Below are 53,160 nucleotides of genomic sequence, written 5' to 3' on the forward strand. Positions count from 1 at the left end.
CACACGCATGGCGGAACAGCCCTGGCTCATCGTCGGCCTCGGCAACCCCGGCGCGCAGTACGAGCGCACCCGCCACAACATCGGACAGCTGGTGGTGGACGAGCTCGCACGCCGCGCATCCGCCGTGTTCAAATCGCACACGACCAACGCGTGGGTCGCCGTGGGACGTATCGTCCCCGGCGGCCCTCGCCTGGTCCTGGCCAAGCCCAACACGTACATGAACGTGTCGGGCGGGCCTGTCGCGCAGCTCATGCGGTTCTACTCCCTGCAGCCGGAGAGGCTGATCGTGGTGCACGACGAGCTGGACATCCCCTTCGACACGATCAAGCTGAAGTCCGGCGGCGGCCACGGCGGGCACAACGGGGTGCGCGACATCGCCAGTGCCCTGCGCAGCGCCGACTTCACTCGGGTGCGGGTCGGTGTCGGCCGGCCGCCCGGACGCACGGATGCCGCCGACCACGTGCTCAGTCCGTTCACGTCCGAGCAGCGACAGGTGCTGCCGAGCCTGATCTCGGACGCTGCAGATGCCGTCGAGCTGGTCACGACGGACGGCCTGCTCGTGGCGCAGCAGAGATTCCACTCGCCATCCTGAGGTACGCGTTCACGGCGACCTCCTAGCCCGCGCCAGGCTGCTCCGAGGCATCCGCACAACGCCGTGGCATAGCGTCTTGAGTCATGCAGCTCTTCACGCGCGAGTGGGGCACGGGGGACCGGGTCGCGGTTCTCGTGCACGGACTGTTCAGCAGCTCGCGCACCTGGCACCGGCTCGGGCCCGCTCTCGCCGACGAGGGGTATCGAGTGGTCGCCGTCGACCTGGCCGGTCACGGGCAGAGCCCGCGGCTGGAGAACTACTCCCTCGCCGGACTCGTGCGGAGCATCGCCGACAGCGTTCCGCTCAGACCCGAGCTCGCGATCGGGCACTCTCTCGGCGGCCTCACGCTGTCGCGCCTGATCCGGCGGCTGCAGCCCGGTCGCGCCGTCTACATCGACCCGGCATTCCTCGGCACTCGGCTGCCGTGGTGGCAACGGGCAGGCGCGCCGATGCTGTTCCACAGCCTGCTCAACCGGCCGGCGAGAGCCGTCGCACGCAGCAATCCGCGCTGGCACAAGGACGACGTCGAGATCGAGGTGTCGGACTACGCGGCCTTCGACCGGCGCTTCTTCCGACGCTTCGGCGATGGTCGGGCGATGCCCTTGAGCGCACCCGACCGCATGGTCGTGCCGTCGCTCATGATGCTCGCGGACAGGTCACGACTGGTGAGTGCGACCATGGCCGACCGGATGCGCGGACTCGGCTTCGAGGTGCGCGTCGTCGCCGGTGCAGGGCACACCGTGCACCGCGACGACTTCGACGGGTTCCGGCGAGCACTGCACGGCTGGGTGTGACGCCTTCCGCGGCGCCCGAAGCGAGCGGGCCTTAGGCTTCGCAGATGGTTGCGATAACGCCGGTGCGTCCTGAAGACCACGCCGTATGGCGGGAACTGTTCAACGGCTACCTCACCTTCTACGAGGAACAGCTGGACGAGGCGACAATCGACGCACTGTTCGCGCGGGTGCTCGCGTCAGACATCCACGGCGCGCTGGCGCGGGATGACCAGGGGCGGCCGATCGGTCTGGTCCACTGGCTGACCCACGCTTCCACCTGGTCGATCGCCGACTACTGCTACCTCGAGGATCTCTACGTCGACGCGACCGCTCGTCGCAGCGGAGCGGGCGCTGCGCTCGTCGAGCACGTTCGTGTCTGGGCCAAGGAGAACGGGGCGGCGAAGGTCTACTGGCTCACCGCCGAGTCGAACGCGACGGCGAGGTCGCTCTACGATCGCGTTGCGGAGCGGACCGGATTCATCCACTACGAGATCGCCCTCTGAATCCGCCCGATTCCACGAAACCTGCCCAGCGCCCGCCCAGGCGCGATCGGGTACCGTACCGGAGGAACGACGGCAGCACGTCGCTCCCCGGACGAGACGCGCCGTACCCGGATCCGACGACGACGCTCGGGAGAGCATCGTGGACATTCTCATCCAGGTCGTCGGCTCGCTACTCGTTCTCGCGGGGTTCGCGCTCGCGCAGTGGGGCGTGCTGAATCCGAAGTCGCCGACCTATCTCGTTCTGAACGCGGTAGGCTCCGGCATCCTCGCCGTCGATGCCGTGGTCGAAGCGCAGTGGGGATTCCTGCTGCTGGAAGGCGTGTGGGCGATCGTCTCGCTGGTGTCGCTCGTCGGCGTGCTGCGTGCTCGGCGCGTCGATGCCACTCGCTGACCGGGCTGCAGAATCACGCTGCCGCCGCCGGGAGTCGTCTCTCAGCGCCCGTGCGCGGCGAGGATCTGGTCGAGGTCGATGTGGCCGAGCAACTGGGTCCAGTCGAGCTCGCGGGCGACGTCCTCGACGTCCTCCTCGGCGTAGACCCTGCCGTTTCGGTGCACGACCACACCCTCGGGGATGATCGCATTCAGCTCGGCGAGCACGGCGTCGTTCACCGCCTCGGTGTCGAAGTCCGCGCCATAGCGCGCGTAGACATCGGCGGGAACGGTGTAGTCGATGGTCGTGATCTCGGTCGCCATGTGGCGAGCCTAATCACGCTGCCCCGCACCCACACCGGGCGGTGCGGGGTGCGGGGCAGCACACGGCGTCAGGCCTGCAGTGCGGCCTGAAGGTCGATCGTGATCGTCACGGTGTCGCCGAGGAGCATGCCGCCGGTCTCGAGCGCCGCGTTCCAGGTGAGGCCGAAGTCCTCACGGTTGACGACGGTCTTCGCGCTGGCGCCCGCCTTGTAGTTGCCGTAGGCATCCGCCCCGAAACCACCGAAGTCGAATTCGAAGGTGACGGGCTTGGTGATGCCCTTGATGGTCAGGTCGCCGTCGACGAAGAAGTCGCCGTTCTCGACGCGGGCGCCGGTGGAGACGAAGTCGATGGTCGGGTAGGTCTCGGCCTCGAAGAAGTCGCCGGTGCGCAGGTGGCCGTCGCGGTTCGGGTCACCGGTGGAGATGGATGCCACCTCGGCGCTGGCGGTCACGCTGGCCTCGAGCGGGTTGGCGGGCGTGACGAACGTCGCCTGGAACTTCTCGAACTTGCCCTTCACCTTGCTGATCATCAGGTGACGGATGCTGAATCCCACCTCGCTGTGCGCGGGGTCGATCACCCAGGTGCCCTCGCGGTAACCGGGAATCTCGAGCGTGGTCGTGGCGGTGTCGGTCATGGTTCTCCTCGTGAACGAATGAAGGAAGAAGGATGTGCGAGCCGGTGCCGCACACGTATGCAAACGCATCGGCTTCGGCTCTATTCCCGTTACCCCGAAAAAGTTCGTCGTGCCCTGTCTCTACACTGGACCGAGTGATCCTCGAGGGCTTGACCGGGGCGCTTTCGCGCGCCCAGACATTCGCTGACGCCCTCGCCTACGCGAATCGCGACGCGGACTTCTCGGTGACGAGCGGCCTCCGCGTTCCTCTCGCGGCGGCGCTGCTCGGCACCCGTCCCGCCGACAAGCAGGTGCTGCTCGTCGTCACCGCCACCGGGCGTGAATCGGAGGCGCTGCGCTCCGCGCTGGGGTCGGTCGCACCGCACGCCGAGGTGGTCGAGTTCCCGGCGTGGGAGACGCTGCCGCACGAACGGCTGAGCCCGAGCGCCGAGATCGTCGGCAAACGACTGGCTGCGCTGCGAAGGCTCTCGACCTGGACGCCGGATGCCGGGCATCCGCTCGTCGTCGTCGCCTCCGTGCGGGCAGCGCTGCAGCCGCTGGCGGCAGGGCTCGACCGACTCGAGCCGATCGTGCTGGCCGAGGGCAGCAGGGGCAACGACCTCACCGGCATCTCCTCGCGGCTCGTCGACCTGGCGTACGCCCGCGTCGACATGGTGACGCGGCGCGGCGAGTTCGCGGTGCGCGGCGGCATCCTCGACGTGTTCCCGCCGACCGCCGAGCACCCGGTGCGGGTGGATTTCTTCGGCGACGAGGTCGAGCAGATCCGCGCCTTCTCGGTGGCGGACCAGCGCTCGCTGCAGCACGACGTACCGGAGGTACAACTGGCTCCAGCGCGCGAGCTGCTGCTGACGGATGCCGTGCGGCAGCGCGCGGCGGAGATGGCGCACGAGTTCCCAGGCCTCGAGCAGCTGCTGACGAAGGTGGCGGAGGGCATCCCGGTCGAGGGAATGGAATCGCTGGCGCCCGCGCTGGTCGATCGTCTCGTGCCGCTCACGGAATACCTGCCGGACGGCGCTGCCGTCGCCGTGATGGGACCGGAACGCGTGGCCGCGCGCGCGGTGAGCCTCGCGGAGACGAACCGCGAGTTCCTCGAGGCGGCGTGGAGTGCCGCAACGGTGGGTGCCGCCGCGCCGATCGACCTGGCCTCAGGTGACTTCCTCTCGCTGCGGCAGCTGCGCGACGCCGCACAGCTCAGCCGGCCGGGGGAGCGGGCGCCCGATCACCCGTGGTGGACGTTCTCCAGCTTCGACACCGGGGGAGCGGAACCCGTGGCGCCGATCTCGGAGCAGTCGGTGGAAGACCTCGTCGAGTCGGCGGGCGACTACGTGCGCGTGGCCGCCGAGGCCGTCCCGAGCTTCGCCGGGAACGTGGACGGCGCGGTCGGCCACGTGGGTCAAAGGCTGTCGGAGGGCTGGCGGGTCGCCGTCGTCGCCGAGGGACATGGCCTCGTGGAGCGGGCGGTCGACGTGCTCTCCGAGCACGGCGTCGCGGCACGTCAGGTGGAGGACTACCCGGCGGATGCCGAGAGCGGCGTCGCCTACGTGCTTGCGGCATCCGTCGAGCAGGGCTTCGAGCTGCCGGAGGCGAAGCTCGCCCTGATCGGCGAGACCGAGTTCTACGGCCGGACGATCGGCTACGACTCCCGGCAGGTGAAGAAGCTCGGCGTCCGGCGCAAGAACGTGGTGGACCCGCTGCAGCTGAAAGCGGGCGACTTCGTCGTGCACGAGACGCACGGCATCGGCAAGTTCGTCGAACTCGTGCAGCGCGAAGTCTCCTCGGGCGGCCGCAATGCGGTGAAGTCGAAGCGCGAGTACCTGGTGCTGGAGTACGCGCCATCGAAGCGCGGATACCCCGGCGACAAGCTGTACGTTCCGACCGACCAGCTCGATCTGCTCAGCCGTTACGTCGGCGGCGAGGCGCCGCAGCTGTCGAAGATGGGCGGTAGCGACTGGTCGCAGGCGAAGGGGCGCGCCCGCAAGGCGGTTCGCGACATCGCCGTCGAGCTCGTCAAGCTGTACTCGGCGCGGATGGCCTCGAAGGGCCACGCGTTCGGGCCGGACACGCCCTGGCAGCGCGAGCTCGAGGAGGCGTTCCCGTTCGTGGAGACGCCCGATCAGTTGCAGACCATCGACGAGGTGAAGGCCGACATGGAGCGGCCGATCCCGATGGACCGCCTGATCTCCGGCGACGTCGGCTTCGGCAAGACGGAGATCGCCGTACGCGCCGCGTTCAAGGCCGTGCAGGACGGCAAGCAGGTGCTCGTGCTCGTTCCGACCACTCTGCTCGTGCGGCAGCACTTCGAGACGTTCCAGGAGCGCTTCGCCGGGTTCCCGGTGCATCTGCGCCAGCTCAGCCGCTTTCAGAGCGACCGCGAGGCGAAGGAGGTCATGGACGGCCTCGCCGATGGCACGGTCGACGTCGTGATCGGCACGCACCGGCTGCTGTCGAAGAACCTCGTCGTGAAAGACCTCGGGCTCGTGATCGTCGACGAGGAGCAGCGCTTCGGTGTCGAGCACAAGGATGCCCTCAAGAAGCTGAAGACGAACGTCGACGTCCTCGCGATGAGCGCGACGCCCATCCCGCGAACGCTGGAGATGGCGGTGACCGGCATCCGCGAGATGTCGACGCTGGCGACGCCGCCGGAGGACAGACATCCGATCCTCACGTTCGTCGGTCCGTACTCCGACAAGCAGGTGGCGGCCGCGGTCCGACGCGAGCTGCTGCGCGAGGGACAGGTGTTCTTCGTGCACAACCGGGTGTCGAGCATCCAGCGCATCGCCGCCCAGCTGGCGGAGCTCGTTCCCGAGGCGCGCATCGCTGTGGCGCATGGGCAGATGAACGAGCACGTGCTGGAGCAGATGGTCGTCGACTTCTGGGAGCGCAAGTTCGACGTGCTCGTCTCCACGACCATCATCGAGACCGGGCTCGACATCGCCAACGCGAACACGATCATCATCGACCGTGCCGACAAGTACGGTCTGTCGCAGTTGCACCAGCTGCGAGGCCGCGTGGGGCGCGGTCGCGAGCGCGCGTACGCGTACTTCCTGTGGGATGCCGACAAGCCGCTCTCCGAGACCGCCCACGATCGCCTCTCGACCATCGCGGCCAATAACGAGCTGGGCAGCGGCATGCAGGTGGCGCTGAAAGACCTGGAGATCCGGGGCGCAGGCAACCTGCTCGGTGGAGAGCAGTCGGGGCACATCGCCGGGGTGGGCTTCGATCTGTACCTGCGGATGATCGGTGAGGCCGTCGGCACGTTCCGCGGCGAGGTCGCCGAGGGGCAGACCGAGCTGCGGCTGGAGCTGCCGGTGGATGCGCACATCCCCGAGGAGTACGTCGACTCCGAGCGGCTGCGGCTCGAGGCCTACCAGAAGCTGTCGGCGGCATCCGGTCCGAATGCGAAGCCGGATGCCATCGACCTCGTACTCGAGGAGCTCACGGACCGCTACGGCGAACCGCCGGAGGCCGTCACGAACCTGATGTCGGTGTCCCGCCTGCGTCGCCGTGCGCAGCAGGCCGGGCTCTCGGACGTCGTCGCCATGGGTTCGAACCTGCGCATCGCGCCGGCCGAACTGCCAGACTCGCTGCAAGTGCGACTGCAGCGCATGTACCCGAAGTCGCGCATCGTGGCCGCACAGAAGGTGCTGCTGGTGCCCCTGCCGGTCACGGACGGGGAGCCGCTTCCGGATGCCGACCTGATCGCCTGGGTGCGCGGTCTGCTGGACGCGATCTTCCCGCAGCCGGAGGTGGCACAGACGGAGGACGCCGCCGCGAGCTAGGCGGCGCGACGAATCCTCCAGCGGATCCGCCTTCGTCCGCGAGACTGCATGCCCGCCCCGAGACAGTGGGTAATACCTGCAGTCTCGGGGCGGCTTTGCAGTCTCACGAAAGGCGATGGGTGCGCCATCGCTAGCGTGGAGTGCGTGACCTTCACCCCCGCACCCTCGTTCACGACGCGTCCGACGCTGCACGGCACGTTCGGCATGTCGGCCTCCACGCACTGGCTCGCCACGGCGGCCGCTCAGTCCGTGCTGGAGCGCGGCGGCAACGCGTTCGATGCGGCGGTGGCCGCCGGCTTCGTGCTGCACGTCGTCGAGCCGCACCTGAACGGGCCGGGCGGCGACCTCACGGGGCTGTTCCGTGTGTCGGGCGGCGAGGTCCGGGTGCTGATGGGACAGGGCCCGGCTCCGGCCGGTGCGACGCTCGAGCACTACCGCGACGTCGAAAGGCTCACGGAGGTTCCAGGCGCGGGCGCGCTCGCCGCAGCCGTTCCGGGATCCGTGGATGCCTGGCTCTGGCTGCTCGCGGAGCACGGCACCTGGGAACTGTGCGAGGTGCTCGGGTACGCGATCGACTATGCCGAGCACGGGCATCCGGTGCATCAGAACGTCGTGACCACTATCGAGCGCATCCGGGAGCACTTCGTCGGGCACTGGCCGACGTCTGCCGCACTCTGGCTGGATGCCGACGGCAACCCTCCCGTGCCGGGTGCGCTGATCGTGAATCCTGCATATGCTGCGGTGCTGCGGCGACTCGTCGAGGCATCCGAAGGGGCGGGGGAGCGCGGTGAAGCCCGCACCGATCGCATCGCCGCGGCGCGGCGGGAGTGGAAGTCGGGATTCGTCGCGCAGGCGGTCGAACGATTCGTGCGGCAAACCCACCGCCACAGCGACGGACGCGATCATGCGGGGGTGATGCGGGCATCCGATCTCGCCGCATTCAACGCGAGCGACGAGGATGCCGTGAGCTACGACTTCCGCGGATGGCGCGTGCACAAGACGGGCCCGTGGGGGCAGGGCCCTGTGCTGCTGCAGATGCTTGCGATCCTCGACGCGTACGGACGCCTGCACTCGCTCGACGACGAGCACCTCGATCCGTCGACCGCGTTCGGCATCCACGTGATCGCCGAGGCGGAGAAGCTCGCGCTCGCCGACCGCGACGCCTGGTACGCCGACCCGGCCTTCGTCGACGTTCCGTTGTCGACGTTGCTCTCCAGGGAGTACGCCGAGTCCCGTGCCGGCCTGATCGAGGAGACCGCGAGCGCCGAACTGCGACCGGGCGCACCGGAGGGGCGTCCGCCGCAGCTGCCGCCCCTAGCGACCGGAGCGGGCAAGGACGGACTCGAAGAATCCGATGCCGTGCCAGGAGACGACCGCGCCGCGGGTGTCGGCGAGCCGACCGTCGACCGGCACGGCCAGACCCGGGGAGACACCTGCCACCTCGACGTGGTGGACCGGTGGGGCAACGTCGTCACGGTGACGCCCTCTGGTGGATGGCTGCAGTCGTCCCCGACGATCCCCGAGCTCGGCTTCTGCCTCGGCACACGGCTGCAGATGGCCTGGCTCGACGAGAGCGTCCCCACCGTTCTGCGACCCGGTTCGCGCCCGCGCACGACCCTGTCGGCGACGCTGATCACGCCATCCGTGCCGGGGGAGGCCGAGCACGTGCTGACGCTCGGAACGCCCGGCGGCGACCAGCAGGACCAGTGGCAGCTGCCGGTGCTGCTTCGGATGCTCGTGGGCGGCTGGAGCGCGCAGGCCGCGATCGACGCCCCCACGTTCCACACCACCAGCCACATCTCCAGCTTCTGGCCGAGGGAGTGGGAGCCCGCGGGCCTCGTCGTGGAGGAGCGGATCGGCCCGGATGTGATCGAGGAGCTGCGGAGGCGCGGACACCGGGTCACGGTCTCCGGCCCCTGGACACTCGGCCGACTCAGCGCCGTCGGGATGGAGCCGTCGGGGGCCGGAACGGAGTCGCCGCGGGTCTTCTGGGCGGCCGCCAACCCGCGCGGGGCGCAGGGTTACGCCGCCGGTCGCTGATGCGTCAGCGGCGATAACGTCGACACCATGCCAGACATCGAATACCGCACCCTCGGACCCTCCGGCCTCGTCGTCTCCACCGTCGGCCTCGGCTGCAACAACTTCGGCCGCGCCGACACACGCACCGAGACCCAGGAGGGCACGAACGCGGTGATCGATGCCGCCGTGGACGCCGGCATCACGCTCTTCGACACCGCCGACATCTACGGCAGAGAGCCGGGGCTCAGCGAGGTTCTGATGGGCAACGCCCTGCGCGGGCGACGCGACAAGGTCGTGCTCGCCACGAAGTTCGGCATGGACATGCGGGGTGCGAACGGACCGGACTGGGGCGCGCGCGGCTCGCGCCGCTACGTACGGCTGGCGGTCGAGGCATCCCTCTCCCGGCTGAAGACGGACTGGATCGACCTCTACCAGCTGCACGCTCCCGATCCGGCGACGCCGATCGAGGAGACCCTCGACGTGCTCGACGACCTCATCGCCGAGGGCAAGGTGCGCTACATCGGGCACTCGAACCTGACGGGCTGGCAGATCGCCGACGCCGAATACCAGGCGGTGCTCCACGGGCATCCGAGGTTCGTCTCGGCGCAGAACGAGTACAACCTGGTGCACCGTGGGGCGGAGCGCGAGGTGCTCCCCGCTGTTCGGCACTTCGGGCTGGGGTTCCTGCCGTTCTTCCCGCTCTACAACGGTCTGTTCACCGGCAAGTTCTCCCGCAAGGGAGGCCCCGACGACAGCCGTATCATGCGGCAGCGGCGGCACATCCTCGAGGAGGCGCCGTGGGATGCTCTGGATGCCTACCAGCGGTTCTGCGACGAGCGCGGCATCACGATGCTGCAGGCCACGTTCGGCTGGCTGCTCGCGCAGCCGGCCCTGACGAGCGTGATCGCGGGCGCGACCACGCCTGAGCAGGTCATCGCGAACGCGGAGGCCGGGGGCGCCTGGCGTCCATCCGAGGAGGATGCCGCCGCTGTCGCGGAGCTGTTCCCGGCTTAGCCGCCGCAGCCTCGACATGACAGATCGCGCTCTCCCGCCGGGGACATGCCGTTCTGGCATGTTCCCAGGCTGATGTCCTGTTCACGCCACGGCAACGTGACATTGACGTCGGCACCAGCTGTATTACTGTGTCTAATACAGCTGGTACAGCGGAACGGAGGCGCGAATGATGCAGATCGCCATCGATCCGCTGTCGGAGGTTCCGCTCTACCAGCAGCTGCGCGACCGCATCGTGGAGGGCATCGCGACGCGCGAACTCGAGCCGGGCGCCCCGCTGGCATCCGTTCGTCAGCTCGCCATGGAGTTCGGCATCAACCCGGCGACCGTGGCCAAGGGCTATGACCTGCTGCGGGCCGAGGGCCTGCTCACCACCCATCGCAGCTCCGGCTCGATCGTCGCGCCCGACGCTCTGCGCGGCTGGAACGACGAGCTCGAGCAGTCCTGGCGGTCGCGCCTGCGCACGCTCGTCGCCGAGGCGATCGCGCACGGGGCCGACACTGCTCGGCTCTCCGTGCTTCTCGACGAGGTGCTCGTCGAGTTCGACCATCCTGACCACTCCCAGACCGACGCAGAAAGGGGAGGGTCATCGTGACGGCCTTCGCCATCGTGTTCACCATCGCCGTCACGACGGTGATCGCCGCGCTCCTGCTGGCGATGCCGTCGATCGTGCGCCCCACACTGCCGCTCGGTGTCAGCGTGCCAACCGAGCGGGTCGGCGATCCTGCTGTGCGAGGGGCCGTGCGGCTCTACCGATGGTGCATCGCGATCGCCTGGCTGGTCTGCGTCATCGTCGGCGTGATCGGCGCGCTCGTCATCCCGGCTCTGGCCGTAGCGATCATGCCGCTCGTGTTCCTCGTGCTGTCGTTCCTCGCCTACGTCACCGTGCGACGCCGCATCCTCGCTGCCAAGCGCGGCGGCGGGTGGTACGCGGGCAAGCCGACGCGACTGGTGGCGGATGCCTCACCGCGCGACCCGGGGCATCCACCGATCGGCTGGCTGCTCGCGTCGCTTGCCGTGGTGTGCGCGGTCGTGGCGCTCGGCATCACCGTCTACGCGTCGCTGCCCGACATCGTCCCGGTCCATTGGGGAGGAGGGGGTCACGTCGACCGCACGGCCCCGAAGTCCGTGTGGAGCGTCTTCAGCCTTCCGATCGTCGCGGGTGCTCTCTCGGTCGGGCTGTACGGGATGTCGTGGATCACGAGATCGAACGGCGGACGCCCCGTCGCCTCGGACACCCCTGAGCAGGCTGCCATGCGGGCGGATGCCCAGCGGCACCTCGCCTCCACCGGCCTCGGCGTCCTGTCGCTGGCTCTCACGCTCGGTCTCGGCGTCGCCGCCGCGACGTCATGGCTGGCCCCGTCGTCACCCGGCATCATGTTCGCCTCGATCGGGCTCACGCTGATCCTCACGCTCGGTGCCGCTGTGGCGATCGTCGTGACGTACGCCAGGGCCATGTCACACGCCAATGCCATGGCGACGGCCGGTCGCGATGCCGCGGCCGTGAATCCCGCCACGCATCCGGCACCTTCGCCGAGGGCGGAGGCTCCCGACGACGACCGCTACTGGAAGCTGGGCGTGCTCTGCGTCAACCGCGACGACCCCGCCACCTTCGTGCCCAAGCGCTTCGGCGTTGGCTGGACCATCAATCTCGGCAGCCCCGGCGGCATCGCGTTCGGCCTCATCGCCGTCGTCGTGGTCGTCGGCTCGCTGGTCGCCTCCATGGTGGCCGGCGCGACGCGCTGAGCCCCAAGCATCCGCTCCAGCGAAAGGTCGTTCGTCGTGAGTTCTCCCGCTGAGTCCTCGCCGTTCCCCACCCGGGTGCCGTGGATCCCCGTCACGGCGTTCGTCGTGATCGCGTTCGGTCTCGCCTTGCTGATCGCTCTGCCGCTGTGGCTGAGCGGGCGAGGACTGGCGACCCCGGGCGCCACCTTCCTCATCAGTGGCATGATGTACGCCCCGGCCATCGCCGCCCTGGTCGTCGCGTTCTTCATCCAGCGACCGCGGCCGCGTCCGCTCCCCGAATACCTGGGACTCTGGCCGCTGCGTCCGGTGAAGCGGGTGATCGGCATGACCCTGATCGGACTGTTCGGCAGCATGCTGCTGGTCATCGTCGGTGTTTTCGTCTCCGCGGCGTTCGGTCTCGTGCACCTGGACCTCGTGCACTTCTCCGGCTTCCAACGACTGCTCGAGGTCTCCTCGCACGGCCGGTCGATCCCTGTGCCGATCGGTCTCCTCGTGCTGATCCAGCTCGTCTCGCTCCCGTTCGGAGCCCTGTTCAACGCGTTCGCCACCATCGGCGAGGAGCTGGGTTGGCGCGGCTGGTTGTTGCCCAGCCTGCGACCGCTCGGCACCTGGCCCGCTCTCATCATCACGGGCGCCGTGTGGGGGCTGTGGCACTCGCCGGTCATCCTTCTCGGGTACGACTTCGCCCAGCCGAATGCGCTCGGCGTTCTGATGATGGTGGGTGGATGCGTATTCGTCGGCATCCTGTTCGGCTGGCTGCGCCTGCGCAGCGGCTCCGTCTGGCCGTCCGTCTTCGCTCACGCCGGCTTCAACGCGGCCGGCGGATTCCTCGCCCTCGTCGCCGCAGCCGGCACCACGGTGAGTCCTGTGATCGTCGGCCCGCTGGGGCTGGTGCCGTGGGCCATCGCGGCCGTGATCATCATCGTGCTGGGCCTCGCCGGGCAGTTCAAGAAGCAGCCGCGCCTCGTGCGCAAAAAGCCGCTTCCCGAGTGGGCGCCGCCGACCGATGCACCGGCGAGCCGCTGAATCGTTCGCGAGCCCGGATGCGTGCCTCAGGCGTGTGGATGCAGCCGGCGGTAGCGTCGCGCCAGAGCCGCGACCGCGATGCCGCCGGCCACGATCGAGACGGATGACCCGAGCAGCACCGCGAGCACGCCCTCGTCGCGCACCTCGGCGATCTTCTCGAACGCCAGCTCGTTCATCAGCAGCGAGACCGTGAATCCGATGCCGCCGAGCGCCGCCACCACGAGACCGTCGACCATCCCGGTCGACTGACGACTAGCCCGTGGGCCGATCCGCCCGCCGATCCAGCCGCCCACCGTGATGCCGACCAGCTTGCCCACCGGCAGCGCCACGAGGATGCCCCAGAACGCCGGCGACAGCCGGTCGACGGGCACGGCGGGAATGGCCACGAGGGCCGCGGAGAACGCGAACAGCGGAAGAACCAGCCCGTTCGACCACGGCTCCATGGCGTGTGCCGTTCGCCGCGCGGGCTCCCTCGACATGACGAGACCAAGCACGACGCCCGCGATCGTGGCGTGAACGCCCGACGCGTGCACGAGCATCCAGGTCAGGATGCCCACCAGCACCATCAGCACCGCCACCGGTCCGCGAAGGCGGCCGCGGAGCATGCGGCTCAAGAGTCCGAACGCGACGATGCACACGACGGCTAGGCCGAGGTCGACGAGGTTGGGGTCGGAGGTGAAGAACACGGCGATGATCACGATCGCGATCAGGTCGTCGAGCACGGCGAGTGCGAGCAGGAAGACCCGGATGCGGTGTGGAAGGCCGCGACCGAACACGGCGAGCACCCCGAGTGCGAACGCGATGTCGGTCGCTGTCGGCACCGGCCATCCGGCCTCGTAGCCGCTGCCCGCGGTGAAGGCGAGGTACACCAGGGCGGGCGCGATGACGCCGAAGACAGCCGCGATGGCGGGATGCAGCGCCTTCTGCCACGAGCTCAGCTCACCCACGGTCAGCTCGTGCCGCAACTCGATCGCGACGATGAAGAAGAACACGGCGAGCAGGCCGTCGCTGATCCAGGCGCCCACGCTCAGATCGAGGTGCAACGAGGCCGGACCGAACGAGGCGGATTTCACCTCCTGGAGCACCGACCCGAACGCCGTGTTGGCGAGCACCAGGCCGAGCACGGCTGCGCCGAGCAGGATGCCGGCCGCGGCGCGCTCCGACCGGATCAGGCTCATGCTGCCGGAATCGGCGTGACCAGGCAGAACACGTGCCCGTCCGGATCGTGCAGCACGGTCTGCCGTTCGCCCCACGGCTCATCGTTCGGGCCGTGCACCACTTGAGAGCCGGCCGCGACGACCGCAGCGGTCGCCGCATCCACGTCGTCGACGGCGAACGTCGCCGCCACGCCGAGCTCGGACGGCGCAGGGGTCCGCTGGTGCAGCATGAGCTCCACGTCGCCTGCTCTGAGCCGTGCGACCTCGTCGTTCGACCACAGCCGGCGCAACCCGAGCGCATGCTCGTACACGGCCAGCGACCTCTCCAGATCCGAAACCGACACGATGATCCGTCGCACAGTAGTCCCAGTGGTCACACGAATAGCGTAGGGGGCGCCGGGGACATGACCTCGGGCCTGACAGGAGAGCCGATGACAAGCGCGCAGTCGCGACTGGATGCGTTCGCGGATGCCATGGCATCCGTTCTCGACAAGTGCGTCTGGTCGCAGACCATGACCCACGAGACGCTCGTGCCGTACCTCATCGAGGAGACGTACGAGCTCGTGGATGCGATAGAGGCGGGCACCACGGAGGAGATCATCGAGGAGCTCGGCGACGTGCTGTGGCAGGTGGCGTTCCATTCCGAGATCGCCTCGCGCACGGCAGGGGAGCGGTTCGACATCCAGGACGTCGCGGCTCACGTGACCGAGAAGATGGTGCGGCGGCATCCGCACGTGTTCGGCGACGAGGTGGCGGAGACGCCCGAAGAGGTGCTCCGGCTGTGGACTGCCGCAAAGGCTGCCGAGAAGCGTCAGCGCGACAGCGTGCTGGACGGCATACCGCAGGGGATGCCCGCCCTCGCGCTGGCGGACAAGGTGATCGGCCGTGCCGCTCGGGTCGGCGTCGAGGTGGATGCCACCGCCGGCGCGATGGCGGGCATCGACGACGAATCAGAGCTCGGTGCCCTGTTGCTCGGCATCGTCGCGGCCGCGCGCGACCGGGGTCTGGACGCCGAGCGCGCACTCCGCTTGGGCGTCAGGTCGCTGCAGGACGACATCCGCGCCGCGGAGCTCGATTCGCTCTGAGGCGCGGCATCACACGTGGTTCGTCAGTCGTCCAGGCGGCGTCGGAGTTCGGCGTTCTCGGCGCGCAGTTTGAGCACGCGTTCGACGCCGGCCAGGTTGATGCCGTCTTCCTGCAGCGCGGCGACCTCACGGATGGTGGTGATGTTGTCGTCGCTGTAGCGGCGAGTACCGCCTTGCGTGCGTGCGGGCTTGACCAGACCCTTCTCCTCGTACAGGCGTAGCGTCGCCGCGGGGAGGTCGGCGAGTTCGGCCGCTACCGCGATGCTGTACAGGGGCGTGTCCCCTGCCCGGTCCGTCATCCTCAAAGTTTGCTGTTAAACGGAAGGATTGTCAAGCTGGTGATGTATTAAATCTGTGTCAGGTGCTGTAGGTAACCTTCTTCGGAGAAGGGAGGCTTCAAGTGCAGGGCGGGACCGAGACCGCGACGGCAGGGTTCGCAGACCTGATCTGCTCCGATCCGGAATGGCTGGAGGCCGAGTTCGCGGCTCTGGTCGGCCGCACCGGCTTGGAGCCTCCCGTGCGCACCGGAGTCACCCGGCCGCGGTCGGCGACCTGTGGCCGCGCCCCGGACGCGCCCGTTCCGGGCGGATGGAAGGCACCTCGTGCGCGAATCCGCGCGGTGGCCCGCTGCCCTCCGAAGCCATGGACACCTGCGAGGCAGTTCATGGACACACACACGACGAAAGGAGTTCAGACCATGGCCATGTCGTTCGATCCTTTCAGCCAGCTGGACCGAATCGCGCAGAGCCTCTTCGACACCAGCCGCCAACCGCGCATGATGCCGGTCGACCTCTCACGTGAAGGCGACAGATACCTGCTGAACGCGGACCTGCCCGGCATCGACCCCGGGTCCATCGATGTGGACGTCGATGGGCACCTGCTGACCATCCGCGCCCAGCGGTCGTCGGGAGACCACACGAACGGCCGGTGGCTGTTGCAGGAGCGTCCCTTCGGCGGCTACCTTCGGCAGTTCACCATCGGCGACGACGTCGACACCGACGGCATCAGCGCGAGCTACGACAACGGCGTGCTCAGCGTCCTGATCCCGATCGCCGAACACGCGAAGCCGCGCAAGGTCAGCGTCGAGTCGGCTCCCGCGGAAGCGAAGGCCGTCACCGCCTGAACGCAGTCGGCGAGTTGGCTCCACCGCGGTGAAGGACGGACCGCATGAGGCGGACGACACGCCACACTCGCTGCGAACCAAGGGCGGCCTCCCTGCAGGGGAGGCCGCCCTTCCGCTGCACCACGATTCGCGCAAGCGAGGACACACGGCCGGGGTGAGGTGGAGATTCGGTTGCTCGTCGCCTCACGCGCTTGCGTGAGCGTCGGTCGTCTCCACCTCGGCGACCCGCTCCTCGGCTCGGCGCCCGGGCATGAGCACCACCGCGACGAAGAGCACCGCGGCGACCACGGCGATCGCCGCGAACACGAGGTGCACCGCATCCGCGAGCTGAGGGCCGTGCGGTGTGCCGTCTGCTCCGACTGTCGTGTTCGCGTTCACCACCGCGCCGAACACGGCCACGCCCACGGCAGAGCCGATGGACCGGGCGAACATGTTCGTTCCGGTCACCATGCCGCGCTCCTGCCAGTCGACCGAGGTCTGCGCGGCGATCAGGGTCGGCACCGCCGTGAGTCCCATACCGGCACCGATCACGAAGCAGATCACGCCGACCAGCCAGATGTTGCTGCCGACGCCCAGCGTGAGCAGCAGCACTGCGCCCGCGACGACGACGCCCGAGCCGATCACCGCCGTCCAACGAAATCCGATACGCAGGTAGAAGCGCCCGGCGATCGACGCCGTCAGCGGCCAGCCGACCGTGAGCGCGGCGAGCGCGAAACCGGCGATCAGGGCGCTCACGCCCAGCACGTTCTGCGCGTAGATCGGCACATACGTCGACAGTCCGAGCACGATGGCACCGATCAGCAGCGCCGCCGCCGTGGATGCCCAGATGACGCGACGCTTCAGCACCGACAGCGGCAGAATCGGATGCTCCGCCTTGCGTTCCACGAACACGAACGCGACGAGCGCTGCGGCACCGACCGCGAAGATCCCGATCGAGGTGACGGAGTTCCAGGTCCACGCGGTGCCGCCCTCGAGCAGCCCGAGGATGACGAGCGCCGTGCCCGCGGTGAGGAGCACCGCCCCCGCGTAGTCGATACGCGGGCGCGTACGCTCGCCGTGGTTCTTCTCGCTGAACTTGCGCCACAGCATCCACGCGGCAAGAAGCGACAGCGGGATGTTGATGAAGAAGATCCAGCGCCAGCTCACGAACTCGCTGAAGACGCCGCCCAGGGTTGGCCCGACCACGGCGGAGATGCCCCACACACTGGCCAGGTAGCCCTGGGTCTTCGCGCGCTCCTGCAGGGTGTAGATGTCGCTGGCGATCGTCATGCTCATCGGCAGCACCGCTCCGGCGCCGAGTCCCTGCACGACGCGGGCCGCGATGAGCACCGGCATCGACCAGGCGAATCCGGCCAGGATCGAGCCGAGCAGGAACAGGCCGATGCCGATCATCATCAAGCGCTTGCGGCCGAAGAAGTCGGCGAGCCGCCCGTAGATCGGCACCGAGACCGCCTGCGCCAGCACGTAGATCGAGAAGAGCCACGGCAGCTGTTCGAAGTGGCCGAGGTCCTTCGCGATCGACGTCGACGCGGTCGCGATGATCGTCGAGTCCAGTGCCACGAGCGAGGTGGCGAGCATGAGCGACAGCAGGATGGGCCCGCGCTCCGAGCGCAACCCGACGCCGCCGCGGGAGATCGTGTTCTCAGACATCGAACAGTGCAATCCGGATGCCGCCTCCGCTATTCCCTCGCCTCAGCGAGCCGTGCGGTGAGCGCCGTGGGGCATCCAGTGCCCTGAAAGAATGGATGCCATGGCCCAACCCGTGAACCCGCCCCGCGGCATGCGCGACTTTCTTCCCGCCGACAAGGCCCGCCGCGAACACGCACTGGGCGTCATCCGCTCCAGCTACGCGGCGCAGGGCTTCGACGAGATCGAGACGCCGGTCATGGAGGATGCCGCACGCTTGCACTCTGGACTCGGCGGCGACAACGAGAAGCTCGCGTTCGGCATCCTGCGACGCGGTCTCACAGCGGAGGCGGTGGCGGAGCTCGCGACGGCCGGCGATCTCGAGGCGCTCACGGACCTCGGTCTGCGGTTCGACCTCACCGTGCCGCTCGCCCGGTTCTACGCCAGCCACCGTGCGGCGCTGCCGAGCGTGTTCAAGTCGATCCAGATCGCGCCGGTCTGGCGTGCCGAACGCCCCCAGAAGGGCCGTTACCGGCAGTTCATGCAGTGCGACATCGACATCATCGGTGAGCAGGGCGTCATGGCCGAGATCGAGCTGATCACGGCGACGATCGCCACGCTCGACGCTCTCGGGCTCACCGGATGCGCCATCCGCATCAACCACCGCGCCATCCTCCGCGGCCTGATCGCGTCATGGGGCGTTCCCGAGACCGGCTACGAGCGCGCGATGATCACGATCGACAAGGAGGACAAGATCGGAGTCGACGGCGCGGTGGCCGAGCTCGTCGAGCTGGGTCTCGTGCCGGAATCGGCGTCGACCTCTGTCGCCGAGAGCCTCTCCGGCCTCCCCGACGACGGCTGGAACCTCGATCGCGGCGTGGTGCCGCCACCGGCCTGGCTCGACACGGATGCCTACCGCAGCCTGCACGAGATCCGCGACGCGGTCGCCGCCGTCTCACCGGGAACCCCGCTGGTCTTCTCGCACAACCTGGTGCGCGGAATGGGCTACTACACCGGAGCCATCTTCGAGATCCAGCACCCCGAGTTCGGGTACTCGCTGGGCGGGGGAGGGCGCTACGACGGCATGATCGGCCGCTTCCTCGGCACCGACGTGCCGGCCGCGGGCTTCTCGCTGGGATTCGAGCGCATCGTCGACCTCGTGGAGATGCCGGAGCAGAACGCGGACGACGCCGTCGTGCTCATCTACGACCGCGACGTCGACGCTCCGACGCTCTTCCGCCTCAAAGCGCGACTCGTCGACTCCGGCGCCCGCGTGCGCGTCGAGCGCCGGGTGAAGAACCTCAAACCGCTGCTGGCCAGGCTCGCGGATGCCGGCTACACCCGATTCGCCTCCGTCACCTCCGCGACGACCGAGGTCGCCGAGCTGCAGTTCCGCGACCTCGGCTGAGTCCCCGCCCTAGCCGCGGAGAGTTCCGAGCGTCTCCCGTACGCGCTCGAACACGGGGCGATCGACGGTGACTCCGTTGTGTCGAAGGGCGAGCACCGCGGCCCCCACCGCACCGTCCGTGACCGATCGCAGCTCGGTCACGCCGGAGAGGCCCTCGACAGGAAGTCCCAGCGCTCCGAGCACGCCTCCTCCGCACACGACGGGTCCGCGCACGTCGGCGCTGTCGATCGCCGCGAGTGTCGTGTGGAGGGCGGCACGGGCATCCGTGATGATTCGTGTCGCCACCTCGTCGTCGCCGGCGCGGAACACGAGGGGTGCGAACCTGGCGAGCTCGATCGGGCGCAGCGCGTACACGGCGTCCAGCAGCAGCCGAAGCGACTCGGGACGGCCGTCGTAACCGGGCGTGTTCGACGCATCCGCCGGAACGTCGAGCACCCCCAGAAGTAGGGGAGTCAGCGACGTACGCGGACCGCGGCCGTCCAGCTGTGCGGCCACCGAGCGCACCACCTGCTGGCCCAGCCAGAACCCTGAGCCGTCGTCGCCCAGGAGCCATCCCAGTCCGTCGGCGGAGAGATCCTGCCGCCCGTCCTGCACGCGGATCGCTGCGGCTCCCGTTCCGGCCACGACGGCGTACCCGTCCGGCTCCCACGCGCCAGAGCAGAACGTCGCCAGCAGGTCGGACTCCAGCAGCACCCGGCCACGTACATCGACGGCATTCAGGGCCATCGTGATCCAGTCGGTGGAGACGTACGTGCGCGATCCGGCCATGGCCAGCACAGCGGCGTCGTCGATGGCGGAGACGGATGCCTGTGCCAGGGCCGACCGCACCGCGGCCACCACTTCTCGTGCGGCGTGTTCGGTGCCGGATGAGATCGGATTGCCCGATCCCGCGGCGCCGTAGCCGAGGCATACGCCGGTGGTCGTGAGCACCACCGCACGGGTGGACGTGCCGCCTGCGTCGACGGCGAGGAGATTTCCCATAGGTTGCGTTTCGATTTCGGAACTTGATAAGCGGGCGAGATGTCCTGATAATACTTTTCAGCCAGACCCCAACGACGTGAGACGGATTTTCACATGACTGCTTCCCCCGGAGTGACCAGCGACCAGGGCGCCGTCCCGGCCGCTGCTGGCCCGGGTGTCGGCATGCGCATCCAGTCTCGCCTTCCCCAGATGTCGCAGGCAATGGCGAAGATCGCCTCCCTCCTGCTGGAGTCACCGGATGCCCCGTTGCGGCTCTCGATCACCGAGCTCGCCGAGTCTGCGGGCACCTCGCCCGCCACGGTCACCCGGTTCTGCCGCACCATCGGCTTCTCCGGTTACGTGCCGCTGCGCGTCGCCGTCGCGTCGGATGTCGGCCGCGAGCGCGCGCGGGAGACCTGGAGCGAGGACATCGGCCGGGCGTTCGGGCCGGACGATTCGCCCACGCAGGTCATGAGCACGCTGCTGACCGCGCACACCCGTTCTCTGCACGAGACCGCCGAACTCATCGATCTCGCCCGCCTTCAGCGCATCGCGACCCGCATCGCGGCCAGCCACCACGTCGACCTCTATGGCATCGGCGGAAGCGCGCTCATGGCGCAGGAGATGCAGTCCAGGCTCTACCGCATCGGCATCGACTCGCACTTCTGGCCCGAGGTGCACTCCGGCCTCACGAGCGCAGCCCTGCAGGACGAGCACTCCGTCGCCATCGGCATCTCGAACACCGGGCTCACCGAGGAGACCATTCAGATGCTCGAGTGCGCGAAGTCGACCGGTGCGCTCACGATCGCCATCACGAACTCACCGGACTCGCCGCTTGCGCAGCTGGCGCACGAGCACATCGTCACGCTCGCGCACGAGCAGTTCCTGCAGCCCGACGATCTCTCGGCCAAGCACTCCCAGCTGTTCGTGCTCGACCTGCTCTATCTGCTGGTCGCCCAGCGCAACTTCGGCCGCACGACGACCACGCTGGCGGCGTCGGCTCTCGCGGTGTCCCCGCACCGTCGCTCGGCGCGGGGTCGCCGGCCGCGCGACCTCGAGAAGTCCGGCCTCCCCACCTCCGAACGACGCGAGGACTCACACGAAAAGGAGCACGCATGACCCGCCTCTTCGACGATTTCCGACACGAGGCCGACACGCGCATCGCCGCGTTGACGGCCGAGGCGGATGCCGGCGCCCTCGACCCCGCGATCGACCTGCTGGTCGACGCCGTGGTGGCCGGCGGTGTGCTCCAGGCCTTCGGCACGGGGCACTCCGAGGCGTTCGCGATGGAGATCGCCGGCCGGGCGGGCGGGCTCATCCCGACGAACCGGATCGCGCTGCGCGACGTCGTTCTGCGTGGTTCTCGCGAGGTGGACATCCTGGGCGGAAGCAGTCTGGAGCGCGACCCCGCCATCGTCGACGAGCTCTTCGAGCTGACGCCGGTCGGCGAGCACGACGTCTTCCTCATCGCATCCAACTCGGGAGTGAACGGCTCGATCGTCGGGATGGCGCTGAAGGCGAAGGAGACCGGTCACAAGGTGATCGCCGTCACGAGCCTGCAGCACACCGACGCGGTCGAGCCCAAGCATCCGAGCGGCAAGAAGCTGCGCGACATCGCGGATGTCGTCATCGACAACAAGGCACCGTACGGCGACGCCACGCTCGAGCTTCCGGGCGGGGTGAAGGCCGGCGCCATCTCGTCGATCACGGCGGCGTTCATCGCCCAGCTGCTCACCCTCGCCGTCGCGGAACGCATCGCCGAGTCCGGGCAGACCCCTCCCGTCTACATCTCGGCGAACATCCCGGGCGGGGACGAGCACAACAAGGCATTGGAGGACCTCTATCGAGACCGAATCAGCCGGACCGCCTGACAGCCCGACGATCCGGTCGAACCTGACGCACCATCTACACATTCGAGAACACGGAAAGGCAACATACCTACCATGACCACAGAAAACAGAGGACTGGACCGGCGCATGTTCCTGCGCGGCGCCTTGGCAGCCGCGGTGGCCGTCCCGATCACTGTGTCGCTCGCCTCGTGCTCCAGCGGGGGCAACAGCGGCGGCGGTGGCGGCACGAAGTCGGCGTCGAACCCGTTCGGAATCAAGGAGAGCTCGAGCATCGAAGCCGTGATCTTCAACGGCGGCTACGGCTATGACTACGTCACCTTCGCGGCGAACCTCGTCGACAAGAAGTGGAAGACGAAGTCCAAGGTCACGCCGCAGACGAACATCGCGCAGTCGCTGCAGCCTCGCTTCGTCGGCGGCAACCCGCCGGACCTCATCGACAACTCGGGTGCGAACCAGATCGGTTTCAACACGATCCTGAAGAGCCTCGAGACCCTCGACGACGTGTTCGAAGCGAACAACTACGAGGGCAAGAAGATCTCCGACACCCTCTATCCGAACGTCAAGACGCCGGGCACGTTCAGCAACAAGTTCGTCGCCATGAACTATGTGATGACGGTGTACGCGCAGTGGTATTCGGCCACACTCTTCCAGGAGAACGGCTGGACGCCGCCGAAGACCTGGGATGAGGCGATCGACCTCGGCGCCAAGGCGAAGGCCAAGGGCAAGTACCTCTTCGTCTGGGGCAAGGAGGCGGCGACCTACTACCTCACGTTCGCCCTCGACTCGGCGATCAAGGAGGGCGGCATGGACGTCCTCAACGCCGTCAACAACCTCGAGAAGAATGCCTGGTCGATGAAGCCGATCCAGGATGTCTTCAACGCGCTGGCCAAGATCGTGTCACTGGGTTACTTCGTCCCGGGCGGCGCCGGAACGCAGTTCACGGCGGCGCAGGCGAAGTGGAGCAACGATCAGCAGGCCATCCTGTATCCCTCGGGCGGCTGGATCGAGAACGAGATGAAGAAGGCGACCGCGCCGAACTTCAAGATGACCGGGGCACCGTGCCCGACCGTCACGACCAGCCCGAAGATGCCGTACGAGTCGCTGCGTGCAGCAGCAGGTGAGCCGTACATCGTCCCCTCGCAGGGCAAGAACGTCGCGGGCGGCAAGGAGATCATGCGCGCCATGCTCTCCAAGGACGCAGCGACGAACTTCTCGAAGACGCGTCTCGCGCCGACCATCGTCAAGGGTCTCGTTCCCTCCGACGGGTTCGGCTCGACCGCTCTCGTGTCTCAGACCAAGATGCTCGACGCTGCAGGCTCGAACATCTTCGACTGGGAGTTCTCCAGCCTGTACGGTCTCAACACCGACCAGCTCGTGATCTGGAACTCGTTCCTGTCCGGGCAGGCCACTGTTGCGCAGCTGACGCAGCAGATGCAGGCGATCTCCGACAAGGCCGCGGCATCCAAGTGACAACACCCAACAGCACCACGACGACCGGGGGGCGGCTCGCCCCGCCCCCCGGGCGCCGCCGCACGACCAGGTGGACCTTCGACCGGGTCAGCTTCATGGCGGTGTTCCTGATCCTGCCCCTGGCGATCTTCCTGATCTTCGTGATCCTGCCGTTCGTCCAGGCGCTCTACTACTCGCTCACGGACTGGGGCGGGTTCTCGCCGACGATGAACTTCATCGGCTTCACGAACTTCATCAACCTCGCGCAGGACTCGACGTTCATGCACGCGGTGCTCAACTGCATCCTGCTGGGCATCATCGTTCCGTTCGTCACGATCTTCGTTGCGCTCGTCATCGCGAGCGTTGTCACCGTGGCGGGCCCGAGCAAGGGCCAGATCCGCGGCGTCAAGGCCTCGGGCTTCTACCGCACCGTCTCATTCTTCCCGTACTGCATCCCGGCCATCGTGATCGGCCTGATCTGGGCGGAGGTGTACGACCCGAGCGCCGGCCTTCTGAACGGATTCCTGACCGCGATCGGCCTGCACGGCTTCAACAACTTCGCCTGGCTCGGCCAGGTCGCCACGGCCCTGCCCGCCTCGATGTTCGTCATCATCTGGGGCTTCATCGGCTTCTACACGGTTCTGTTCGTGGCGGCGATCAAGAGCATCCCCGCCGAGATCTACGAGGCCGTTCGCCTCGACGGTGCCGGGCGCTTCCGGACGGCGTTGTCGATCACGATCCCGTCGATCCGCGACAACATCCAGACCGCATACATCTATCTGGGCATCGCCGCGCTCGACTCGTTCGTCTACATGTCCGCACTGTTCCCGAACGCGGGCGGACCGGCCAACACGACGCTCGTGATCAGCCAGGATCTGTTCAACACGGCGTTCCGCAAGGGCCAGTTCGGCTATGCAACAGCAATGGGTGTTGTACTCGCTGCGATCACGCTGCTCTTCGCAGCGATCGTGTTCGCGGTCGTGCGACTGACCAAGGGCCGAGAAGAGAAGGGCCGAGCATGACCGCCACTGCCTCGACCGTCAAGGCGAGCACGCAGGGCCTGAGGCCCACTCGCAACAAGACGAAGCTCACCGGCGGCGACATCGCCGTCGGCACCGCATCGCACATCCTGCTGATCGCCTGGTCGCTGATCGTGGGCATCCCGCTGCTGTGGGTGTTCATGTCGTCGTTCAAGACGACGAAGCAGATCCTCGACAACCCGTTCGGCCTGCCGCAGAAACTCGACTTCACCAACTACGTCAATGCCTGGAACGGGTCGGGCATCGGCAGCTACTTTGCCAACACCTTGATCGTGGTCGTGAGCGCGCTCATCATCGTCATGATCCTCGGCGCCATGTGCGCCTACGTGCTCGCGCGTTTCAAGTTCTTCGGCGCCCGCGCGATCTACTACCTGATGCTCGCCGGTCTCACGTTCCCGCCGTTCCTGGCGATCGTGCCGTTGTTCAAACTGCTGCAGGGAATCGGTCTGTTGAACACCCTGCCCGGTCTGATCCTCACCTACGTGGCGTTCGCGCTCCCGTTCACGGTCTTCTTCCTGTACTCCTTCTTCCAGGGCCTGCCGGATGAGATCTACGAGGCGGCGCAGGTCGACGGGGCGAGCGAGTGGCGCACGTTCTTCCAGGTGATGCTGCCGATGGCCACACCGGGCATGGCGGCGGTGGCGATCTTCAACTTCCTCGGCCTGTGGAACCAGTTCCTCCTGCCGGTGGCGTTGAACTCGAACCAGAGCAACTACGTGCTGACCCAGGGCATGGCGCAGTTCGCCTCGCAGGCGGGCTACTCCGTCGACTTCGGCTCGCTGTATGCGGCCGTTGTCATCACGGTCATCCCTGTGCTCATCGTGTACGTCTTCTTCCAGCGTCAGCTGCAAGGGTCGGTGTCCCAGGGCACCAGCAAGTAGCATCCAGCACCACTAGCCAGCGGGCGGTCGTCCTGAGGACGGCCGCCCTGTGCTTGTCTTGCGCTCCGGCAGCGCCGGAGCGCCGCAGTCGAGACTGCGCTCGGTCGCCTTCGGCGCCGTACACGCCGCCGCCTCGTAGGGCGTGTCATGTTCGCGGCGATTCGGCTCGTGCCACATCGGATGCTCCTTCGAAGCTGAAGCGTGCTCCTGGCGCGTAGGGCGCGCACCGCGACGCCACTACAATTGGCCGCGGACATTCGTCCCCTCATCACCCCCCAAAACAAGGAGACCGTTGTGGCTTTGATCGAGGCTGTAGGCGCTCGCGAGATTCTGGACTCCCGTGGCAACCCGACCGTCGAGGTCGAGGTCCTTCTCGATGACGGAACGGTTTCGCGTGCAGCGGTTCCCTCCGGCGCGTCCACCGGAGCATTCGAGGCGTACGAGCTTCGCGACGGCGACAAGTCGCGCTACAGCGGCAAGGGCGTCGAGAAGGCCGTCGACGCCGTGCTCGACGAGCTGGGCCCCGCGATCGAGGGTTTCGAGGCATCCGATCAGCGTGCCGTCGACGCTGCTCTCATCGAGGTGGACGGCACCGAGAACAAGAGCCGCGTCGGAGCCAACGCCATCCTGGGCGTGAGCCTCGCGGTCGCCCGTGCCGCGGCCGACGCCGCCGACCTTCCGCTGTTCCGTTACGTTGGCGGCCCGAACGCCCACGTTCTGCCCGTGCCGCTGTTCAACGTCATCAACGGCGGCGAGCACGCCGACAACGGCATCGACATGCAGGAGTTCTTCCTCGCCCCGATCGGCGCATCCACGTTCCGTGAGGCACTGCGTTGGGGTGCTGAGACCTACCACGTGCTCAAATCCGAGCTCAAGGCGGCGGGCTTCAGCACCGGCCTCGGCGACGAGGGCGGCTTCGCGCCCGACCTGCCGAGCAACCGTGAGGGCCTCGACTTCCTCGTCAAGGCGATCGAGAAGGCGGGCTTCACCCCGGGAAGCGACATCGCGCTCGGACTGGATGCCGCGGCCACCGAGTTCTTCGACGACGGCGTGTACACGCTCGACAAGAAGCAGTGGTCGGCGCCCGAGCTCATCGACTACTACGCGGACCTCGTGGACTCGTACCCGATCGTCACGATCGAGGACGGCCTGGCCGAAGACGACTGGGAGAACTGGCAGCTGCTCACCGAGAAGCTCGGCAAGAAGATCCAGCTCGTCGGCGACGACCTGTTCGTCACCAACCCGAAGCGTCTGGCCAAGGGCATCGAGCTCGGCGTCGCGAACTCGCTGCTCGTCAAGGTTAACCAGATCGGCACCCTGACCGAGACGCTCGACGCCGTGGCCCTCGCACACCGCTCCGGCTACACCACGATGTTCTCGCACCGCTCCGGCGAGACCGAGGACACTACCATCGCCGACCTCGTGGTCGCGGTGAATTCCGGGCAGATCAAGAGCGGTGCTCCCGCCCGCAGCGAGCGCGTCGCCAAGTACAACCAGCTGCTGCGCATCGAGGAGGAGCTCGACACCGCCGCGGTGTACGCCGGTCGCAGCGCCTTCCCGCGCTTCACGGCGTAGCTCACGATGATCGAGGCGGGTGTGCACCAGACTGGACGCATGCCCGCCTCGAACGCTCGCGCCTCCGCGAAGTGGCTGCGCGGCATCCGATTCTCCTGGTTCAGCCTCGTGATGCTGGGCCTTGTCGTGCTCGGGGTGCTGGTCGTCGCACCCACGCTGCACCTCTACATCGACCAACAGCACCAGATCGCGCGGCTCGAGCAGAGCAACGCCGACACCGCGAAGAAGGTCACCGACCTGAACAAGCAGGTCGCGGACTGGAGCGACCCGGACTACATCAAGGCGCAGGCCAGGCAGCGGCTGCTCTTCGTCATGCCGGGGGAGACCAGTTACCTTGTGATCGACGACCGGCCGCCCGCGCCGAAGAAGAATGACGCACCGGTGAGCTCGAGCATCCAGGCCACCAAGTCGGACTGGCTCAGCTCCCTCGCCGGATCGTTCCTGACGGCGGGGCTGACCGATCAAACGGCCGCCCAGCTCTCCCGATGACCTCCCGAAACTGATTCGATGACAACACCCCCGTTCGATGCGGTGTCTCAGCGCGACATCGAGATCGTCTCCGCGCAGCTTGGACGGCCCGCGCGTGGCGTGATCGGTATTGCCGCTCGCTGCGTCTGCGGCGCGCCGACCGTGGTGGCCACCGCACCGAGGCTGCCCGACGGCTCGCCGTTCCCTACGCTCTACTACCTCAGCCATCCAGCGGCGACGGCAGCGATGTCGCGGCTGGAGGCATCCGGAGTCATGGCTGAATTCGGCAGGATGCTCGAAGATGACGAAGAATTGCGCGCCGCGTACCAGCGCGCACATCTGGAGTACCTCGCCGATCGGGACCGCGTGGAGCACGTCGAGGAGATCGATGGCTTCTCCGCAGGCGGCATGCCAACGCGCGTGAAATGCCTGCACGCACTGGCCGCTCACGCGCTCGCCGCGGGGCCGGGCGTGAACCCGATCGGCGATCTCGCGCTGTCGCGCGCTGACTGGTCGCCGGATGCCTGCGAATGTGCCGACTACCCCGTGCGGTAGATTGGATTCATACTTTTTGTTTCAAGGAGACGCTGCACTGTGCCCAAAATCCTGATCGTCGGCGGCGGTTACGCCGGCTTCTACACGGCCTGGAAACTCGAGAAGTGGCTGCGCAAGGGCGAGGCCGAGGTCACGCTCGTCGACCCGCTGCCCTACATGACGTACCAGCCCTTCCTTCCCGAGGTCGCCGCGGGTGAGATCGAGCCGCGGCACGCGGTCGTCTCCCACCGACGTCACCTGAAGAAGACGAACGTGATCACGGCGAAGGTCACCTACGTGAACCACGCCGAGAAGAAGGCGACGATCACGCCGGCCATCGGTGAGCCGTGGGAGTTCGAGTACGACCAGGTCGTGGTCACCGCCGGCGCCGTGAGCCGCACGTTCCCGATCCCGGGCGTCGCCGACCAGGCGATCGGTCTCAAGAACATCGAGGAGGCTGTCGCGATCCGCGATCGCATCCTGGGCAACTTCGACAAGGCCGCAGCCCTTCCGCCCGGTCCCGAGCGCGAGCGACTGCTCACGTTCGTGGTGGTCGGCGGCGGGTTCGCCGGCATCGAGGCCTTCGCCGAGATGCGGGCGTTCGCGAGCGCGCTGCTGAAGCAGTACCCGCAGATCACGTTCGAGGAGACGCACTTCCACCTGATCGAGGCCATGGGCCGGATCATGCCGGAGGTGTCGCTGCCGACCAGCCACTGGGTGATCAAGAACCTGGCGGAGCGGGGTGCGCAGATCCACCTCGAGACCCAACTCTCCAGCGCGGTCGACGGGCACATCGAGCTGTCGACGGGGCAGAGCTTCGACTCCGACCTGATCGTGTGGACGGCCGGTGTCATGGCGAACCCGCAGATCGTGCGGCACACCGACCTGCCGATCGAGGAGCGCGGACGCCTCCGCGTGCGCGCCGACCTGCGCGTCGGAACCGACGACGAGGTCATCGCGGATGCCTGGGGCTGCGGCGACGTCGCTGCCGTGCCCGACCTCACCGGCATGGGCGTCGGCGGCTTCTGCGTGCCGAACGCCCAGCACGCGGTGCGTCAGGCCAAGCTGCTGGCGAAGAACATCGTGGCGACGCTGCGTGGCGAGGGCATCAAGGAGTACTTCCACAAGAGTCTCGGCGCGGTGGCCGGCCTCGGCCTCGGCATCGGCGTGTACCAGTACCGCAAGCTGGCCATCAAGGGCCTGATCGCGTGGTTCATGCACCGCGGCTACCACGGCCTGGCGATGCCGAGCTGGGAGCGCAAGTGGCGCGTTCTGGGCGACTGGTGGCTGGACTTCTGGCTCGGCCGCGACAACGTGTCGCTGGCCGCCGTGCAGAACCCGCGCGGTGTGTTCGAGGAGTTCGCCGCACGCCCGAAGCCGCAGGTCGAGGCGTCCGCACCGAAGAACGATGCTGCACCCGCCGGTGCGAAGAAGCCGGCCGCGAAGAAGGAGCCTGCCAAGGCATCCGTCGCCGGCTGAGCTCTCCGAGAGCCACCACGTTCGTGCCGAGCCACCCCCGGATCCACGCGATTCCGGGGGTGGCTCGACCGCACTGTTCTGTAGCCTGCGTGTAGCCGCGTGACAGCGCGCCCCCGTAGCCCAATCGGCAGAGGCAGGCGACTTAAAATCGCTTCAGTCAGGGTTCGAGTCCCTGCGGGGGCACCCAACGCACAAGGCTCGAACCTTGGCCCACAGAATCAATGGCCGGGGTTCGGGCCTTGTCGGCGTCCGCGGCCCAGCTCAGGGCGTTGGAGTTGACCTCGGGGTCGAGCAACATCTCGAAGGGGCGGGCGTTCTCGACGCGCAGCTCGTCGTCCTCATCGACGTAGACCTTGGTGAAGAAAGCCTGGTTGCACAGGCGGCGGTTGGCGTCATCGCAGCGGGCGTAGATGTCGGCGCAGTTCCCGAGCAGGTTTAGCGCGTCGTCCAGGTGCGCGCGGGCGTCGGTGTATTCGCCGTGGTGGGCGTCGAGTCTCCGGTTCACCTGGTCGAGCTCGCCGAGGATGCGGTCTTGCTCTCGTTTGAGGACGGCGAGCGGGATGGCGTCGGCGTAGTGGGCTTGCATGAGCCGATCCTGCTCGTGTTCCAGCCGGTCCCGGCCCGCCAGCCGCACCGGGTCAACACGGGTCGGTCCGACGCTGTAGGGGAAGCGGGAGTCGGCGCGAGCATCGGCCGAGTGATCCTAGAACGGCCAGACTCTCGGCTCGTCAAGCTCCTCAGGCACCCTGACCGACGAAGCTCTGGGGTGGGATTGAAGGAGTTGCCGCACGGTCCGTATGGCGAAGTAGGCCTCTACAACTAGACGCCGTTGATCTGTCCATGTTGCCAGGTCGTATTCGTTCTCACGCAGAGTGTGAGCTGCGTCAGAACGTGCTCGGCGAATCTCCTTGAGGATCGTGGCTGCAGCGGGCACCATGTTTTCGGGATCGTGCCTGACCGTCCGCTCCATCCACTCGATGAGCATGTTCATCGTGCCGCGCTGGCCTTGATAGGTATTGCCCTCGCCATCCCGCCTCTCCTCGGTAAGCGAGATTCGAGCTCTGCGAAAGAACCGTTGGTCGAGATTGTCGATCAATAGCTTGTTGAGCTGCTCGATGAAGTTGGATAGTTCGCGTCGAGTAGGGCGAATCAGGTAACCGTAGTCCGTGGGGCGGCCAGCACCTTCGTAGAGAGTCCGAAAGAGCGCTGGATAGCCGATCGCATCGCAAATCTCGTTCGCAAGACTCATCTCCATGAGGATCGCCGTGTACGGACTGACCCGCTCCGGAAACTCTCCCATGAGATGAGGTCGCACCCAATCGGGGTGAAGCACCCAGTCCTGGCGCTCATGCTCGAAAGACTTCCAGTACGACTGCTCAGCCGGGGAGAGATCATGGAGATAGCGCAATGGCACGCCAACGACGATTTCGTTGCTATCCGGGTCGCGATCAAATCCGATGCTGAACGTCGTCAGGTAGGTGTCGAGCGGGGTGCCCTCCCGAGCCCTGATCTCGCCGCCGATGTCGAGGGTGTAGTCGTACCGCGGGTCATCTCGGTATCGGCCGAGCACATCGGCTCGAAAGAACACCGACTCAAGCTGGGCATGCCCAAGGGCAAGAGCCGCTGAATAGGGGGCATTCGGATAGCGGCTACCCGCCTCCATCGCAGCAAGCGTCGCACGAGTCGGATACAGCACAGCCGAACGCGTCCCGCCGCGCCGCCGGACCTCTGCAAGGTTGTCCGCTGCTGATTGGTGGGGGAATCCGAGGATGTGCGGGTTGACCATCTCGTGCCCGAAGTTGGCGTACACCGCACCCTCCGCGACGAGCTCGGTAAGCACGATCTCGGGGTCTACAGAGAACTCCTCCGCAACATTCATGAGCGAAGCAGCCGCAACACCATTGAAGTCCGGCGATTCCAGATACAGCTTCGCGATCTGCTCGCGCAGCAGCTCCTTCATACCCTCGTGGGCCGACCGCCCCGGCTCAGCATCAGTCACGTCTCAATCGTTCCGTAGTCAGTGGACAACTACTAGCAGCCGCCGGCACACGCAGAAGCGGCTTGCTCGTGATGGACGGGTGGAGCCTCGGTGGGTACGCTATACACAGGCAGTCTGGACTGCCTGTCTCCGAGTCCGAGCCCCCACGCGGCGAAGACGTCGAGGACAACCGCAGATGCGGAATCCAGAGAAGCAGTACCTGTTGGTTCGAGACCTCTCTCAAGTAACAGGGCTGGCAGGCGTGGGGTGCATAGCCCGGAACAAGAGATGAGATGACTCCCAACAACAACGCTCCGAGCCGCGCGTTCCAGCAGGACGCGCGCGCCTGGTCAGCCTTCACGGGCACGAACTACACCTCCGCGCTGCGGCAGATGAGTTCCCCCCTGGCCCAAGGACTCCTCGGTCCACGGGTCAGCGCGCGACGGTTGATCGCCGCCCTCAACGATCACGAGCTGATCGGCGCCAACGGCGGCGCTCCCCGCCTCGGCGAGAACGGCGTCCGCTCGGACTCGCCGTGGAGCTTCAACGGCAAGACCGACTACATCCAGCTTGCCCTCATCACGGACATGCTGCGGATGTTCACGCCCACCTCGGGCTCCGAGGTTGCAGAGGTCGGCAGCTACTCCCTGAAGCACACCGCAGAGTGGTTCCTCAGCCCCCACTTCTCATACGTGTCCAACGGCCGCCTGATCTGGGCGGCGGCAGCGCTGGGACTTCCGATCACAGACCCGGACGGCGACGGTCCGAACCTCCTGATCGGCGTCTCGGAGCGCGAGCACGACTACGTGCGCCGCATGGTCGGCTCGGGTCAGACCCGGCCGCAGGCTGACCACTACCGTCCCGCCGGGTACGAGCACCTGCGCGCCGCGCTCGCGCGGGCCGCCGCCGGGGAACTCATCACCGAAGGTTGGCTCCGGCCGGAGCCGGTCGCAGAGCCGGCTCCGTTCCACGACTGGCTCGTCCAGCAGGTCAGCCGCAACGATGTCGTGGGCGATCTCGCCGGCGACTACGCAGCCGGCGTCCGAGACAGCGACCACCGCGTCGCTCGCACCGCCGACGAGCTCCTGGCCATCTTCCACGAGGTCTCCCACTCGCCGGAGGCCTATGACGCCGTGGTCACTTCGATCGCCGAGTGGATGCGGACAGAGCCCTCACCCGCGCCCATCCGCACCGAGCCGGTCGGCGGAGACACACACAACCACGGAGGATGGGGCGCTGGTGCCGGGACAGTAGAGCGCTACGAGTTCCTGTGCCCATGCGGAGACGGGACGATCGTCGAAGAGCACGACAACATCCCTGGCTTCCGCGAGCACGACGTGCGGATCGACTGCGACAAGTGCCACGCAGAATGGCGTTTCGTCGACGGCAGGGGCGTTCGCGACTGGGCGCTGGAACCCGCCGTCGTGCACCCAGCCGCCTAATAGACGAGGCCGAAACCGCCTGCGCAGCGAGCCGAAGCGAACCCGCCTCGGTGCGGCACTCGCGGCGAGTCCGGGTTACGCCGGCTCGTCGCGGGCCGGCGGCTGGATCATCAGCACGTTCGAGATGCCGCCCTGATTCACACAGTCCTGAGCGAAGTCGTGAACGTGCCAGAAGAAATCTGCCGCCGGCTCGATGGCGTTCACAGTGGTCTCGACCGGCGTGTAGCGGTGCAGCGGGACTGAAACGCCGTCGTAGGTGAACCCCATGTTGTCCTTCGTCAGGATCGTCAACGGCTGCTCACCGGCCCATTCGATTCCAAGGCGCACGTCGTACTCGTCGTTGCCGGTGGTCTCCGCTGTAGTCCTCGCGAGCGCCAGCAGATCGGCGATGGCGCACTCGATCGCGGCAGATTCCACCTGCCAACCCTCGAAGTACCCGTCGCTGCTCATGCGATGCCCGCCCACCGCCGCGGCAACCGTGACGGAGCCGTCATGGTGAATGCTGATCCACGCTTCCCTCCAGACCGAGCGTTCGCCGGTCGCCGCGTTCACAGCCACCCAGCGGCGCAAGCCGGGGCGCGGATTGTCGCGGTCGACGTTCTCCAGCGGGTGGACGCCTCCGCGGCCGGCGTAGGTCAGGGCGAGTCCCACGGTCTTCGTCAGCACCCCTCGGGCTTCCTCACGCGTCAGCCGGTCGCGGAAGCGTGGGATGCGAGGGTGAGCAACCGCGATCAGCCAGGCGCGCTTGTCAGAGTCCCGCCCCGCTACAGCCTCGCCGTACAGCAAGTCCAACGCCTCGGTCGCGTGCCGACGTTCCTCGAAACGAGCGCGGTACATCGCCTCGATCTGCCGCTCCTTCATCCACACCGTGTCTGAGTCGTTGCGCACCGGAGCGGCGAAGTAGTCGTTCTTGTAGATCAGGTGTGGCCCGTCGAGGCTCGCGGGCACCTCCACGATGACGGCTCGACTCCCTGCGGTTCCGAGGCGGTGCACGTTGAGTCCGAAGACGGGCGGTGAGATGGCGGTGATCGCCGCACTCCGCAAGGAACGCTCGTACGCCTCATCCAGCTCACCGACATCGACCCGCTCGACCGCCGCCTTCTGCGACTCGCGCACACCGAACACGATGACGCCGCCGCCGCTGTTCGCCATCGCAGCAACGTCCTTCGGGAAGTCTGTCTGAGGCAGGCCCTTCGCTGGAGGGAGCTCCGACTTCCAATCCAGATCGTTCGCCTCCACCACTCCGGCAGCCACGGCGGCGTCGAGCAGAACATCCGTCAGCGGAGCGGGTGCGAGTCCGAGCGCGCGATGGAGGGCGGTGAAAGTCATGGTTCCAGCGTAGGGACGAGCGCCGACATGGTTCAGGCAACCGCGCTTTCTCTACCGACCGTCGCCGACCAGTCGTACAGTAGAAGACGAGGCAGGTTTCCTCTCTCTGCGGGTCCCTCGGGACAAGGCCCTTCGGGGCGATCATCCACGTACTGCCTCCTCGACGGAGAACTACGTGTGATGAGAGGCCAGAACAATGCTTCGACTGCTCTGGGCGGCTAGTGTCCGCATCCGCTACTTCCTGCGGCGCTACATGCCCACCAACATCCTGCTCGACCTGATCCGCACCCGGCGCGGACTGAAGTGGGGCATCCCCGCGATGCTCCTCGCGGCGCCCTACCTGCTCGCCGCGAGCATCTGCACCAGCATCATCGAGGACGGCGGCCCCGGCTGGCTCAACCTCCTCGTGCTCCTGTTCATCTGGAACGCGCTCAAGTTCCTCGTGATGGGGCCGGTCAGCCTCGCCCTCCTGCTCCGCATCCGCGTCCAGGAGGGCGCCGAGCGGCGCCGCGTGCGCCGGCAAAACTACGCCATGAAGTCGGCTCGCTATCAACCCATCGGAGCGTAGCTACAACCGGCAGAATGAGGGGTGGACGGCATAGCCGCCCACCCCTCATTCATGTCCGGCGAAATCGCCATCCCACTCCCCGCGACGGTCGTACTCTGACGCAAATGTTGATCGGTAGGAATTGTGAGAACATCGCACTCCCGTCTCCTGCGATCAGGGAGCTGCCGTTTCCCTTGCGAGTGTTGGGAAGCGCCGGAGTAGTTGTAAAGCCTCAGACTGGACGTGCCCGCCAGCCCTGGATGCGCGAAGAACTAGAGGAGCGATCTGGTCGCGACGCCAGTGTCCGTAGCGCTGCGGACGTTTGATGGCTCGATCCCATTTCGACACAGCCCCTTCGGGAAGTTCTGCGATGAGGGTGTCGATCAGGGCGGAGTCGAGATGATCACAGAGCTCTACCCACTTGCTGAGGTTGTCGAAGGGGCTCGTTGTGTTGTTGGTGAGACCCTCGATCATCCCGTCTCTGTTTGCCTGGACTACTTCTCTTCCAAGGTCGGGGTCGTGCTCGGCGAGACGAGCGACAACGGCGGTCGCCCAGCCCCAGTGATGGTGATCGAGCTGAAGGTCGAGCGGGAGTCCTCGTCGCAGCGCGCGTGCGGCGACGTCGGGGGCGACGAAGGCGATGAAAGAATCGAGTTCCGTGAGTGATGGTTCCAGTCGGTCGAGGATCGCGTGGACGTGGTCGGGCTTCTGATCTGATAGCTGCAAGCAGAGGTAGAGGCCCGTCCGCGTTGGTCGTCCTTCTGGAACGGCCAGTGATTTCTCGAGCCTCGCGAAGTCGATCCGGTCTGCGATCGCAGTGAACGTGGTGGGATCTGTCTTCTCGACCAGGCCGATAAAGACGTCGAAGTTCATCTGTCCCCACTGGTCCTGTGGGCCGGTGAGAGTGTGTGCGACTTTGTCGCGGTCGAGTTCGCGGATAAGGGCGCGCGCAGCGGGTCGGCATTTTTTCGGCAGGTTGGTTCGGTCGCCGAAGGAAATCGCGCCGTAGCCAAGGACATGGAATATCAGGCCGAACAGGTCGTTCCATCGTCGGACTGGATCAGCGGAAAGTAACGATGCGATCCTTCGTGCGGAGTGTTCGAGGAGTCGCAGAGAAAGGTCGTGGTCGGCAGCCGCGAGGTTCTCGATCAACATTGAGATGTGTGCCAAATCGGGCGGGGCGGCATCGAGCATATGTGTGAAGGCTGTCTCGTCGAGATGCGGTCCTGTTGAGGCGCGGAGCGGCTCGCCACCTATATTGCATAGGCGGTCGAGTGCATGTGAGCTTGAGTAGATGTGTGGCCAGCCGCCGTCCAGGATGAGGCGTGCGAGTCGTTGTCCATCGGTGAATCCCGCGACTTGGGCGGCGAATTCGGCGTCGGGCTGGTGCAGGCTGTTGGCGAGGTCTCCAAGGGCCCAGCCGTTTTCGGGTGCGATCGCTGCGTACCACTGTTTGAGTTGCGCCGTGTGCGCGCGGACCGTATCTATCACTGCGCCGTCGGAGTATGTCACGAGCTCGGACAGCAGCTGCGCTGCCTCGGTGATGTCGCCGTCCGCGGGGACGGTGAGCGCGCGTCGAGCAAGCTCGTTGTAGAGCGAGTCCGAGAGCACTCCTTCGTGGCGGAGTATCCAACGTGGGTCGGTGTCCATGTTGCGGCCGATAAGCCACGCGCATCCTCGCAGTGGCGTTGACGATGAACTGAGCACGGACTTGATGAGGGCGCCGACGGTCTTCCGGTCGGCTTCGATATCCGACCGGGGAAGTTGCGATGTAGATGATGGCGTCGTGCCTACGGACTCCGCCGTTGTCGGTGCCGTGTCTTGGCGCGCCGGCGACGCAGACGCGATCGCTGGCACTTCTGGTCGACGGTGGGGCGGGAACACATGCCGGGGTGGGTGAAGGCTCCAGGAGATGACATTCAGCGCTGCTCGAAGGTGGGCGCACCGGATGCGGCCGTCGGACTCCAAGATCAGCCGCCGGGAGCGCAGCTCTTCGAGGGCTCCTTCGAGCCACGGCCGGTCTCGCTGAAGAATGGGCAGGAACGCCTCAACTTCGTTTTGCCCCACTCCAGAGTCGACTCCGGCGACTTGAGCGATAGCGATTGCAACCAGTGCTAGGTCTGCCCGGTTGTGGTCGCGGAGTTCGAGCGCCTGTCTGCGAACCCTTCGCCACCCGCCGGTGAGCGTGTAGGCGAACTGCCAGGAGGTTGCCTCGCGTTCGGCGATGTCGATGCGTTGCTCGAAGTGGAAGTCGCGGGGGTGGGTTCCCACGTGGTCATCGAGAGCGCGAATGCGGGGGAAGAGCGTTGTGCGTTGCTCCCGCACATATTGGGCGAGGCGGGTTACCGCGCTACGAGCGCTGAGGTGAACTGTGCGGACACCGCCCGCCACATGGTCGATGCCGACGATCAGCACGAGCTGGTCAGGGGTGGCGGCTTCCGCGAACTCGCGCACTGCGTCCGTGGAGAGATCCTGCGCATCGTCGATGAACAGAACTTTCCGGTGCGGGAAGGCGGCCAAGTCTGTGAGCCAGGAGCGCACGCTCTTCTGACGTGCGTTGTCACGCAGCCGTAGGACTTCGTACCCGTCTTTCATAAGGCTTCGTAAGGCCTGGTAGGCGCAGATCGACTTGCCCGAGCCCGTGGGTCCGTTGAGGACCACGGCGCGATCGTGCTGGAGTGATCGCATGACCGTTTCGACCTCGTCAAGTTCTGGACAGGCGTCCACATCCTGCGGGCCGAGACGCTCTCCCGCTAGCCAGGATTCGACGCCTCGGCTGCCGCCGTAGGTCACCGTGTGCCACGACGAGCGATCCTCCTGGAGCATGTACTTTTCAGCCAGGAGCGGCAGAACTACTTCGGCCGTCTCCCGGATGTCGTCCGCTCCGGCCGCGTGCGGTCCAATGCGGATCGTTCGCCAAGATTGATCGAGTGGCTGCACCAGCTCGTCCACTACGACCTCGTCGCTTTCTGAATAGCCGACGACAACAAGCGTCCGAGCGTGCGTTGAGCGGAGCTCCGCTATCACTGCGAGCACTTCGGATGACACCACTCCGGGCTCATGCGGCAAAGTCCACGACTCGCTCAGCCTCGCGGCATCCCCGTGCGGTTTGAAGAGCACACCCACCGGGAGGGAGGTCCCGTAGAGCCGCTGATAGGCGTGCTCAAGCGCAGTGTCCCAGTTTAGTGAGACCACGCATTCGATGACCCCAGCATGGATGAGGCGTGCGAGGGCTTCGTGAGCGACGGAGGGTTGGGCGCTACGTTCCGCATCGAGCTTGGCGAACTGGTTCTGGAACCTGGTGCGTGCGGCTGTATTGTCTGCGACGGTCGCCCAGGCATGCTCCACCTCTGACCACGCGTCGCCGACGAGTGACTTCGCCTCTGTGTCGTTCCGTCCCAGGGCGACCGCCAGAGTCGATCGTGCGGGCAGATCGTTGTCCAGAGCGTCCCACAGAAGAGACGTAAGACCGCGGGTGGCAGGGAATCGGCTGCTGATCGACAATCCTGCGCCCACGACGGCGACTCCGCCCAGTGTGAGCGCCAAGTCTGTGCTGGCGATGCGGGCGGTGAGCTCCGTCGAGGTGACTCTGGCCATGCTCAGGCTCCTTCACCGTTCTCGCGCATGGCAGCGTCAAGGCGACGGTGAATCATGGACAGCGTTCCCATAACGTCAAGAGCGTCCAGCTCGCTCATCGTCCAGTACAGCTTGGGCTCGTGGGCCACAGGATTCCGGAAAGCGCTGAACAGACCTTTGGCGAGATTGGCGATGCCGAGTTGTTCATCTCGTTCGGTTCGGGTTCGGCCATGGTTGATCCGAAGCGTTGGAGCGGAGCCGGCCATCGTCTTCTCGATGAGGGCGTATCCATCAGCGTCGACACCGGTCTCGGACCGTATTCGCGCGCCCAGGCCTTTGATGGCCTCGAAGACGGCTTCGTAGTAGTCCTTGCGCACGAGGTCTTCACGGCAGTACGCGAGTACCGCGACGTGTGCACCGCGCTGCTCAAGTATCTTGTGGAGCCGTTCTGACCGGGCCAGCGCTTCGGTGTCGGTAGATGCCTTCTTGGTCTTCGCGACCCGGCCGTCGGGGAGGACCTTGAGGCTCACCAAAGACAGGACCTGATTCAGCTCGTCACGAGCGACGTCGGCGCGCGGCTTGCGGTCGAGCGTTCGCTCTGGCCGCATGGCGGCCCGGACAAGCCCTATCAGTGCGTTACCGGTGCCGGTCTTCGCCTGGTTGTTGGAGACGGCGTGAGCGAGGCGTCGCCATTTGGTGTGTCCTTCGCCCGGGTCGGAGCGAAGCGGCACTTCAGCGGTAATGCGGGTGAGCTCGGTCCCGCTGTAAAGGTCGCCAATGATCTTCGAGACTCCCTCGACCGTCCCCAGCGGAAACGCGTTGATGCGATCAGTCATGGGTGGCCTACTCGGCCAGCGACAAGAGAGCGATCGCCACCGAGGCCACGGCGCGATAATTTCATGCGGCTACCGGAACAAGGTCGCGGATGAAGTCACGAACATCGTCTTGATACAGATCGAGGTCGCTTGCGGCATCGCGGACGTTCACTTTCCTGGCGGAGCCGAACATGACCTTGCGCAGTAGTTGTGAAGTTTCCGGGACGATGCCACCTGGTTCTGCCGAACGGTATCCCCGCTCGGACAGAGTCATGCACGTGCTGCGGTACTGCCAGTCGCTCACGAGGTCTAGTTCGTGGAGCCGATGCGTCATTGCCATCGCGGAGACTTTCCAGAACGAGCGGGCAGCGAGGATGCGTTCGAGGCTCGCGTTGTGCATGGATTGCGCGAGGACGGCCGTGCGCGGCATCAGGAAGGTAGCCGCGAACCGGTTGGCTTCTGCCTCTCGTTCCTTGGAGGTGCTTGGGTCCATGTCTTGTTCGCCGTGGAGAACGAGGTGGCCAAGTTCATGAGCCGCGTCGAAGCGTTGCCGCTCTCCTGACCTTGAGGTGTTGAGAAACACGTACGGTGAGCTGTCGCGTACGAAACAGAACGCGTCGAGGTCCGTGTACTCATGGCGGAGCGCCGCGACGCGGACTCCCTTCGACTCCAGCAGGTGGATCATGTTCGGGATCGGCCGGTCGCCGAGGTTCCATCGGTGACGGACTAGATCGGCCGCCTCTTCAGGTGAGAGCTTGTCAAACGAAGGGGTATCCGGCGCAGGCAGCTTGAACTTTGACTCGATCACCGCGAAGAACTCGACGGCAAGAGTTGCGCTGGCCAGGACTGCATCGCGTCTGGTGGCAGTGGTCTTGCTGAGTTTGCGGAAACTGGCCGCCTCGACCGGGATGGTCTCGGCCGTGTCACGATCGAAGAACTTCGGCGGCACGGAGAGAGCCCTGGCAAGTTTGAGGAGATTCTCCTCGTTCGGGGCGAGCTTACCGTTCTCGTAGTTGGTCAGCGATCGGAGAGAGACGCCGCTTTGGTCGGCGAGTTTGGTCAATGTCAACGCCAAACGTTGACGAGCCAGCTTCAGGCGCGATGGATTGAACATGCTCAAGAGGTGCAGTCGTCAGATCGGCTCGACTGCGACATCGATCCCATCATCGTCAGGATCGTCGAAGACCGACAGGTCGCCGTCGAGGTCGAGGAATCCGATGACGATGCGATCGTCCCAGTCTGTGACGATTCCGCTGGCGGTCATCTCCGCAGGGCGGGACAGTTCAAGGTTGAGGCCACGGTCGGTGCGCTCGTGCACCAGCAGCCACAGGGGCGCCGCCTGTGCGGCAGCCACCAATTCCTGCTCCTGCTCAATCTCAGGCACCTCGAACAGGGCCGCCATCTGCACACGGGGACCGGCCAGCGACTCACGTGTCGCCTTGCCCTTACGGCGCGTGCGCGGCTTCCGACGATGATCGGGATCGGCGACATTCGTACCAGAAGCGATGGTGAACGAGATCAGGCCGTCGGGGTGTAGAAGACGCGGCTGATGGTCAACGTAGACCAGCCGCCAACCCGTCGCAGACAGCCGTTGATGAAGCTGCTCCATCGACTCGTGATAGATGTCCGTGCCGGGAGTGGAGCGCAGCGCCATCGATGTGCGATTCGACGCCCGGGACAACCCAGGCCGCAAGCATGTGTGGATCAGCTCGGTGGAGAGGCCGAAGGCCAGTAGCCTGCGTTCGCCGTCAGGCGAACCGGGTGAGGTGAGAGTCGCGGTTGTCATGCCTGCCCCTTCGAAGCGGTTGCGTGCAACGCTACCTCATTTGTGGTCGAGTATCACGCAACAACACGCCGCCGGATTGAAGCGACGCTTCGCTTACCTCCTCGTCGGTCGAGCCGACGGAGTCGGTCATCGGGGACTGTGAGTCTCCGCAGAGGAGCAATACGAGGGCGACCGGCAGTACGGTCATCGGCATCGCGGTCGGGCCAATCCGCTCCCACCCCTCGATTCCTCAAGTCGTGGAGAGCGATCGGCGGCCGCGGGGCCGGATCTCAACGCCTTCCGCAGCCATCGCCCTTCTTACTGCTTGCTGGCTGACACCGAACTTCAACCCGACCTCCACGAGCGTCAACCCGCCCTCGTACAGACGCACGGCTTCGGGAGTGTCCGCCGCTGCGAGTCCTCGCTGACGCAGCGGGACCGAGCGACGGACCAGGTGCGCGGCCGCCGTCCTGGTGTAGATGCCGAACTTCCTGCTGACCTCAGCGATGCTCCGTCCGTCGCCGTACAAGGCGACGAGTTCATCCACCTGGGCGGCGCTCAAGAAGGTTTGAGTCTTCCCAACTGAATGGACGAGCCGCCCCCTGTCATCCGTGATCGACGGCTCCGAGGGCCGCTCGCTAAGCTTGTAGGAGCCCCGAGACAGTCGGGAAACCACGGTTTTCAGGGCCGGGGAGGGGTTCTCAAACTCTCTACGAAGGTGCACAAGCGATTGAGCCGAGAGCGATGAGAGCTTGCTCTCATCGCCGAGGCGATTGAGCTTGTTGAGCGGCGAAGCCGCGATCACGGACGATCGAGCGCCCAGCCCTAGTCCCGCAAGTACCCGCAGAGCACGGGCACATGCCATCCGAGTGTCTCGTTGAGGAGGACGGTCCTCAGGTCGGGTGCGTCGGAGCAGGCATCCTGCGCGGCGGGGATCTGCTGCGACCAGCTCGGTCCGGATGATCGGCGTGTCCACGTGGGCACGTAGTTCGCGGTGAGGCAGACGGTCACACAGGCGACGATCGCTGCTCCGAGCGCTAGGCGAAGCCGATTGCTGCTGAGCGGATGTCGACGTGCCGGACGATCGGACAGCCGCCGGAGTAGCGCATCACCGGCGATGAGCGCGATGCCGATCAGCAGCATTCCGGGGACGACGCCGTATCTGGTCAGCCAGAGGTGCAGCAGCTGGCTGTGCGACAGCGCCGCGTAGTCGTAGAACCTTGCAGGGTTGTCGATGACGGATGCCGTCCAGACGACGACCGAGAGGGCCGCGGCTCCGACGATGGCGAGGCGTTGCCGCGGCCCGCTGCTGCGCCAGGCGACAGCGACCGATCCGGCGAGCAGCGCGAGGATGACGATGGCGACGATCAATCCTCCGCTCGCCACGAACGGCCCGACCTGGCTCTGCGGCACGAGGTCGGGGACGACCGCGTTGATCAGGTAGCCCTCCGCTATCGAGAGCGGGGAGTCTTGGGTGGCGCTCGGCAGGCTTCGCGGAGCCAGCAGGGTGACGACGAGTTGCGCCGCCACTCCGACTGCCGGGCCCGAGACGAGCATCCAGCCGTCGCGTCTCCGCGCAGTGAGAATCATCAGGGGGAGAAGAAAGACCGCCTGAATCTCGCTGAGCGCGGCCGCCAGGCCGATCAGGCTCATCGCGGCCGCGCCGCGTCGCGTTCGCGGCGTGAACAGGAGCAGCCAGAACAGCATCCACATGAGCAGGGAGTGCAGGTTCGTCGGCGTGCCCAGCACGTCGCGGGGACCCAGCGGAAGCAGCACGACGACGGAGGCCAGGATCACGCGCAGGGTCCGGCTGGTCAGCACGTCGCGCGAGGCCACGAAGACGACGCACGCGATCACTCCGGTGACCAGGCACGCGCCCGCGGTCATCCCGAGCGCCCAGTCGGCCGTGGGGAGCCACTGCACCACGGCTCCCGCGATCAGACGCGGCACGAACTGCAGGTAGCCGGCGTAGGGGACGAACGTCGCGCCGAAGAGCCCGTGCTGTTCTGCGCCGAAGAGGAACAGCCTGCCGTCTTCGGCCCAGACGGTGTCGTGCGCCATCGGAGGCAGGCGGAACCACACCAGCACCGCCGCGCACAGCGCGGCAGCGGGGAACCCGAGGAGGCACAGCAGGGTGCGACGCCGGAGACGACGCTGCGGTGCCTCTGGCGGGTTCTCGCGCCGGCGAGCCGGCAATGCGATGCTGCGCGGAACGAGAACCGTCATGAACCCATCGCACGCCCGCCACCCACAGGAATGATCAAGAGTCGGTGCCTCGATCGCGGCTCACAGCCTTCTCGTCAGCGGCTCTTACGCCATCCATACGACCCAGCGGACCGTAGCACGACGGATGGCTGTGGTACGGGGAGCAGCTTTCGTCCAGTAGGTTAGGTATGCCTAAGCTTCCCGTCGAAAGAGAGTGTGCGTGACCACAGGGACCGTCATCGTGATGGGCATCATCGCGGGTGGGACGATCTTCATCGGTCTTCCGATCGGAAGACTTCCAGCACGCGGCGCGGGCCTGCGGGCGCTCCTCAACGCCATCACCATCGGGGTCCTGCTCTTCCTGCTCTGGGACGTGCTCGCGCACGCTGTCGACCCGGTGGATGCCGCGCTCGCGGCAGCAACGGGCGGCAAGTCCTGGTGGCCGTTCACCGGGCTCGCCGCGCTGTTGTTCGCAGGCCTCGCCGTCGGCCTCATCGGGCTCGTCGCCTACGACCGCTGGATCGCACGCCGACCGCGGGAGCTGCACGTGCCGATCCACGGCGTGCTCCGGCTCGGCGATCCGGCCAGCAGGCTCGCGTTCCTCATCGCGGTCGGCATCGGGCTGCACAACTTCTCCGAAGGCCTCGCCATCGGGCAGTCGGCCGCATCTGGCCAATTGCAGCTCGCGGTCACCCTCGTCATCGGATTCGCCCTGCACAATGCGACGGAGGGCTTCGGCATCACCGCGCCGATGGCGGCGTCGTCCGTACGGCCGCGCTGGCGTCAATTGGCGATTCTCGGTGTGATCGGCGGTGGTCCCACCTTGGTCGGAACATTGCTCGGCAGCGTCGTGGTCAACGACGCGCTCGGCCTGGTCTTCCTCGCGCTCGCCGCCGGATCGATCATCTACGTGCTCGTGCAGCTGATCGGCGTCGCGCTCAAGATGAGCCGCGGATACACGCTCTACGTCGGGGTCATGATCGGCTTGATCGCGGGCTTCGTGACCGACTTCATCGTCAGTGCCGGCGGAGCGTAGGCTGCCACCCGGCGCCTGGCCGCCCGACGATGCCGCTCACACCCCAGTGGTGTGGAAGATCCGACCGATGATGAAGGTGGCCGCCAGCGCGATGGCGCCCCCGATCACGACTCGGAGTGCGGCTCTCCACCGCGGGCTTCCGCCGATCGCCGCGGCGGCGTATCCGGTGAGCCCGAGCGCCACGATGACCGCCGCGAACGTGATCGGGATGCGATACGCGGCCGGGAGCAGGATCGTCAGCATCGGCAGCGCGCCGCCGACGAAGAACGACAGCGCCGACGCCAGCGCAGCGTGCCACGGACTGACGACGTCGTCGGGGTCGATGTCGAGCTCCGCCGAAAGGTGCGCGCGAAGGGCGTCGTGCTCGGTCAGCTCGGTCGCGACCAGGTACGCGGTCTTCTCCGACAGCCCCTTCGCCCGGTACAGGCCGGCGAGCTCCTCGAACTCCTCCTCGGGCATGGTCGCGAGCTCCTCGGTCTCCTTCGCGATCAGAGCGCGTTCGCTGTCGCGCTGGCTGGAGACCGAGACGTATTCTCCGAGCGCCATCGAAACCGCTCCGCCGACGAGCGCAGCGAGACCGGCGACCACGATGGCGTCGATGCCGGTCGTCGCACCCGCGACGCCGACGACGATCGCCGCCACCGACACGATTCCGTCGTTCGCCCCCAGAACGCCGGCACGGAGCCAGTTCAGCCGCTGGGCCATACCGCCGCGATGCGGCTCATCCGCGTGCTGACCCGGTACGGGAACATTCTCTTCGGACATGTCGGAAGCACATCACACGTCGCGCGTCGTATCCAGCAAGGTTTGGCACACCTGAAGCGCTCGGGGGTGCGGCTGCGCCGGCGATCGTGCATACTTGGTCAATTGACCCAGTTCGGTCGACCGGCATTCAATCGGTCCCGTTCTCTCTGTTCGACGAGGAGCAGGAGCAGCTCGTGCACAACCTCACACCACGACCCGAACGGCCACGCGCATGACGCGCATGTCGGTCTCCGAGCGACGAGCCGCCCTCGTCTCCGCCGCCCTGCGTGTGATCGCCCGCGAGGGAGTCTCCGCCGCCACGACCCGGGCCATCTCCGCGGATGCCGGCATGCCGCAGGCATCCTTCCACTACGCCTTCGAATCCCGCGACGAGCTGATGCGGGAGGTGGTGAAGCACGTCGTCGAGCAGGAGGAACGCTCGATCCTGCCGGCGATGGCACCGGCATCCGTTCCCGAGGACATGCGCGAAGCGCTGCGCGTCGGTCTGCAGCACTACTTCGCCGGCGTCGTCGCCGACCCCGATCACGAGCGCGCGATGTACGAGCTGGCGCAGTACTCGCAGCGCACGCCGGGCGCCGAGCACCTCGCGCGGCTGCAGTACGAGAGCTACTTCGCGCTCGCCGTCGCCTCGCTCGAGACAGCGGCAGACCTGGTCGGGGCGCGCTGGCTGCGGCCGGTCGACGAGATCGGACGCCTGCTGGTGGGACTCACCGACGGTCTCACGTCCACGTGGCTGGCGACCCGGGACGACGCGGCCGCTCAGCGGCTCATCGACTTCGCGGCGGATGCCGTCGCGCGACTGAGCGAGCCGGTCGACGGCGACGGAGCCGCGAACGTGCGGCCACATGACGATCGCACGAGTGAGATGGGAGCACGGGCATGACCGCGGACAACGCGACGGCGGACGGCGCTCCGCTGACCGTCGCCGTCTTCGCCGAGCCAGTTCGTCGCGTCGGCGGCCGCTGGATCGCCGCCTTCGCGCTCGCCTGGTTCGGGGTCTGGATGGCGCAGCTCACGCCGATCCAGCTGCTCCTGCCTGCGCAGATCCAGAACCAGCTGAAGACGGATGACTGGGTGCAGAACGTGATCGCGTTCGGCATCATCTCCGGCATCTCGGCGCTGTGCGCGATCGTCGCCTTCCCGGTGACGGGCGCCCTCTCCGACCGCACGACGAGCCGCTTCGGCCGCAGGCGTCCCTGGATCGCGGCGGGCGCGTTGATCTTCGCCGTCTCGCTGCTGCTGCTCGGCGTGCAGAACACCATGGTCGGCATCGGCGTGTTCTGGTGCTTCGCGCTGATCGGCTTCTGCGTGCTCACGGCCGCCCTGACGGCGACGATTAGCGACCAGGTGCCCGTCGACCAGCGCGGTTATGTCTCCGGCTGGCTGTCGGCTCCCCAGGCGATCGGCATCATCGCGGGCATCCTGCTCGTCACGATGCTCGCGCTCGGCACGTTCCTCGGCTACGCCGCGATGGCCGTGCTGCTCATCGTCTTCGTGATCCCGTTCCTCTTCATCTCCGACGCCGTGCTGCTGCCCAGCCAACGGGCTCCGTGGTCGCTGGCGGCCATGATCGACTCGCTGTGGATCAGCCCGAAGCGCTACCCGGACTTCGGCTGGACGCTACTCAGTCGCATCCTGGTCAACTTCGGCAATGCGTTCGGCACCACCCTGCTGCTGTACTTCCTCGAGTTCGGACTGCACGACAAGCAGGCGCAGGACGACCTCGTCGTGCTCACGCTCATCTACATGGTGTTCGTGATCGCTGCGGCGCTCGGGCTCGGCAAGCTCTCGGACGTTCTCGGCAGACGCAAAGCCTTTGTGTTCCTCTCCTCGACGTTGCAGGCGTTGGCGGCGCTCATCCTGGCGTTCGTGCCCACGTTCGGTGTGACGATGATCGCGGCGGGCCTGCTGGGCCTCGGCTACGGATGCTTCCTGGCTGTCGACCAGGCGCTCGCGACCCAGGTGCTCCCGGACCCCGAGACCCGCGGGAAGGATCTCGGCATCATGAACATCGCGACCGCCGTGCCGCAGGCGGCCGCGCCGTTGCTCGGAGCGCTTCTGGTGTTCGTCGCCGGTTTCGCCGGCCTGTTCATCATGGGCGCGGTGTTCGCCTTCGCCGGCGCCCTGGCCGTCGCCCGCGTGAAGTCGGTGCGCTGATGTCCGTGATCGCCCAGCAAGACCAGCACGAAAGCCTCGAGATGCGCTCTTCCACCATCGACCTCACGCTTCCGCCGCAAGCATCCCGTCGACGCTGGGGCAACCCAGCGCTGTACTGGCCGTCGCTGACGGCGGCGACCGCTCACCTCGATGCGCCGCTCGCGGTGCTCGAGCTGGACGCCCTGCGCGCCAACGCCCACGACATGCTGCACCGCGCGGGCGGAACGCCGATCCGGGTCGCCTCCAAGTCCGTCCGGGTGCGCGCCGTGGTCGAAGCGGCACTCGCGCTTCCCGGGTTCCGCGGCGTGCTCGCGTACACGCTGCCGGAGGCGCTGTGGCTGGCAGAGGGGGACGACGAGCATGAGCCGATCGACGACATCGTGGTCGGATACCCGACGGCCGCCCGCTCCGCCATCAGTAGGCTGGCGACCTCGCCCGAGCTCGCCTCCCGCGTGACGCTCATGGTCGATTCGGTCGACCACCTCGACCTCATCGACAGCGTCGTGCCGCCGGGGGAGCGTGAGAGCATCCGTGTCGCTCTCGAGCTGGATGCCTCCTGGCTCGGCCCCGCCGGCCGCATCGGCGTCTTCCGCTCGCCGGTGCACACCCCGCACGACGCGGCGGAACTCGCGGCACGCACCATTGCGCGGCCGGGGTTCGAGCTCGTCGGCATGATGGCATACGAGGCTCAGATCGCGGGCCAGGGCGACGCGCCGGCCGGGCGCCCGGGCTACGCCGCCACCGTTCGCTGGATGCAGCGCAACTCGAAGGCGGAGCTCCTGGAGCGCAGAGCAGCCGCCGTCGCCGCCGTGCGAAGCATTGCGGATCTGGCGTTCGTCAACGGTGGTGGAACGGGCTCGCTCGAGTTCACTTCCGGCGATCCCGCCGTGACGGAGATCGGCGCGGGCAGCGGCCTGCTCGGCGGTCACCTCTTCGACAACTACCGCTCGTTCTCGCCGGCGCCCACCGCGGCGTTCGCCCTCGACGTCGTGCGCAAAGCAGAGCGGGGGAGTGCGACCATCCTCGGTGGGGGATGGGTGGCATCCGGGCCGCCGGCGCCCGACAGGCTGCCCGCCATCGTGTGGCCCACCGGGTTGAGCATGGCGCCGCGCGAGATGGCGGGCGAGGTGCAGACCCCGGTGACTGGTCCGAACGCCGCCGGCCTGCGGACCGGCGACCGGGTGTGGTTCCGGCACACGAAGTCGGGGGAGCTGAGCGAGCACGTGAACGAGTTCGTCCTCGTCGAAGGCGGCGAGGTCGTCGGCACCGTGCCCACGTACCGCGGCGAGGGAAGGGCCTTCCTGTGAGTGCGGCACCGATGACGGGAGCGCTGTGGCGCAACTGGGGCCGCAGCGAGAAGATCCGGCCCGCTCGCGTCGAGCGACCGAAGGATGCCGCCGCCGTGCAGCGCGCGGTCATCGCCGCCGCCGAGCGGGGCCTGCACGTCAAGCCCGTCGGTGCCGGACACAGCTTCTCCGGTGTGGCGGTCGCGCCGGGGGTGCAGCTGGACCTGCACGAACTGAGCGGCGTGGTCGCGGTGGACGAGGCGTCCGCTCGCGTCACGCTCGGCGCTGGCACGAACCTGTACCGTCTTCCCGACCTGCTCGCGCCGTACGGACTGGCGCTGGAGAACATGGGCGACATCGACCGGCAGACCATCGCAGGCGCCACCTCCACAGGAACGCACGGCACCGGCGGCCGGTTCGGTGGTCTCGCCACGCAGATCGTCGGCGCCACGCTCGTCACCGGCGACGGATCCTTGCTGAGCGTGAACGAGACCGAGAATGCCGAGCTACTGCCGGCCGTGCGGCTGGGACTGGGCGCGCTCGGCGTGCTCGTCGATCTCACGATCCAGTGCGTGCCCGCCTTCCTGCTGCACGCGGTCGAGCGCTCCGAGCCGCTCGGCGAGGTTCTGGATGCCTACCTCGAACGGTCCGCGAACGAGGACCACTTCGAGTTCTACTGGTTTCCGCACACCGAGACCGCCGTCACGAAGACGAACACCCGGCTTCCTGCGGACGCCGAGCGGCATCCGCGACCCCGCTTCGGCTCCTGGGTGGACGACGAGCTCATCGCGAACGGTGCCTACCGGGCGATCTGCGCGCTCGGCTCGGTCGTTCCCGCGATGGTCCCCCCGGTGAACCGGCTGGCTGCGCGCCTGATGGGCAACGGCGACTTCACCGACGTGTCGCCGCGCGTGTTCGTCAGCGACCGCGCCGTGCGTTTCCGGGAGATGGAGTACGCGCTCCCGCGTGAGGCGGTGCCCAATGCCCTGCGGGAGGTGGACTCGCTCATCCGCTCGAGGGGCTGGCGCATCTCGTTCCCGGTCGAGGTGCGTTCGGCCGCGGCCGACGACAACTGGATGTCCACCGCCTACGGCCGCGACACCGGTTACGTCGCCGTGCATCGCTACTACCGCGAGGACCCGGCCGAGTACTTTGCAGCGGTGGAGGCGATCATGCGTTCCCACGACGGACGACCGCATTGGGGCAAGATGCACACGCGCACCGCGGACGACCTCCGCCCCGCGTATCCACGCTTCGACGACTTCGTCGCGGTGCGCGATCGCCTCGATCCGGCGGGAGTGTTCGAGAACCGCTACCTGCGCGCCGTTCTGGGCCCGGTACGCGTGCCCTCCGACAGCGCCGGGTGAGCCTTCGGCTCGTCCGAACCGCCCTTCGCTGTGTGCCTCCCACGGCATAGCTCCGAGAGTCGTGGGAACACGCAGAGCGTCGGCGGCACACGGGTAGGATGACCGGGTGTCGCACCGAGACACGCCCACTCTCGCCCGCAAGGAGTAGCCCGCCATGGAATGGCTGATCCCCGTCATCATCATCGTCGTGATTCTGGTGATCATCGGCATCTACTTCTGGGCGACGTACAACTCGCTCGTCACCCTGAACGTGCGCGTCGACGAGGCGTGGAGCGACATCACGGTGCAGCTGAAGCGCCGTGCCGATCTCATCCCCAACCTGATCGAGACGGTCAAGGGCTACGCCGCACACGAGAAGACGGTCTTCGAAGACGTCACCAAGGCGCGGGCCGAGACCCTCTCCGCACAGGGGCCGGCCGAGGCATCCGCTGCAGAGAACCACATTCAGCAGGCGCTGAAGAGCATCTTTGCCGTCGCCGAGGCATACCCGCAGCTGCAGGCCAGCCAGAACTTCCTTCGACTGCAGTCCGACCTGGTCGACACGGAAGACAAGATCCAAGCGGCCCGTCGCTTCTACAACGGCGGCGTGCGCGAGTTCAACACGAAGATCCGGGTCTTCCCGAACAACATCTTCGCCAAGCGACTCGGGTTCACCGCGCGCGAGTTCTTCGAGGTCGCCGACGCGAACGCGATCGCCGAGCCGCCGCGCGTGCAGTTCTGACCCGCCGCCTCAGCCGATCTCAGCAACCTCGACCCTCTGAACCGCAGGACACCCGTCTATGTACAGGGCGATCGCCGCGAACAAGCGGAACACCGTCTTCATCATCATCTTCTTCCTGGTGATCATCGGCCTCATCGGATGGCTCGCCAGCGCCCTGTTCCACAGCTGGGCGATCCTCATCGTCGTGATGATCGTCGCGGTGGGCTACGCACTGATCCAGTACTTCGCCGCCTCCGGGCAGGCGATCATGGCGTCGGGTGCGGTGGAGATCCAGAAGGCCGACAATCCGCGGCTCTGGAACACCGTGGAGAATCTGTCCATCGCCACCGGCATGCCGATGCCGAAGGTCTACATCATCAACGACCCAGCACCGAACGCGTTCGCCACCGGGCGTGATCCGCAGCACGCCGTGGTCGCCGCGACCACCGGGCTTCTGGACATCATGGATGACTCGGAGCTCGAGGGCGTGATGGCGCACGAGCTCGGGCACGTGCGCAATTACGACATCCGGGTGTCGATGATCGTGTTCGGCCTCGTCGTCGCGGTGGGCCTCATCGCCGACATCCTGTTGCGCATGAGCATGTTCGGCGCTTTCGCCGGCGGCAACAACCGCAACAACAACAACGGGGGAGGCGGGGGCAACCCGATCCTGCTGATCATCGGCCTTGTCGCGCTCATCCTGGCCCCGCTCATGGCGTCTCTGGTGCAACTGGCGATCTCCCGTCAGCGCGAGTACCTGGCGGATGCCACGAGCGCCATGACGACGCGCAACCCCGACGAGCTCGCCAGTGCCCTCGCCAAGCTCGAACAGTACGGGCGACCGCTGCGGCGTCAGAACTCGTCCATGTCGCACCTGTGGATCGCCAACCCGCTCAAGCCTTCGCTGATGAGCCGGCTGTTCTCCACCCATCCGCCCATCGAGGACCGCATCGCGCGACTGAAGAAGATCGGCACCAGCTTCTGAGTTTGTCTCGCACGCCTGGCGAGACCAGGCGTGCCGCGGTCGACCGAGCGCGTGGCTGGGTTCGGCGCCGTACACGCCGCCGCCTCGCAGAGCGTCTCGCGTCTGCGACCGGGCGGCTCGTCCCTTCACTAGGCCGGTCCGCAAGGCTCGTCGGCGCGGCTCTTGACGCGGACTGATCGCCGGGTGAAAGGTTGTCTCTGCGCCGACCCACAGACGGGGGTCGGCGGCGTCCTGTCCTGAGCACAGCCGAGGAGACGATGGTGTCTGAACCCGATATGCCCACGCGCGGGCCGGCGAGGCCGGTTCCGTACGTGATCGCGGGCATCCTGATCGCAATCGCGATCATCATGCCGCTGATCGTGCCGCTCTACGCGTTCGCAGAGCCGTCGCTGTGGGGAATGCCGTTCTTCTACTGGTACCAGCTGCTGTGGGTGTTCATCGCCTCCGGCCTGCTCGGCATCGCGTACCTCATCATGCGCAAGGAGGACAGACGACGTCGTGAGGCGGTGCGTGGCGCAGGCGCCGCGACGACCCTGCCGACGGATGCCGGTAGCCGGCGCTCCGGCACTGTCGCCGACGCCTCGGGCACGGCCGACGACGAGGAGGGCGACCGATGACGCACCTGCTCTCCCTCGCGGGACACGTCGCCGCGGCGACCGGACCGGATGCGCACGGCAATCGGCCGGTCAACTGGATCGCGCTCATCGTGGTCATCGTGCTGTTCATCGTGGTGGCCGTGATCGGCTTCCTCGCCTCCCGGTGGCGCACGGATCCGAGTGCACGAGGACTGAACTCGCTCGACGAGTGGGGCCTCGGTGGCCGCGGCTTCGGAACGTGGGTCACCTGGTTCCTGCTCGGCGGCGACCTGTACACCGCGTACACGTTCGTTGCGGTTCCCGCCGCGATGTGGGCGTCCGGTGCCGTCAGCGGCTTCTTCGCGGTGCCCTACACGATCGTGCTGTACCCGATCGTGTTCCTGCTGATGAGCAGGCTGTGGTCCGTCTCGCACCGGCACGGGTACGTGACACCGGCCGACTTCGTCGGCGGCCGATACGGCAGCCGTTGGCTCTCGGTGGCCGTCGCCCTGACCGGCATCATCGCCACGATGCCGTACATCGCGCTCCAGCTGGTCGGCATCAAGGCGGTGCTCACCGTGCTGGGCCTCGGCTCCAACACGAACCCGTTCATGGCCGACCTGCCGCTGATCATCGCGTTCGTCGTGCTCGCCGCCTACACGTACACCGGCGGTCTCCGAGCCCCCGCGCTGATCGCGATCGTGAAGGACATCCTGATCTACATCGCGATCATCGTCGCGATCGCCTACCTCCCGGCGCACTTCGGCGGCTGGGAGAGCATCTTCGGCGCCGCGGAGAAGAAGCTCAGCACGGTCAACCCGGCGACCGGCAACCCGTTCGGTGCCGTCATCCCGGGAGCCGGCAGCTTCAACGCGTACTGGACCCTGGCGCTGGGCAGCGCGATGGCGCTGTTCATGTACCCGCACTCGGTCACGGGTCTCCTGTCGACGAAGAGCCGGAACACCATTCGGCGCAACGCCATGGTCCTGCCGCTCTACTCGCTGCTGCTGGGCTTCCTCGCACTGCTCGGCTATGTGGCGATCAAGGCGGGCACGCAGCCCATCGACACCAACGGCGCGATCAACGCACAGCTGGTGGTGCCGCAGCTCTTCCTCGACTCGTTCCCGTCCTGGTTCAGCGGCATCGCGCTGGCGGCGATCGCGATCGGCGCGCTCGTTCCGGCGGCGATCATGTCGATCGCGGCATCCAACCTGTTCACC

Annotated in this window: 50 protein-coding genes, 1 tRNA gene and 1 riboswitch; of the genes, 34 read left to right on the plus strand and 17 right to left on the minus strand. The window is 66.9% G+C overall.

The genetic code is table 11. The features are described from left to right. Positions 1–7 precede the first annotated feature (7 nt). The 4 genes from pth (at position 8) to ACTHNC_RS07215 (ending at position 2,259) form a co-directional block, all read left to right on the plus strand. A complete protein-coding gene (gene pth, locus ACTHNC_RS07200; RefSeq protein ID WP_440293960.1) occupies positions 8–592 on the plus strand; it encodes an aminoacyl-tRNA hydrolase in 585 nt (194 codons plus the stop codon). An 83-nt stretch (positions 593–675) separates the two neighbouring features. After that, entirely contained in the window at positions 676–1,386 is a 711-nt protein-coding gene (locus ACTHNC_RS07205) for an alpha/beta fold hydrolase (protein WP_440293917.1), read from the plus strand. Between the two features lie 44 nt (positions 1,387–1,430). Then, entirely contained in the window at positions 1,431–1,868 is a 438-nt protein-coding gene (locus tag ACTHNC_RS07210; protein ID WP_440293918.1) for an N-acetyltransferase family protein, read from the plus strand. Between the two features lie 69 nt (positions 1,869–1,937). After that, positions 1,938–1,997, plus strand: a riboswitch (guanidine-III (ykkC-III) riboswitch). A 10-nt stretch (positions 1,998–2,007) separates the two neighbouring features. After that, entirely contained in the window at positions 2,008–2,259 is a 252-nt protein-coding gene (locus ACTHNC_RS07215; RefSeq protein WP_440293919.1) for a CBU_0592 family membrane protein, read from the plus strand. A 41-nt stretch (positions 2,260–2,300) separates the two neighbouring features. Here ACTHNC_RS07215 and ACTHNC_RS07220 read toward each other — a convergent pair whose 3' ends face one another. Together ACTHNC_RS07220 and ACTHNC_RS07225 are read right to left on the minus strand one after the other, a co-directional pair. Further along, positions 2,301–2,561 (minus strand): hypothetical protein, encoded by a 261-nt coding sequence (locus ACTHNC_RS07220; protein WP_440293920.1) that lies wholly within the window; start codon positions 2,559–2,561, stop codon positions 2,301–2,303. Between the two features lie 68 nt (positions 2,562–2,629). Continuing rightward, complete coding sequence (locus ACTHNC_RS07225; RefSeq protein ID WP_440293921.1) at positions 2,630–3,196, minus strand: YceI family protein; 567 nt, start codon at positions 3,194–3,196, stop codon at positions 2,630–2,632. 134 nt (positions 3,197–3,330) lie between these two features. Here ACTHNC_RS07225 and mfd point away from each other — a divergent pair, with 134 nt between their 5' ends. The 6 genes from mfd (at position 3,331) to ACTHNC_RS07255 (ending at position 12,777) form a co-directional block, all read left to right on the plus strand. Further along, on the plus strand, positions 3,331–6,975 hold the full coding sequence (gene mfd, locus ACTHNC_RS07230) for a transcription-repair coupling factor (RefSeq protein WP_440293922.1): 3,645 nt from the start codon (positions 3,331–3,333) through the stop codon (positions 6,973–6,975). A gap of 144 nt (positions 6,976–7,119) precedes the next feature. Then, positions 7,120–9,015, plus strand: coding sequence for a gamma-glutamyltransferase family protein (locus ACTHNC_RS07235; protein ID WP_440293923.1), 1,896 nt, complete (start codon positions 7,120–7,122; stop codon positions 9,013–9,015). Positions 9,016–9,042: 27 nt separating this feature from the next. Continuing rightward, a complete protein-coding gene (locus ACTHNC_RS07240) occupies positions 9,043–10,008 on the plus strand; it encodes an aldo/keto reductase (RefSeq protein WP_440293924.1) in 966 nt (321 codons plus the stop codon). A 169-nt stretch (positions 10,009–10,177) separates the two neighbouring features. Beyond that, entirely contained in the window at positions 10,178–10,600 is a 423-nt protein-coding gene (locus ACTHNC_RS07245; protein WP_440293925.1) for a GntR family transcriptional regulator, read from the plus strand. Continuing rightward, a complete protein-coding gene (locus tag ACTHNC_RS07250) occupies positions 10,597–11,751 on the plus strand; it encodes a DUF1648 domain-containing protein (RefSeq protein WP_440293926.1) in 1,155 nt (384 codons plus the stop codon). The genes ACTHNC_RS07245 and ACTHNC_RS07250 overlap by 4 nt, the downstream gene beginning before the upstream one ends. Positions 11,752–11,787: 36 nt before the next feature. After that, on the plus strand, positions 11,788–12,777 hold the full coding sequence (locus ACTHNC_RS07255; RefSeq protein ID WP_440293927.1) for a lysostaphin resistance A-like protein: 990 nt from the start codon (positions 11,788–11,790) through the stop codon (positions 12,775–12,777). A 26-nt stretch (positions 12,778–12,803) separates the two neighbouring features. Here the strand turns inward: ACTHNC_RS07255 and nhaA are convergent, their stop codons facing one another. Both nhaA and ACTHNC_RS07265 read right to left on the minus strand, forming a co-directional pair. Then, positions 12,804–13,955, minus strand: coding sequence for a Na+/H+ antiporter NhaA (nhaA, locus tag ACTHNC_RS07260; RefSeq protein WP_440293928.1), 1,152 nt, complete (start codon positions 13,953–13,955; stop codon positions 12,804–12,806). Continuing rightward, complete coding sequence (locus tag ACTHNC_RS07265) at positions 13,952–14,311, minus strand: VOC family protein (protein WP_440293929.1); 360 nt, start codon at positions 14,309–14,311, stop codon at positions 13,952–13,954. The genes nhaA and ACTHNC_RS07265 overlap by 4 nt, the downstream gene beginning before the upstream one ends. A 54-nt stretch (positions 14,312–14,365) precedes the next feature. Here ACTHNC_RS07265 and ACTHNC_RS07270 point away from each other — a divergent pair, with 54 nt between their 5' ends. Next, positions 14,366–15,019, plus strand: a complete 654-nt coding sequence (locus tag ACTHNC_RS07270) for a MazG family protein (RefSeq protein ID WP_440293930.1) — start codon at positions 14,366–14,368, stop codon at positions 15,017–15,019. A 23-nt stretch (positions 15,020–15,042) separates the two neighbouring features. Here the strand turns inward: ACTHNC_RS07270 and ACTHNC_RS07275 are convergent, their stop codons facing one another. Then, a complete protein-coding gene (locus tag ACTHNC_RS07275; protein WP_440293931.1) occupies positions 15,043–15,318 on the minus strand; it encodes a MerR family transcriptional regulator in 276 nt (91 codons plus the stop codon). Positions 15,319–15,716: 398 nt separating this feature from the next. Here ACTHNC_RS07275 and ACTHNC_RS07280 point away from each other — a divergent pair, with 398 nt between their 5' ends. Then, a complete protein-coding gene (locus ACTHNC_RS07280) occupies positions 15,717–16,142 on the plus strand; it encodes an Hsp20/alpha crystallin family protein (protein WP_440293961.1) in 426 nt (141 codons plus the stop codon). Positions 16,143–16,325: 183 nt separating this feature from the next. On the opposite strand, the gene ACTHNC_RS07285 is transcribed toward ACTHNC_RS07280, so the two are convergent. Continuing rightward, a complete protein-coding gene (locus ACTHNC_RS07285) occupies positions 16,326–17,792 on the minus strand; it encodes an MDR family MFS transporter (RefSeq protein ID WP_440293932.1) in 1,467 nt (488 codons plus the stop codon). A 100-nt stretch (positions 17,793–17,892) separates the two neighbouring features. On the opposite strand from ACTHNC_RS07285, the gene ACTHNC_RS07290 reads away from it, so the two are divergent. Continuing rightward, positions 17,893–19,176: a histidine--tRNA ligase gene (locus ACTHNC_RS07290; protein WP_440293933.1), complete on the plus strand. Its 1,284-nt coding sequence runs from the start codon at positions 17,893–17,895 to the stop codon at positions 19,174–19,176. Between the two features lie 9 nt (positions 19,177–19,185). Here ACTHNC_RS07290 and ACTHNC_RS07295 read toward each other — a convergent pair whose 3' ends face one another. Further along, the gene (locus tag ACTHNC_RS07295; RefSeq protein WP_440293934.1) at positions 19,186–20,157 is read right to left on the minus strand and encodes an N-acetylglucosamine kinase; all 972 of its coding nucleotides are present in this window, start codon (positions 20,155–20,157) and stop codon (positions 19,186–19,188) included. Positions 20,158–20,250: 93 nt separating this feature from the next. Here ACTHNC_RS07295 and ACTHNC_RS07300 point away from each other — a divergent pair, with 93 nt between their 5' ends. The 10 genes from ACTHNC_RS07300 (at position 20,251) to ACTHNC_RS07345 (ending at position 29,595) form a co-directional block, all read left to right on the plus strand. Next, positions 20,251–21,255 carry a MurR/RpiR family transcriptional regulator gene (locus ACTHNC_RS07300; protein ID WP_440293935.1) on the plus strand — a complete coding sequence of 335 codons (1,005 nt, stop codon included), beginning with the start codon at positions 20,251–20,253 and terminating at the stop codon, positions 21,253–21,255. Next, positions 21,252–22,007 carry a sugar isomerase domain-containing protein gene (locus ACTHNC_RS07305; protein WP_440293936.1) on the plus strand — a complete coding sequence of 252 codons (756 nt, stop codon included), beginning with the start codon at positions 21,252–21,254 and terminating at the stop codon, positions 22,005–22,007. The genes ACTHNC_RS07300 and ACTHNC_RS07305 overlap by 4 nt, the downstream gene beginning before the upstream one ends. Before the next feature lie 72 nt (positions 22,008–22,079). Next, positions 22,080–23,456 (plus strand): N-acetylglucosamine/diacetylchitobiose ABC transporter substrate-binding protein, encoded by a 1,377-nt coding sequence (ngcE, locus tag ACTHNC_RS07310; protein WP_440293937.1) that lies wholly within the window; start codon positions 22,080–22,082, stop codon positions 23,454–23,456. 95 nt (positions 23,457–23,551) lie between these two features. After that, the gene (locus tag ACTHNC_RS07315) at positions 23,552–24,457 is read left to right on the plus strand and encodes a carbohydrate ABC transporter permease (protein WP_440293962.1); all 906 of its coding nucleotides are present in this window, start codon (positions 23,552–23,554) and stop codon (positions 24,455–24,457) included. Next, positions 24,454–25,356, plus strand: a complete 903-nt coding sequence (locus ACTHNC_RS07320) for a carbohydrate ABC transporter permease (RefSeq protein ID WP_440293938.1) — start codon at positions 24,454–24,456, stop codon at positions 25,354–25,356. Before ACTHNC_RS07315 ends, ACTHNC_RS07320 begins: the two co-directional genes overlap by 4 nt. Positions 25,357–25,650: 294 nt before the next feature. Next, positions 25,651–26,931 (plus strand): phosphopyruvate hydratase, encoded by a 1,281-nt coding sequence (eno, locus tag ACTHNC_RS07325; protein WP_440293939.1) that lies wholly within the window; start codon positions 25,651–25,653, stop codon positions 26,929–26,931. 39 nt (positions 26,932–26,970) lie between these two features. Then, positions 26,971–27,420, plus strand: a complete 450-nt coding sequence (locus ACTHNC_RS07330) for an FtsB family cell division protein (RefSeq protein WP_440293940.1) — start codon at positions 26,971–26,973, stop codon at positions 27,418–27,420. An 18-nt stretch (positions 27,421–27,438) separates the two neighbouring features. After that, positions 27,439–27,954, plus strand: a complete 516-nt coding sequence (locus tag ACTHNC_RS07335) for a DUF501 domain-containing protein (RefSeq protein WP_440293941.1) — start codon at positions 27,439–27,441, stop codon at positions 27,952–27,954. 39 nt (positions 27,955–27,993) lie between these two features. After that, positions 27,994–29,412, plus strand: coding sequence for an NAD(P)/FAD-dependent oxidoreductase (locus ACTHNC_RS07340; RefSeq protein WP_440293942.1), 1,419 nt, complete (start codon positions 27,994–27,996; stop codon positions 29,410–29,412). Positions 29,413–29,521: 109 nt separating this feature from the next. Then, positions 29,522–29,595, plus strand: a tRNA-Leu gene (locus ACTHNC_RS07345). Here the strand turns inward: ACTHNC_RS07345 and ACTHNC_RS07350 are convergent. Both ACTHNC_RS07350 and ACTHNC_RS07355 read right to left on the minus strand, forming a co-directional pair. After that, complete coding sequence (locus tag ACTHNC_RS07350; protein ID WP_440293943.1) at positions 29,570–29,998, minus strand: hypothetical protein; 429 nt, start codon at positions 29,996–29,998, stop codon at positions 29,570–29,572. The two genes, ACTHNC_RS07345 and ACTHNC_RS07350, sit on opposite strands and share 26 nt — an antisense overlap. A 117-nt stretch (positions 29,999–30,115) precedes the next feature. Then, positions 30,116–31,411 carry a hypothetical protein gene (locus tag ACTHNC_RS07355; protein ID WP_440293944.1) on the minus strand — a complete coding sequence of 432 codons (1,296 nt, stop codon included), beginning with the start codon at positions 31,409–31,411 and terminating at the stop codon, positions 30,116–30,118. A 272-nt stretch (positions 31,412–31,683) separates the two neighbouring features. Between ACTHNC_RS07355 and ACTHNC_RS07360 the strand changes: the two genes are divergently transcribed. After that, positions 31,684–32,832, plus strand: a complete 1,149-nt coding sequence (locus tag ACTHNC_RS07360; RefSeq protein WP_440293945.1) for a hypothetical protein — start codon at positions 31,684–31,686, stop codon at positions 32,830–32,832. Positions 32,833–32,907: 75 nt separating this feature from the next. Here ACTHNC_RS07360 and ACTHNC_RS07365 read toward each other — a convergent pair whose 3' ends face one another. Beyond that, complete coding sequence (locus tag ACTHNC_RS07365; protein WP_440293946.1) at positions 32,908–34,161, minus strand: AlbA family DNA-binding domain-containing protein; 1,254 nt, start codon at positions 34,159–34,161, stop codon at positions 32,908–32,910. Between the two features lie 196 nt (positions 34,162–34,357). Between ACTHNC_RS07365 and ACTHNC_RS07370 the strand changes: the two genes are divergently transcribed. Then, positions 34,358–34,729 carry a sulfate permease gene (locus tag ACTHNC_RS07370; protein WP_440293947.1) on the plus strand — a complete coding sequence of 124 codons (372 nt, stop codon included), beginning with the start codon at positions 34,358–34,360 and terminating at the stop codon, positions 34,727–34,729. Between the two features lie 153 nt (positions 34,730–34,882). Here the strand turns inward: ACTHNC_RS07370 and ACTHNC_RS07375 are convergent, their stop codons facing one another. The 6 genes from ACTHNC_RS07375 to ACTHNC_RS07400 form a co-directional block, all read right to left on the minus strand. Beyond that, positions 34,883–38,305, minus strand: coding sequence for a P-loop NTPase (locus ACTHNC_RS07375; RefSeq protein ID WP_440293948.1), 3,423 nt, complete (start codon positions 38,303–38,305; stop codon positions 34,883–34,885). A gap of 2 nt (positions 38,306–38,307) precedes the next feature. Continuing rightward, positions 38,308–39,120, minus strand: a complete 813-nt coding sequence (locus ACTHNC_RS07380; RefSeq protein ID WP_066470200.1) for a TIGR02391 family protein — start codon at positions 39,118–39,120, stop codon at positions 38,308–38,310. A 61-nt stretch (positions 39,121–39,181) separates the two neighbouring features. Next, a complete protein-coding gene (locus tag ACTHNC_RS07385; protein WP_440293949.1) occupies positions 39,182–40,213 on the minus strand; it encodes a helix-turn-helix domain-containing protein in 1,032 nt (343 codons plus the stop codon). An 18-nt stretch (positions 40,214–40,231) separates the two neighbouring features. After that, positions 40,232–40,885, minus strand: coding sequence for a hypothetical protein (locus ACTHNC_RS07390; RefSeq protein ID WP_157079797.1), 654 nt, complete (start codon positions 40,883–40,885; stop codon positions 40,232–40,234). 229 nt (positions 40,886–41,114) lie between these two features. Next, positions 41,115–41,669: a hypothetical protein gene (locus tag ACTHNC_RS07395; protein ID WP_440293950.1), complete on the minus strand. Its 555-nt coding sequence runs from the start codon at positions 41,667–41,669 to the stop codon at positions 41,115–41,117. Between the two features lie 20 nt (positions 41,670–41,689). Continuing rightward, positions 41,690–43,090: a hypothetical protein gene (locus ACTHNC_RS07400; protein WP_440293951.1), complete on the minus strand. Its 1,401-nt coding sequence runs from the start codon at positions 43,088–43,090 to the stop codon at positions 41,690–41,692. A gap of 199 nt (positions 43,091–43,289) precedes the next feature. Between ACTHNC_RS07400 and ACTHNC_RS07405 the strand changes: the two genes are divergently transcribed. Continuing rightward, complete coding sequence (locus ACTHNC_RS07405) at positions 43,290–44,105, plus strand: ZIP family metal transporter (protein ID WP_440293952.1); 816 nt, start codon at positions 43,290–43,292, stop codon at positions 44,103–44,105. Between the two features lie 36 nt (positions 44,106–44,141). Here ACTHNC_RS07405 and ACTHNC_RS07410 read toward each other — a convergent pair whose 3' ends face one another. Further along, positions 44,142–44,870: a VIT1/CCC1 transporter family protein gene (locus ACTHNC_RS07410; RefSeq protein ID WP_440293953.1), complete on the minus strand. Its 729-nt coding sequence runs from the start codon at positions 44,868–44,870 to the stop codon at positions 44,142–44,144. Positions 44,871–45,081: 211 nt separating this feature from the next. Here ACTHNC_RS07410 and ACTHNC_RS07415 point away from each other — a divergent pair, with 211 nt between their 5' ends. The 8 genes from ACTHNC_RS07415 to ACTHNC_RS07450 form a co-directional block, all read left to right on the plus strand. Then, the gene (locus ACTHNC_RS07415) at positions 45,082–45,753 is read left to right on the plus strand and encodes a TetR/AcrR family transcriptional regulator (protein ID WP_440293954.1); all 672 of its coding nucleotides are present in this window, start codon (positions 45,082–45,084) and stop codon (positions 45,751–45,753) included. Continuing rightward, positions 45,750–47,027 (plus strand): MFS transporter, encoded by a 1,278-nt coding sequence (locus ACTHNC_RS07420; RefSeq protein WP_440293955.1) that lies wholly within the window; start codon positions 45,750–45,752, stop codon positions 47,025–47,027. Before ACTHNC_RS07415 ends, ACTHNC_RS07420 begins: the two co-directional genes overlap by 4 nt. Positions 47,028–47,068: 41 nt before the next feature. Further along, positions 47,069–48,334 carry an alanine racemase gene (locus tag ACTHNC_RS07425; protein ID WP_440293963.1) on the plus strand — a complete coding sequence of 422 codons (1,266 nt, stop codon included), beginning with the start codon at positions 47,069–47,071 and terminating at the stop codon, positions 48,332–48,334. A gap of 11 nt (positions 48,335–48,345) precedes the next feature. Continuing rightward, positions 48,346–49,680: a D-arabinono-1,4-lactone oxidase gene (locus tag ACTHNC_RS07430; protein WP_440293964.1), complete on the plus strand. Its 1,335-nt coding sequence runs from the start codon at positions 48,346–48,348 to the stop codon at positions 49,678–49,680. A 154-nt stretch (positions 49,681–49,834) separates the two neighbouring features. After that, positions 49,835–50,401: a LemA family protein gene (locus ACTHNC_RS07435; protein ID WP_440293956.1), complete on the plus strand. Its 567-nt coding sequence runs from the start codon at positions 49,835–49,837 to the stop codon at positions 50,399–50,401. 58 nt (positions 50,402–50,459) lie between these two features. Further along, positions 50,460–51,365: a M48 family metalloprotease gene (locus tag ACTHNC_RS07440; RefSeq protein ID WP_440293957.1), complete on the plus strand. Its 906-nt coding sequence runs from the start codon at positions 50,460–50,462 to the stop codon at positions 51,363–51,365. A gap of 260 nt (positions 51,366–51,625) precedes the next feature. Continuing rightward, positions 51,626–51,982 (plus strand): DUF3311 domain-containing protein, encoded by a 357-nt coding sequence (locus tag ACTHNC_RS07445; protein ID WP_440293958.1) that lies wholly within the window; start codon positions 51,626–51,628, stop codon positions 51,980–51,982. Further along, positions 51,979–53,160, plus strand: a 1,182-nt coding sequence (locus ACTHNC_RS07450) for a sodium:solute symporter family protein (RefSeq protein ID WP_440293959.1), incomplete at its 3' end; no start/stop codon positions are given. The genes ACTHNC_RS07445 and ACTHNC_RS07450, both read left to right, overlap by 4 nt.

It is taken from the genome of Humibacter sp., from assembly GCF_051954055.1.
Taxonomy (GTDB): domain Bacteria; phylum Actinomycetota; class Actinomycetes; order Actinomycetales; family Microbacteriaceae; genus Humibacter.

What these genes read in the sequence shown, in the direction of transcription:
- pth (WP_440293960.1), top strand. Translation starts at nt 8, where the DNA reads ATGGCGGAACAGCCCTGGCTCATCGTCGGCCTCGGCAACCCCGGCGCG.
- ACTHNC_RS07365 (WP_440293946.1), bottom strand. Translation starts at nt 34,161, where the DNA reads ATGACTTTCACCGCCCTCCATCGCGCGCTCGGACTCGCACCCGCTCCG.
- ACTHNC_RS07440 (WP_440293957.1), top strand. Translation starts at nt 50,460, where the DNA reads ATGTACAGGGCGATCGCCGCGAACAAGCGGAACACCGTCTTCATCATC.
- ACTHNC_RS07285 (WP_440293932.1), bottom strand. Translation starts at nt 17,792, where the DNA reads ATGTCTGAGAACACGATCTCCCGCGGCGGCGTCGGGTTGCGCTCGGAG.
- ACTHNC_RS07225 (WP_440293921.1), bottom strand. Translation starts at nt 3,196, where the DNA reads ATGACCGACACCGCCACGACCACGCTCGAGATTCCCGGTTACCGCGAG.
- ACTHNC_RS07280 (WP_440293961.1), top strand. Translation starts at nt 15,717, where the DNA reads ATGGCCATGTCGTTCGATCCTTTCAGCCAGCTGGACCGAATCGCGCAG.
- ACTHNC_RS07245 (WP_440293925.1), top strand. Translation starts at nt 10,178, where the DNA reads ATGCAGATCGCCATCGATCCGCTGTCGGAGGTTCCGCTCTACCAGCAG.
- ACTHNC_RS07360 (WP_440293945.1), top strand. Translation starts at nt 31,684, where the DNA reads ATGACTCCCAACAACAACGCTCCGAGCCGCGCGTTCCAGCAGGACGCG.
- ACTHNC_RS07370 (WP_440293947.1), top strand. Translation starts at nt 34,358, where the DNA reads ATGCTTCGACTGCTCTGGGCGGCTAGTGTCCGCATCCGCTACTTCCTG.
- ACTHNC_RS07270 (WP_440293930.1), top strand. Translation starts at nt 14,366, where the DNA reads ATGACAAGCGCGCAGTCGCGACTGGATGCGTTCGCGGATGCCATGGCA.
- ACTHNC_RS07275 (WP_440293931.1), bottom strand. Translation starts at nt 15,318, where the DNA reads ATGACGGACCGGGCAGGGGACACGCCCCTGTACAGCATCGCGGTAGCG.
- ACTHNC_RS07350 (WP_440293943.1), bottom strand. Translation starts at nt 29,998, where the DNA reads ATGCAAGCCCACTACGCCGACGCCATCCCGCTCGCCGTCCTCAAACGA.
- ACTHNC_RS07205 (WP_440293917.1), top strand. Translation starts at nt 676, where the DNA reads ATGCAGCTCTTCACGCGCGAGTGGGGCACGGGGGACCGGGTCGCGGTT.
- ACTHNC_RS07315 (WP_440293962.1), top strand. Translation starts at nt 23,552, where the DNA reads ATGGCGGTGTTCCTGATCCTGCCCCTGGCGATCTTCCTGATCTTCGTG.
- ACTHNC_RS07220 (WP_440293920.1), bottom strand. Translation starts at nt 2,561, where the DNA reads ATGGCGACCGAGATCACGACCATCGACTACACCGTTCCCGCCGATGTC.
- nhaA (WP_440293928.1), bottom strand. Translation starts at nt 13,955, where the DNA reads ATGAGCCTGATCCGGTCGGAGCGCGCCGCGGCCGGCATCCTGCTCGGC.
- ACTHNC_RS07210 (WP_440293918.1), top strand. Translation starts at nt 1,431, where the DNA reads ATGGTTGCGATAACGCCGGTGCGTCCTGAAGACCACGCCGTATGGCGG.
- ACTHNC_RS07290 (WP_440293933.1), top strand. Translation starts at nt 17,893, where the DNA reads ATGGCCCAACCCGTGAACCCGCCCCGCGGCATGCGCGACTTTCTTCCC.
- ACTHNC_RS07240 (WP_440293924.1), top strand. Translation starts at nt 9,043, where the DNA reads ATGCCAGACATCGAATACCGCACCCTCGGACCCTCCGGCCTCGTCGTC.
- ACTHNC_RS07300 (WP_440293935.1), top strand. Translation starts at nt 20,251, where the DNA reads ATGACTGCTTCCCCCGGAGTGACCAGCGACCAGGGCGCCGTCCCGGCC.
- ACTHNC_RS07295 (WP_440293934.1), bottom strand. Translation starts at nt 20,157, where the DNA reads ATGGGAAATCTCCTCGCCGTCGACGCAGGCGGCACGTCCACCCGTGCG.
- ACTHNC_RS07420 (WP_440293955.1), top strand. Translation starts at nt 45,750, where the DNA reads ATGACCGCGGACAACGCGACGGCGGACGGCGCTCCGCTGACCGTCGCC.
- ACTHNC_RS07400 (WP_440293951.1), bottom strand. Translation starts at nt 43,090, where the DNA reads ATGACGGTTCTCGTTCCGCGCAGCATCGCATTGCCGGCTCGCCGGCGC.
- ACTHNC_RS07330 (WP_440293940.1), top strand. Translation starts at nt 26,971, where the DNA reads ATGCCCGCCTCGAACGCTCGCGCCTCCGCGAAGTGGCTGCGCGGCATC.
- ACTHNC_RS07430 (WP_440293964.1), top strand. Translation starts at nt 48,346, where the DNA reads ATGACGGGAGCGCTGTGGCGCAACTGGGGCCGCAGCGAGAAGATCCGG.
- ACTHNC_RS07425 (WP_440293963.1), top strand. Translation starts at nt 47,069, where the DNA reads ATGCGCTCTTCCACCATCGACCTCACGCTTCCGCCGCAAGCATCCCGT.
- ACTHNC_RS07410 (WP_440293953.1), bottom strand. Translation starts at nt 44,870, where the DNA reads ATGTCCGAAGAGAATGTTCCCGTACCGGGTCAGCACGCGGATGAGCCG.
- ACTHNC_RS07305 (WP_440293936.1), top strand. Translation starts at nt 21,252, where the DNA reads ATGACCCGCCTCTTCGACGATTTCCGACACGAGGCCGACACGCGCATC.
- ACTHNC_RS07390 (WP_157079797.1), bottom strand. Translation starts at nt 40,885, where the DNA reads ATGACAACCGCGACTCTCACCTCACCCGGTTCGCCTGACGGCGAACGC.
- ACTHNC_RS07335 (WP_440293941.1), top strand. Translation starts at nt 27,439, where the DNA reads ATGACAACACCCCCGTTCGATGCGGTGTCTCAGCGCGACATCGAGATC.
- ngcE (WP_440293937.1), top strand. Translation starts at nt 22,080, where the DNA reads ATGACCACAGAAAACAGAGGACTGGACCGGCGCATGTTCCTGCGCGGC.
- ACTHNC_RS07320 (WP_440293938.1), top strand. Translation starts at nt 24,454, where the DNA reads ATGACCGCCACTGCCTCGACCGTCAAGGCGAGCACGCAGGGCCTGAGG.
- ACTHNC_RS07415 (WP_440293954.1), top strand. Translation starts at nt 45,082, where the DNA reads ATGACGCGCATGTCGGTCTCCGAGCGACGAGCCGCCCTCGTCTCCGCC.
- ACTHNC_RS07380 (WP_066470200.1), bottom strand. Translation starts at nt 39,120, where the DNA reads ATGACTGATCGCATCAACGCGTTTCCGCTGGGGACGGTCGAGGGAGTC.
- ACTHNC_RS07435 (WP_440293956.1), top strand. Translation starts at nt 49,835, where the DNA reads ATGGAATGGCTGATCCCCGTCATCATCATCGTCGTGATTCTGGTGATC.
- ACTHNC_RS07375 (WP_440293948.1), bottom strand. Translation starts at nt 38,305, where the DNA reads ATGGCCAGAGTCACCTCGACGGAGCTCACCGCCCGCATCGCCAGCACA.
- ACTHNC_RS07385 (WP_440293949.1), bottom strand. Translation starts at nt 40,213, where the DNA reads ATGTTCAATCCATCGCGCCTGAAGCTGGCTCGTCAACGTTTGGCGTTG.